This window comes from Xanthocytophaga agilis, assembly GCF_030068605.1.
Taxonomy (GTDB): Bacteria; Bacteroidota; Bacteroidia; order Cytophagales; family 172606-1; genus Xanthocytophaga; species Xanthocytophaga agilis.
In genome coordinates, this window is the sequence record NZ_JASJOU010000019.1 from 115,343 (window position 1) to 173,013 (window position 57,671).

Consider the following 57,671-nt stretch of genomic DNA (forward strand, 5'->3'; position numbering starts at 1 on the left):
ATTAAAGCTGAGAGTGCAGTTATTTATAATCAGTTGCCCAAACGTGCTGATTTGTTGGTTTTTGACAGAAATGGAAAACCTTTTTTACTGATAGAATGTAAAGACACATTAGTGCCATTGGATGATCTGGTACTACAGCAGGCAGCCAGATATAATCATATTGTGCAGGCTCCCTATGTGATTCTGGTCAATGGTCTGGAGTGGTTTTGTTATCAGGCAAATACCGAAAGTGGGCCATTTCTCTTGCTGGAAGATATTCCTTTATTTCCGGATTGAGTAGTTTTCTTGTTATAGATCTATCCAATCACTATATAAAATAGCCAGTCAGGCAAATCCCGTTTGCATTACCATTCGTGAATTAGTCTACTCTCAATCCTGAACAAGAGTATCTGCATTCCAGAAGTCTTACCAAAAAGATAGTATTTTGCTGTGATTTGCCTTTCACAGAAGCTACCTTTGCAACCGCAAATTTCGAAAGCTGATTATCCTCCCGTTGGAATTCAGATATTTGCCAACTTAAAACCATTGCTCATCTATTTATTTCTTTTATGCGTCCACTTTTCCTGGTTATCCGTTTACTTAAAATATTGTCGTGGCTGGGTGCTCTAGCGTTTCTTTTGTATTCATACTACTATCTTCCGGATCAAATTGCTATTCATTATAACCATGAAGGGGTTCCCGATAATTTTCTCTCCCGTGAGTCTTTCTTTTATATAGCTGCAGGGTTTATTATTCTGGTTAACGTAATTCTGTCCCTGATTGGTCGGTTGGTATTAGGTCTACCAAATCAGGCAATCCTGGTTCCCAATGCTAATCACTGGCTAGCCAATAAAACAAGTAGAGAACAGTTAATGTACATTCTTCGTAACTGGATCAATGCACTGGCAGTGATTCTGAATGTATATACAATGGCAATGCTTTTTATTACCCTGCGTTTACATACCAATCAGCGTGTATTTCTAAGCGATTTCACCTGGATTCTTTTTGCAGGAATTGCGTTGATTGTGGTATGGGTTATTTATCTGCCGATCCGCCTGCGATTCAAACAAACAGTTGAGATCTGATCTTGTCGAATGAGTTATAATAAAAGAAAATCCCATCAGACAATAAATCTGATGGGATTTCGTATCTAACAGGGAACAAATCCATACAACAATCAAAATATAGACGTAACAAACCATTATTCATTCATGCAAAAAAAGGTAGTATCCTCTCTTTTTTTTATCCTTTTTGGTATAGCAATATCATATGCTCAAAGTGCAGACCTGGGTAGATTATTGCAGGAACGTGATCAACTCTATCATGCTTATGACTCTCTGGGAAAAGAAAAAAATGCATTCTTTGGTGGACGATCCAAAAAAGATCTCCAGAATATGATTCTGGCCCTACACAGGATTATTTCCAAAGACAATGAGATCATTCGGGAAGTACGACGTACATCTTACCAAAAAGAAAGCAATCTATTTGGGCAAAACAGGGCCTCCTCTGATCGTATTTATGACCTGGATCAACAGGTGACCAGCCTAACCAATCAGCTAAAGCGTAAAAATACCGAACTACAAGATCAGCAAGCTGCTATGGGAGAACTTCTGGGAGCTATGCGCAAGTTGCAAATTGGGGTAGTTGTACTCACCGCACTTGTTATTGGAATTGGCTTTTATATGTTTCGTCAGCGCCGAAAATAGAACAAGGTAGTTATCACTGTTTTATATTTCATTTATGTCCTATCTGTAAAAATATTTTTCTGCTACATTCGTTTTTAAAAGAAAGGTATTTTCATGGAAAGAAAACGTATTCCTAAAACTTTAGTATTGGTTCTGTGTTTAATGGTCACTAATGTATCAGCCTATGCGCAGAAGTATTATCAGATGACATGGCGAGAGTTTTATGCTCTCCCGGAAGCTCAAAAACCGATTGATCCTAAAAATCCAGATTATGAACTAATTGATGCAGCATTCTTTCATGCCACCAATGAAGCTCGCGAAAAGGAAAAACGTAAAACTTTTCTGTACTCTGAGGTGCTGTATACAGCCGCCGATGAACATTCGGCTTCTATGATTAGTAAAAACTACTATGCACACGAAGATCGTACAGACAAAAAGCGTTACCTGCCTGGTCAGCGCATAACACTAGCTGGTGGAAAATTTATGGCAACAGCCGAAAATATTGCGCAATATGAGGTAATTGCTACACCAGGACAGTATTGCCCCCGCAAACAAAGCAATGGAGAATACCGATATTTTGACTGCAATACAGACAAGGTATATCCTGCCCATACAGCTGTCTCTTTTGCACAGAAGGTGGTAAAAGGCTGGATGAACTCTCCAGGTCACCGACGTAACATTCTCAATAATGATTATCAATATATGGCTTGTGCTATTCAGATTATAAAAAATCCCTATAAGTCAGAGAATACACCTTTTGCCAGAATAACTCAGAACTTTGGTGGAGGGATCATGCCATCCAGCCAGGCTTCTACTAAATAAAACACTCTCACCGTCAGAAAGATACAAGTACCTTTCTGACGGTCATGAGATATAAAGACCCCTACATTCTTTGACTTGGCTAACCCAAATGTTGTGAAACACAATCTGTATTCCGTATGAGAATTGAGAATTGCACCATTGATGACTTTAATCAAATAACCCGTGATATTATTGATTTTTGGGGAAGTGATAGAACGTTGTCGATGCATCATCCATACTTAGTGTATGAATTTGGGAATACTGCGTTTGTGATTAGAGATAGTGGGGTTGTAATCGCCTATCTTTTCGGTTTTTTCTCACAAACAGAAAGTGTTGGATATGTGCATTTGATTGGTGTTCGGGAACACTATCAAAAGCAAGGGTTAGGTGAGTTGTTGTATGATAATTTTATACAACTATCTAGATCCAAAGGAATACAAAAGCTAAAGGCTGTAACAACACCAACAAATACCAAATCAATTAACTTCCATCAGAAGAAAATCGGAATGACATTGCTTGGCTTACCCAACCCGGAAGGAATCAATGTAATTCGGGGTTATTCCGGACCTGACAAAGAAACAGTTGTATTTGAAAAAATACTATAAATAGGTTGATTACCTTAAATCCAGGTTTAGTAGAAATATGCCCTAACATCTACCAGGTAAGGTCCTTTTTATCCAGAAACGCAGCAATACCTTTCTGACAATCTTCAGACGCACGTGCATGAGCATTGGCTTCTGCTGCATAGGTCATCGCATCAGCCAGTGTTTTTTGCCGGATGTCCGCCAGTAGTTTTTTAGTCCATGCCATGGATTGAGCAGAGTTTTGCTGACACAGTTGTTCGGCCAATCCCATAATCTCGCTATCTAGCACATCAGGCTCTGTGACAAAGTTAATGAGTCCATACTCCTGAGCCTGTGAAGCGGGAATCAGATTGCCGGAAAGTAATAGTTCACGGGCTTTGCCATCTCCAATCTTGTTAGCCAGAAAATAGCTTACAATGGCGGGAATAAAGCCAATTTTCACCTCTGTATACCCAAACCTGGCTTCTGGTACACTAAAAGAAAAGTCACATACAGTTGCAAGTCCACATCCGCCTGCAATAGCATGTCCCTGAATCCGGGCAATTACCACTTTTGGCATTGTATAAATCAACTCAAACAGTTGAGCTAGTTGTCGGGAATCTTCCAGATTTTCTTCATAGGTGTTGGTTTGCAATTGCTGCAAATATTCCAGATCTGCCCCAGCACAAAACACTGGGCCATTTGCTTGGAGGATAATCACTTTTACATTCTGGTCCTCAACTGCCTTGGTAAGTAATTCGGTTAATTCCTTTACAACTATATGATTGAGTGCATTGCGTTTTTCAGGTCTATTGAGTGTTACCAATGCAATACGGTTCATAACAGCATATTCAGTCCAGCTCATTCTAGTTCAAATTAGTCATATTCTAAATTGAAAGGAAGAATTGAAAAAATCAAAAAAAAGTGCGTTTTTTACGGGATAAAAGTCTGAGACTATTTTTTCTATGAAATCAGGCATTGCACTTCTTCTCTCTTTTGTATTTTTCGCCGGTAGCCTGTTTCCGTTTACCGACGTCGAGGAAGCGTTTAAGATACCGAATTTGATTTCCCACTACTTTGAACATACAGAATCCACAACCAAGGACTTAAGCGTCTGGGAATTTCTGCAGCTGCACTATGGGTTAAATTCATCACATGCCAAAAGCCACCACACAGAGACTGACCACAGTCTGCCAATGTTTCATTCGCATTGTATAGGGCTGACATTTGTGATGCCACGTTTTCTTACTTTTCCCAGAATTCACCCCATAGCATTAACCCAATTTACGTATTCTTTCTATCAGAATACCTACGCGTATCTGTTTTCTATCTCATTTCTCCGCCCTCCCCGGTACTAGAAACACATATCTTTTTTGTATCCGTCTTATTTTCAGACACACTATTTGCTTCATCTTAGTCAAATCAGTTCTGTGCAGGCAATTACGTATCTACACAAATCTGATCAACTATATGGCCTTCGTATGCTTCTGAACTTTGCAGGATACAGTCCTACCTTTAGTACACTATTCTAAATCATTCTTCTAATGTTAGACAAAATCATTCATTTTTCCATACATAACAAACTCATCATTGGACTGCTGACATTAGTACTGATCATCTGGGGTGGATGGTCACTTACACAGCTTCCGATTGATGCCGTACCGGATATTACCAGCAATCAGGTACAGATTATAACCCGAACACCTTCCTTAGCAGCACAGGAAGTAGAGCGGCTCATTACGTTTCCGATAGAGCAAACAATGGCCACCATTCCGGAAATTCTTGAAATCCGCTCTTTTTCACGTTTTGGGCTATCCGTTGTAACCATTGTCTTTCAGGAACAGACCGACATTTACTGGGCACGACAACAGGTATTTGAACGATTACAACAAGCCAAAAATGACATACCTGGAGGTGTAGGTGCACCTGAACTCGGACCTGTAACTACAGGGCTTGGGGAAATCTACCAATATACCATACATCCCAAAAAAGGCTATGAGAAGATGTATACGCCTATGGAACTACGTACTATTCAGGACTGGATTATACGCAGACAGCTATTGGGTACGGAGGGAGTAGCCGAAGTAAGTAGTTTTGGCGGTTATTTAAAACAATATGAAATAGCTCTTGACCCTAACCTACTAAACAGTTATCATCTAAGCATTAACGATGTTTTTACTGCCTTAGAAAAAAACAATCAGAACACCGGAGGAGCGTATATTGATAAAAAGCCTAATGCTTATTTTATCCGAAGCGAAGGTCTCATAGGCGATACCACCGACATCAAGAAGATAGTAATAAAGCAGAATGGGAATGGCATTCCGGTACTGATTGGAAATATCGGCAGGGTCACTTACGGACATGCTACCCGGTACGGTGCTATGACCTATAATGATCAAGGGGAAGTAGTAGGAGCTATTGTGATGATGTTAAAAGGAGAAAACTCATCTAAAGTCATCAATAATGTAAAAACGAGGATTGCACAAATCCAGAAAACGCTTCCAAAAGGACTGGTTATAGATGCCTATCTGGATCGTACCCGACTAGTCAACAATGCCATCAGTACAGTAGAGCAGAACCTGCTGGAAGGTGCACTGATTGTGATTTTTGTGCTGGTTATTATGCTGGGTAACCTACGAGCAGGACTGGTTGTCGCTTCTGTTATTCCACTGGCAATGCTCTTCGCTGTTTCTATGATGCATCTGTTTGGGGTGTCAGGCAACCTGATGAGTCTGGGAGCTATTGACTTTGGATTAATTGTCGATGGGGCTGTGATTATTGTCGAAGCCACTTTACATCATATAGTTCAGCAAAAATACAGCCATAGGCTTTCTCAGGAGGAGATGGATCGGGAAGTATATCAGGCTGCCATTAAAATCCGCAGTTCAGCGGCCTTTGGAGAAATTATTATCCTGATTGTATACCTGCCTATTCTAACACTGACAGGTATTGAAGGTAAAATGTTCAGACCTATGGCTCAGGTAGTATCATTTGCTATTCTGGGAGCTTTTATTCTTAGCCTCACCTATGTGCCTATGGTATCGGCTTTATGGCTCAGTAAAAATAGCGGACACACCAAGCCCACCCTTGCTGACAGGTTAATGAAATATCTTCATCGCGTATATACTCCAGTACTTCATTTCGCCCTTAGCCGAAAAAAGCTCATATTAGGTATTTCAGTTATAGCGTTAGTCGTTTCTCTATTTTTATTTACTACACTGGGAGGGGAATTTATTCCTACACTTGAGGAAGGTGACTTTGCTGTAGAAACAAGGCTGGTAACAGGTAGCTCAGTGTCACAAACTATTGAAACAGCTCAAAAGGCTGCTGCTATCTTGTTAAAAAAATTTCCGGAAATCAAAGAAGTGGTCGGCAAAGTAGGATCTTCTGAAGTTCCCACAGATCCAATGCCTATTGAATCCTGTGATCTGATGATTATCCTCAAAGATAAATCCGAATGGGTCAGCGCATCCAATCGCGAAGAATTGGCTCAGAAAATGCAGGAAGCACTCAGTGCACTTCCAGGTGTTTCTTTTGGATTCCAGCAACCTATTCAGATGCGGTTTAATGAATTGGCAACTGGTGCCCGACAGGATGTGGTTTTAAAGATTTATGGAGAGGACCTCAATACACTGGCAGAACAAGCAAAAGTACTAGGTAAGCTGATTCGAAAAGTACAGGGAGCTGAGGATCTTTATATTGAACAGATTACAGGACTACCACAGATTGTAGTGAACTATAACCGGGATAAGATTGCAGAGTATGGTCTTGCCATTGAAGACATAAATAAAGTCATACGGGCAGGATTTGCAGGGGAATCAGCCGGATTAGTCTTTGAAGGAGAACGTAGATTTGACCTTATGGTACGTCTGGAACAAGGCAAACGGCAATCTATAGAAGATGTAACAAACCTGTATATTTCCACTCCTGATGGCAATCAGATTCCGTTATCACAGGTAGCTACGGTAGAATTAAAAAACGGACCGAATCAGATCCAACGAGACAATGCCCAAAGACGAATTACTGTCGGTTTTAATGTTCGTAACCGAGATGTACAGAGTATAGTACAAGAAATACAAGATCGGATTGAAAGGGAAATTAAACTTCCTACAGGCTATTATGTGACCTATGGTGGTACATTTGAAAACCTTCTGGAAGCACGCCAACGGTTGTCAGTAGCGGTTCCGGTAGCATTGGCTCTTATCTTTATTCTGCTCTATTTCACCTTCAGCTCCATTATGCAAAGCATTCTGATATTCACAGCTATTCCCCTTTCAGCTATAGGCGGCATTGTAGCTCTCTGGTTACGCAATATGCCTTTCAGTATATCAGCAGGCATTGGATTTATTGCATTGTTTGGTGTGGCAGTTTTAAATGGTATTGTCTTATTGGGAGAATTTAACCGGTTAAAACAAAATGGCCTTACCAACCTGCAGGATATTATTCTTCAGGGAACAGAAACCCGGCTTCGCCCCGTACTCATGACTGCCCTAGTAGCCTCATTGGGCTTTTTACCGATGGCTCTTTCGCAAGGAGCCGGAGGAGAAGTACAGAAGCCTCTTGCCACAGTTGTTATTGGTGGACTGGTGTCTTCTACCTTGCTTACATTGCTGGTATTACCTGTATTGTATATGCTTTTCGAAAAGTCAGGAAATATAACAGAGCATAATCTGCCAAACAACACCTATGACTCTTCTTCTGAAGATAAACATGATTATGAAAGTCCATCTTCAATTCGAAAAATACTGGCAGTGAACTGGCCCAAATCAGGCTTACGTCCATCTGTTCGTTTTTGGCCTTTTGTTTTTGTAATGTTTTTGATCAGTATTCTGGTTTATCAGACAGGTAATGCACAAACGTCTCCTATGTCTCTCAGTCTGGAAAAGGCTATCATGTTAGCTCTGCAAAATAACCTGGAGGTACAGTCAGGACTTTATGAAATAGATGCGCAGAAAATGTTGCAACGTACAGCATCCGATATTGGCAAAACCAACATCAACTGGATGGGAGGCCAATACAACAGCGTTAACTTTGACAATAGCTTTACGATCAGCCAAAACATCCCCTTCCCTTTCCTATTGAGTCGGAGAGCCAACTACCAGGAAGCCCAAACCCAAACGGTGGAAAGAAGACTGGCTGTGACACAAAATGCGTTGGTACATCAGGTAAAATCAACATACGAGTTGTTGGTACTAGCCAAAGCCCGGCATCGGTTGTATCAGGAACAAGATAGTATATTCAGCCAGTTTGTACGTTCGGCTCAGGTCCGTTACCGTACTGGAGAAAGCACCTTCCTTGAACAATCCACTGCCGAGAGTCAGTTACAGGAAATCCGGTTGCAACTGTCACAAAACGAATCAGATATTTTGATTGCCCAGTCCCAATTACAGACACTTCTCAATCAGACACAACCTATCACAGCAACCGACGAGGTTCTACAAAAACAAACTTTGTCTATACAACTGGCAGATACCAATGCATTGCTCCAAAATCCAATTATTCTGTATTATCACCAGCAAGTGATTACAGCCAGACAGTTTACCCGTGTAGAAAGAGCATTGGCATTACCAGATTTCACCATTGGGTATTTTAATCAGTCGCTTATTGGGACTCAGGTCATTAATGGACAGGATCGTTTTTTTAATGGCAGTAAACGTTTCCAGGGCATAGAGGCAGGAATTTCTTTGCCCTTGTGGTTTCGTCCGTTTCGGGCAAGAACACAAGCGGCATCTCTTAGTGAAAAAATTGCTCAAACTCAGGTACAATACTATCAGAAAGTCATCGGACAGCAATGGCAACAGGCAATCCAGGAATATACCAAGTATCTGAAAAGTCTGGAATACTATGAAAAAACAGCTTTGCTTACTGCAAAACTCATTCTGGAAAATGCTCAAAAAGCATATCGGGCTGGCGAAATAGGCTATCTCGAATATAGCCAGGGTCTGAACCGATCATTAATGATTCGTATGCAATACCTGGAAACGTTACACCGCTTCAATCAAGCTGTTATACAAATTGAATTCCTTGCTGGACAAAAATAATCACCTTCTAACTGACACTATAGTTTATGTATATATATTCTTTCACATTGTTCTTAAATAGATATCATTGTTATCTATCCAGAGTAACCAAAGTAGTTAGCCTTTTTCTTTTGCTTTGTATTTTCGGATGTAGTAATAAAACCGAACCAGTTTCCGAAGAAACACCAAGTGCGGATAGTACAGATGAGAATGTGGTTTTCCTGACAAATCTTCAATACCAAACCGCTGGTATTCAACTAGGCTCTATAACCATGCGTAACATCAGTGGTACACTCAAAGTTAATGGTATGCTGGATGTTCCTCCACAAAATCTGGTTAGCATCTCACCACCCATGGGAGGATTTCTGAAAAGTACCCCTCTATTGCAGGGAATGCAGGTAAAAAAGGGACAGGCCATTGCTGTGATTGAGAACCTGGATTTTATACAATTACAACAGGAATACCTGGATACGAAGAGCCAACTGGAGTTTCAGGAAGCAGAATACCAACGTCAGCAGGAATTAAGCAAAGAAAATGTCAATGCACTAAAAACGCTACAACAGACCAAAGCACAATACCAGAGTACACTGGCTCGCTTTAAAGGATTACAGGCCAAACTGCGGTTTATTCATTTGAATCCGGAAAATGTAGGCAAAGGGTCTATTCAAAGTACTATCTCGTTACACTCTCCTATCAATGGCTTTGTCACACAGGTTCATGGTAATTTGGGGGCTTATATCAATGCTACAGATGTTCTGTTTAAAATTGTTGACCCTGAACATCTTCATGCCGAATTGACTATTTTCGAGAAAGACATTCCCAGTATCAAGATTGGGCAGAAAGTACGGTTTGTACTGGCCAATGAGACAAAAGAACGAACAGCTACTGTTTATCTGATCCGAAAAGAGATTGCTGAAGATCGAAGCATTGGTGTACACTGCCATCTGGACCAGGAAGACGACAATTTATTTCCGGGCACTTATCTTTCCGGCTGGCTGGAAACCAGCGCATTGGCAGTTCCTACCTTACCTGAAGAGTCAGTGATTTTGTCAGGAGAGAAAAAGTATATCTTTATATTGAAGAAAAGGACCCAAGAAGGCGTATACTTTGAACGCAAGGAAATCCAGACTGGCAATACCGAACTATCCTATAGTGAAATCAAATCGATGACCTCTGCCGACTCTCCCAATGCTATTGTAGTAAAAGGAGCATATGATTTATGGGCTGCCATGACTAATACAGAGGAAGAAGAATAAAAGAGAGTACAGTCATAACTTTACAGTGCGCATAGTTATAGGTAAATAAGTATTTTACCCGAACTATGCGCATTATTTTTTTGCGGTGAATTGTGACCAAACACAAAACTTGCGGTTTGTTCTATGCAAAAAACTTTTCTGCGGTTTATTCAACACATCAGCAAATTTGAAGTAAACTCCAGGCAAAATTGTTTTTGCCCAAACAAACCAGAGAAGCTCTTCAATAGGTTGCATACGTTGAACTCAACGCATCAAACTGTTTTAAACTACACTATGCTCAACTAACAGATAAGCAAAACTGTACAATGGAAAATATACCGGATGAAAATGCTTTTACTCTGGTAAGATATTTTCTAATGCGGCCTTCCAGCCAAGCTTTGCAACAACGTCTGAAAATGAGGCATCCAAAGGTGCAGTGATGGCTAGTGACTGCCCTGTAACCGGATGGATAAATTCCATTTTTACAGCATGTAATAAGAGCCGATGGCAATCAAACTGCTGGCGAAAGAAAACATTGTGTTTCCCATCGCCATGAGTGGTATCTCCTACTACATGATGGAAGATATGTTTCATATGCCGCCGGATTTGTCGGTTTCGTCCGGTTAATGGTCTCACCTGAATCAGCGAATAACGTGTGGTCGGGTGTTTAGCAACCTGAAAGGGCAGTTCCACTGTTGCCAACCGTTTGTATTCTGTAATGGCACTTTGTGCAGGAGCATCTTTCACAGCCTGCTGGTCAGTCATCTTATCCCACATTTTGGTTAAGGGATAATCTATGACTTCCTCTTCTGCTGTATATCCTCTTACCACCACCAGATAGGTCTTGATTGTCTGTTTGTCTTCAATAGCTTTACTCATCTCACGGGCAGTATCCCTGTTCAGAGCAAATAACAGCACCCCTGAGGTAGGTTTATCCAATCTGTGCAATAAATAAATACGTTTTTTTAACTGCTTGCGAAGCACCTGTTGTGCATTAACCAATTCATACTTATCCATCTCACTTTTATGAACCAGCATGCCCGCAGGTTTATTTACAGCCACTAACCACTCGTCCTGATAAAGAATTTCCAATGAATCTGCCACAAAAGAAATAAGCTTGTCTGTATAGGGACTACTATACTGATAGTAGTTTTTAGATATACTAGATAAAGCTGTTGGGAATAAAATTAAGAAATGAGTTAAACTGTTTCTGATACTTTTCAGTATCTACACTATACAAGAAGGCCCCTTTTTTTGAATATCCTTTCTGCTTCTCTTTCAGCTTTACAAGTAAACTGGTAGAAAGTATCTTTCGGCTAAAGTTTCGTTTGTCAAATGAGGTAGCAAAGATCGCTTCGTATAGCTTTTGAAGTTGCGGAATGGTAAATTTTTCAGGCAACAATTCAAATCCGATAGGATGCTGGGATGCCTTATACCGTAGTTTCTCAATAGCCAGTTCAATCATAGCTTTGTGGTCAAAGAGTAAATCCAAGCCATCGAGTTGATTGAGAGAGAACCAGTGTGCATCATAAGTATGTGATATTTTTTGTTCGTAGTCAGCCACATTGATCAGAGCAAAATACGCTATTGAAACAGTTCGCTCTACCGGGTCACGTTGCGGATCTCCAAAAGTATATAACTGCTCCAGATAGATATTAGTCAAATTCGTCAACTCATACAAAATTCGGGATGCTGCCTGTCCCAATCCTTCCCCAGGTTGTAACCACCCTCCCATCAGCGACCATGTTTCCCGATTGGCTTCTACTCCCCGCCGGACCAACAATAATTTGAGTTCGTCCCCATCAAACCCGAAAATAATAGAATCAAGAGCTACCAGGCATCGGGTTTGATAACGGTATTCTTCCAGCATTTTGTTTTTGAGTTCTTCCTGCATTGTATAGGTAAGAAAGCCTAGGTTGGATAAAGTTAGTGTAAAACAGCTTCTCAACTACAAAAGAATAGATTTCACCTAGAAAAACAAAACTATCCTGCAGGACTAATCTACGGTTATTTAAAAGTAATACTTGAATGGTATCATTTTTTATATTAATTTAATGTTAATCAAATCGATCATTAGTTAACATTAAATTAATGAACACTTCCAACATAACACCCGACTCACACGATGCGAAACAATTAACTGTGATTGATGGCACGTGTTATATATGGCATAAGAACGCCTGGAAGAAATATGACAAGTATCGTATAAAGCATCGTCGCAAAAAATTTGTTCGATTAGTCAAACGACTGGTGAGTGGTCCCATTGCAGGTATGGCAATGGGTATTCTGACGTATCGTCTTTTACAGGTACAGCTATTTGTGGCGATTTCTATAGCTTTGACCATTGCAGCGGTGGGGTTATATCTACGGTTCCGCTATGTGAAGTATGTGTATCTTGGCTTTATAGTGACATTATATTTATTTCTTTTTCTACGGGTTCTTCTTCGTTGAAGATCCACTTACAAAGTATCGACCTTTCCTACAACGCTTCATATACACAAAAGTCCTTTCCGTTTCCAGAAAGGACTTTTGTATTTTACAGACTAACGTCCTGATTATTTTTTAATAATGGTAAATCATTTCTACACGACGGTTTTTCGCACGACCAGCGTCTGTATCGTTGGTATCTTTTGGACGAGCTTCACCGAAACCATCTGTTGTAATCCGGGCAGCATCAATACCTTTTTCAGCCAGATAACGTTTTACTGACTCTGCACGACGACGTGATAGATCCAGGTTTGCTTCATCTTCACCTACATTGTCGGTATGCCCTTCCAGGTGCAACAGGGAATTAGGATTCTGCTGCATGATGCCAGCCAGTTCATTCAAGGTAGCAAAAGAAGAAGGTTTGATTACATCTTTGTTTGTCTCAAACAACAGATTGTCAAATGCGCGTTTTAAGGCTTCTTTTTCCTCTTTCTTGATTTCAGGACAACCATGATTAGCAATAATGCCTGGTACATCCGGACACACATCATCTGCGTCATAGATACCGTCACCATCCTTATCTTTCTTCACAATCGGACAACCCAGGTTATGAGGATCTCCAGGCACGTCCGGACATTTATCTACGTTGTCAGTTACTTTATCATTATCACGGTCACCCCATGGACAGCCATGATTTTCTTTAGGTCCGGGAATCGTATCGCAATTATCTTCATAGTCGTATACTCCATCAAAGTCAATATCTGGAGGACAGCCAAAAGGAGTTACTTTCTCTCCTATCGGTGTATGAGGACATTTATCCCGGTAGTTAGGCACACCGTCCTTGTCATCATCATAGGAATAGTACGGGGAAACATAAGGTTTCACCTCCTTTTTTCCTTTTTTAGTTTCAGTCTTTTTACCAGACATTGCATCTGCCGACTCATTGGTTGCCGACGAAGCAGTCCCCTGAGCAAATGCTCCATAGCCAGCTAAAAAAATCAGGCTGGTTGTGAGTAAAGTTGTAAAACGCATAGATCTTATCTTATTAGTTGTGTTAAACTGTTCTTCTGTCATCACTGTATGCGTCCTACTGAAAAAAAGTAATCGACCAAACCTGCCTATTCCTTCGACGAAATGAAATATTGAGAAGATAAAAATTTGAAATAGTAAATTTAGACTATAGAAATAGGCAAACAGAGAGATGTTTTTACAAGGTATATAGTATTGGCAAATGTTTTTCCACCTTGGAATTACACCCTCTAAAATTCTCTCTAAAACATTGACACAAAGAGAAATAACTATTTCCACTCACCTCATTTAGCCTATCTTCCACTTAAATATCCAGAATTAAAATTGCTGCAAAGCCTCAGATTTATTACATAAAAAAGGTAATCTCTAGTTTGTTACCTATACATAAGATTTATTTCTTCCAACCCGAAGCCACCTGAGAAGGTATACTTTGGGTCACACATTTTCCACTGTGAGTACCTGCCAGTGAGTAGAGAAAACACTGTTTTTTGGCAGATGCCGGCTTTTTTGTAAAGAAGTTATCTGAAATAATTTCTACATTTGCAGCACTTTTCTCATTTATACAATCATTTATTCATATATAGATTCATGGGACGCGCATTTGAATTCCGTAAAGCCCGCAAAATGAAACGCTGGGGCATGATGGCTAAAACTTTTACCAGAATTGGAAAAGATATTGTTATGGCTGTAAAATCCGGAGGTGCTGACCCTACCACCAATTCACGGTTACGGGCTATTATGCAGAATGCCAAAGCCGTAAACATGCCTAAAGACAATGTAGAAAGAGCAATTAAACGGGCTTCCTCAAAAGATGAGGCTGACTACAAAGAGATGGTATATGAAGGATATGCGCCACATGGTGTAGCCATTCTGGTAGAATGTACTACAGACAACCCTACACGCACTGTAGCAAACGTACGTAGTTACTTTAACAAAACTGGTGGTAGCCTGGGTACATCGGGTATGCTGGACTTTATTTTTGAACGTAAAAGTATCTTCAAAATCGCGGCTGACCCTAAAATCGACATTGAAGAACTGGAACTGGAACTGATTGACTTCGGTGCAGATGAAATATTTCTGGATGAAGAAGCCGGTTTGATTAACGTCTATGGTGAATTTACTGCCTTTGGTGCGTTACAAAAGCATCTTGAAGAAAAAGGTTATGAACTAAAAGGAGCAGATTTTGAACGCATTCCGAATGATACCAAGCAACTCACAGAAGAGCAGGTAGCAGATGTTGAAAAACTGATCGAAAAGCTGGAAGAAGATGATGATGTACAGAATGTATATCACAATATGGGATAGTACTTACTCACACAGTCAGATATAGAAAAACCGGAACGTTGGATATAAACGTTCCGGTTTTATTTTAATACATATTAATCTTAAGTTATCCTTATATCTTCCGGTCTGCACCTGTTCGGTCTAGCATCCAGCCAGGGTATTCAGGAGACAGCCTACTTACTTCGTCCAGTTTTTGGAGTTCGTCCGCACTAAACTGCACATTACCAGATGCAATATTGTCATTCAGTTGATCCAATGTCTTTGCACCTATAATCACAGAAGTGACTACTGGCTGATGTAGCAACCATGCCAAGCTAAGTTGTGCTACAGATACTCCTTTCTCTTTCGCCATAGGATGCAGTACATCTAATATGTCATAAGCTTTGTCTTTATTAACAGGTGGAAAGTCGAATGTTGCCCGACGTGAGCCTTCTGCACCTTCTATAGTACGACCATATTTGCCACTTAGCAGTCCACCTGCTAATGGACTCCATACCATTAAGCCTACCTTCTGATCCAGAAGCAATGGCACAATTTCCCGTTCCAGATCTCGTCCGGCAATGGTGTAATACGCTTGAAGAGACACAAACTTTGCAAGTCCTTTGTACTCAGAGATAGAAAGAGCCTTCATTAGTTGCCAGGCAGCAACATTGCTGCATCCGATATAGCGCACTTTGCCACTTTGCACAAGTGAATCCAGTGCCCGCAAGGTTTCTTCTAAAGGTGTCATCGGATCATAGGAATGAATCTGATACAGATCTATATAGTCCACATTAAGCCGTTTCAAACTTGCTTCTACCTGTTCCATGATATGTTTACGGGTAAGGCCAATCTGATTGGGCAAGCTTCCCATCTTCCCTCTCACCTTTGTCGCAATCACTAACTCATCTCTGTTCAGGCCCAGTTCCCGAATGGCCTTTCCTGTCATCTCTTCGGATACTCCTTCGGAGTAGACATTGGCCGTGTCAATAAAGTTGATACCTGCCTCTACCGATTGTTTGACTAAATCATTTACCATCTTCTGATCCAGTTGTCCAATCACATTCCAGAATCCTTTTCCACCAAAAGTCATTGTACCTAAACAAAGATCCGAAACCAGAAGTCCGGTATTACCTAGCATTTTGTACTTCATATGTATCTATTGGTTTGTGTGATAAAAATTACTGCTTCTGATCAATTTATTTCACGAAAACAGCCTGCACAAAGGTATAAGCAGGTCAATAGATCAGGCTAACGATTTTCAAAGGAAAAAGTATACTTTTCAAACAATTACTTTCGCAGGGAAAGTGGAGTTGCACCAGTCTTCTTTTTGAAAAAGTTATTAAAATAGGTAGGATATTGAAACCCCAGGCTATAAGCAATCTCGGAAATACTCCAATCAGTATGCAGAAGCAAAGCTTTCGCTTCATTAACGATCCGATTGGTAATATGTACTGTAGTAGGCTTACCCGTTATTTCACGCACAGCATAGTTGAGATGGTTCACATGTACAGATAAGTTGACAGCATAATCACTGGCATTGCGCAACTTTAACACTTGTCCCGGAGAGTCTATCGGAAACTGCCGTTCCAGAAGTTCCAGAAAAAGACTGGCTATTCGGGATGCGGCATTCTGATGTATGAAGGCAGAAATTTCAGGCTGCATTTTCAGCGCTTCATGAATCAGCAGATTCACATGATTGCGTAAAAGATCGTATTTGTAAACATACTCCGTCTCAATCTCTTCCAGCATTCGTTGAAAAAGACTTTCCACATACAAAACCTGTTTATCATTCAGAAAAAACACAGGCGTTCCTCCTATTTTAAACATAGGTACGTCGTGCACATTATCCATCCGATCACCGGATTTCAGAAACTCCTCTGTAAAGATACAGAAGTAGCCTTCCCTGACTTCAGAGAGATGTTCAAATGCATAGGGAACAAGCGGATTGGAAAAGATCAGAGCAGGCTGAGTAATCTCAATGCTTCTGTTGGCATAATGTAATATACAGTGATTGGTAAGCAAGGTTACTTTATAAAAATCCCGACGACTATAGGGTATCGTTTTCCCCTTTGACCTCTCTATCGAATACACATTAAAATGCCTGACCGGAGACTGGTTTTGGGTACCATCTTGTAGTGTTTTAGTTTCTTTTGTAATCATGTCACAAAAATAAGAATATCAAAGAATTTTATCGTATAGTCTTATAAGCAGACCGATTCACTTTATATCCTTTGTTCTACGTAATTCGAATAGCACCTGACACTTGGGTAGTTCCTCCCTGATTCGTTCTTTTTCTTCTACGGAAAACGAATTATTGACCAAAACCAGGAAGAGTAGCTTAGAAAGACTTTTCAATTGAGCAGACAAAGATTGCAGTTTGTTATCAGAAATGAGCAAAGTAGATAATCGGCTTAGATTCAGAATTTCATCTGGTAAAGACTCAAGATCATTATGATCAAGAAATAAAGATTCAAGACCATGAAGCTTTCCTATTTCCAAAGGCAGCTTCACTAATTGATTATGGCTTACTTTTAATTCCATTAACTGAGAAAGTTCTCCAATTTCGGCAGGCAATGACGTTAGCTGGTTATACGAAAGTTCCAAATGCGTCAAGCCTTTGAACTGGCTGATATCAGTAGGAAGCACTCTAAGCTTATTATTAGCCAGATTCAATTTTTCTAAATGTCTGAAATATTTGATTTGAGAAGGCACCCCCGTTAAATCCCGTTTAGACAGATCTAGTTCCTTCTTAAAATAAACTCCGTACAGCTTCTTATTAAATGGGTAATGAGCACTTTTTGAGAAAAAGCCAAACGCTATTTCAACACCTTGTTTAAACTCTTCTATGTCAATATGTGATGCTTGGGCAATCTCTAAACCAAGTTGAATACTCTCCATCTGCCCGGAAAGTAATAGCCGCATTACATTTTCTTTTTCAATCTGATCTTCCGCCATAGTGTTTTCTTGATAAGATGATTAAAACCAGATTCGACAATTAGGTAGCCAGGCCCGAATCTTTTGTTGCTCGGCCTCTGAAATGGGATTACCAGTCAGATTAAGAGAATCTAGTTGGGTTAGATTTTTTATTTCTTCAGGTAGTCTCTCTAATTGGTTATTATTCAGATGAAGAGTCGTTAACCTAGTTAATGTCCCAATTTCAGCAGGAAGTGTTCGCAGTTGACAATTACCCAATTCAATATAATCTAAGACTGGCAACTTGCTAATGCTAATAGGAAATATAGATAGAGGATTTTCCTCTAAATATAACCCATTCATTTTTTTAAGTTTTTCTATTTCTACAGGAAGAGATTGCAAAAGGTTAGTAGTAAGATCCAACCTTTCCAAATCAACTAAGCACCCAATTTCATCTGGTAGGGATATCAGTCTATTATTAGACAATTCCAGTTCTTTGAGATTGATAAGTGCACTAATTTCCTGAGGCAGGCTTGTCAGCTGATTTTCATCTACTCTAAGCTCTTTCAATCTGATTAACTTTCCTATTTCGACTGGTAACGCCACTAACTGAATCGAACGTATATCCAACAATATTAGATCTGTAAGATTGCCAATTTTGGCGGGAATAATCTTTAACGGGTTATTACCTAAATCAAGATTTGTGAGGGTAGTAAGGCTCCATATCTCATCTGGAATGATAGTGAATTGATTAAAAGACAAACGAAGTTCCTTGAGATTTTTGAGATTCCTTATTTCAGTGGGTAATGTATTGAGTTGATTGGCTGATAAATCCAGCCATGTCAATTGGGTTAGGTTTCCTATCTGGGTTGGTATAGCAGTGAAGTGATTACGGGTTAAATCCAGTGATTTCAGATTGACAAAATAGACAATTTGCCAGGGCAATATAGATTCATCACGTAATGTTAGACCTCTTGCATTACTGATTTCCCATAATTGTTTCTCAAAAGAAATACCCACCTTACTTGAAAGTAGACGATAGGCAATACTAATATCCTGTTTAAACTCTTCCAGATCAAGTTTCAAAGTTTCCGCAATGGTTAATCCTAACGCAATAGTATCCTCCTGCTCGGAAAGCAACCATCTCATTACCTTCTCTTTTTCGATTTCCTTTTCTGACATAAACTTATGATCTAAACTTATCTAAATGCAAGATTAGATTATTACCAGGGTGTATAAAATTAGGTATCTGCCAAAAGTTAAATAATCTTAGAAACAACATTAACCTGTCTATTCACTATTTCTGTCGCTCTATGTGGCATTAGAAAGATCGTCTACAAAAACAATCTTTTACTATACACTTATTAACCAATAGGCTCAAAGCTATCACTAAAGAGGTAATACATAGTAGACAATTTATTTTCAGTTAAAAAAGTATCATATAACAAAATAAAGGTCAAATTATTTATTTTCGCCTCTAAAATCTGTAACCATTTTATGAAAAAATCATTATACATTCTACAACTTTTTATTTTGCTAATCTGCTCAGTACCTTTATTGGGACAAAATTATACATTTAAAAAGAGTATCGGGCAAGTCATACTATTTGACCCTTATGATGTTGCCATCGATACACAAGGATATCTTTATGTAATTAGCAGTCAGTTCATTGCAAAGTTGGATACCAATAATCAGTTACAATCTATTATTTATGGTGAGAAATATAGTTTCCTTAATTCTTTACTATTAGATAAGGCTGGTAACATTTGGGTGTCAGACAGAGGTCTTAATGAAATTCGCAAGTATGATCCTACAGGTAAGCTGGTTTTACGATTTGGTTCATGGGGAGGAGGTGATGGACAATTTATATACCCTCATGGTTTTGCATTTGATTCTCAAGGTAATATTTGGGTAGTAGACCAAGTAAATGACCGTATTCAGAAATTTGATTCTAATGGAAAGTTTCTGTTAAAGTTTGGATCACAAGGATCAGCCAATGGACAGTTTAATTCACCAGAAAAAATCACAGTAGATGCTCAGGATAATCTTTGGATCACAGATGCCAGTAATAACCGTATTCAAAAATTTGACTCCAATGGAAAGTTTCTATTAAAGTCTGGCTCCTATGGATCAGCCAATGGACAACTTATATATCCAGTTTCTATAAAAGTAGATGATGATAATAATATTTGGGTAACAGATACATTCAATGATCGTGTCCAAAAGTTTGATTCCAATGGGAAGTTTCTGGACAAATTTGGATCACAAGGATCAGAAGATGGACAACTTACATCTTTGCAGGGCATGGCTATAGATAAAAATCGACATATATGGATAACAACTGCGACTCATCGTATTCAGAAATTCGACTTCTATGGTAATTATTTAGGAAAATATGCAACACAGGGATCATCTAATGGCCAGTATTATGGACCTTATGGAATAACAACAGATCTTCAGGGCAATACATATGTGGCAGATCCTGTAAATAGTCGCGTTCAGAAATTCGACTCTGAAGGGAACTTTATATCTAAGTTCGGAAGTAATGGTTCCAATGATGGACAATTTTCCACAGCAAGAGATATCATAACAGACCAATTTGGGAATGTATGGATTGTGGATCAGGATAATCACAGAATTCAGAAGTTTGATTCTAATGGCAGATTTTCAGCAAAATTTGGAACATATGGTTTGGAAGATGGACAATTTAAATATCCATCATACATAGATATAGATTCTCAAGGTAACCTCTGGATTTCAGACACAGATAATAACCGTATTCAGAAATTTGATTCTAATGGAAAGTTTCTGTTAAAGTTTGGATCACAAGGATCAGCCAATGGACAACTTAGTGCACCCAAAGGTATCAAGGTAGATCGTCAGGGTAATGTATGGGTGATTGATGCCAATGCTCGTGTCCAGAAATTTGACCCTAGTGGAAAATTCTTGCTTCGGGTGGGCTCTTATGGCAATCAGCCTGGGCAATTTGGTTCTCCTACAGATATTGCGGTTGATACGAAAGGAAATATCTGGATATCAGACGACAGCAATGACAATATTCAACAATTTACTCCTGACGGAAAGTATATAGCCAGCATTAATATGTATGACACGGGTCCTGGTTATATTACATTTGACAGATATGATAATTTATATTGTACAAGTTATTATTTTGGTGCATTAGTCTTTGGTTCAGATCAGTTACAGACGTTTATCAAAGGCCGCGTCTATTCAGATGAAAACCAAAACTGTAGCTTTGATTCCTCCGATAAACCGCTTTCACAGATTGTAATGGTAGCGCAACCTGGTAATTATTACGGAATTACCGATTCCACAGGTAACTATCAGATTCAGGTAGATACAGGAATATTTACAGTAAGTCAGGTTCTACACAGTAAATCTACTTATGGTCAGTTATTAGAGCCTATATGTCCTGCTACTAATACATCAGAAAAACTGACACTTAAAAATGCAGGGGAGGTGGTTTCTAACATTAACTTTGCCAATAAAGTAATATTGACGCCCTTGTTGACAACCAACATTGCTTCGGATCGTCGTCGTAGGTGTATGAAAAACAATACTGCAGTCAGTTTTTCTAACAAAGGACATGTAGATGCCACCAATGTAAAAGTATATATAAAGCTACCTCAGTATGTTTTTATCGAGTCTGTAGATAAACCATACATTATCGACAAGGATTCCAATTACGTATTTACCATCGGTCTACTCAAGGCTGGAGAATCTGGCACTATTCATATCATTGATACGGTTGCCTGTGAACGAAATATAGTCGGGTTAACCCAATGTACCAAAGTATGGATCACTCCTGCCAATAGTTATACTTTGCCTGATAACTCACTCTGGGACAAGTCGGATATTGTTCTTAAAGGTAAGTGTATCGAAAATGGACGAGTGCAAATGGTGATTAAAAATGCAGGTCTGGAAGCAATGGCTGATAGTAGCGAATTCAGGATATTGTTGAATGCTCAGTTAGCTTTTCGGAAGAACTATAAGTTAATAGCAGGCGATAGTTTGGTATTGAAAATTCCTGCTAATGGCAAAACCATCCGTCTGGAAGCAGATCAGCGGCCAGATCATCCCCACAAATCACAAACTAACCTGACTATTGAAGGGTGTATGGCTTCTAGTATGGATATGGTGAGCAAAGGATTTGTAGATGTACTGCCACAAGATGATGCAGAACCCGAAGTAGCTATTGAATGCTTACCAATTATTGATTCTTATGACCCGAATGATAAACTGGTAAGTCCTGCAGGAACATCCAATAACCATTATACACCAACAACATCCGAATTAAAATATGTAGTCCGCTTCCAGAATACAGGTACTGATTATGCTTACAAAGTTGTGGTAGTTGACACACTGTCTGAAAATCTGGATATATCAACTCTCCAAATGGGAAGTGTTTCACATGCTTACACACTGAAAGTTAGTGGCAAAGGTCATCCTGTATTGACCTGGACGTTCAATGACATCAATCTGCCGGATAGTACCCGTGATCAGACAGGTAGTAATGGATTTATTCAGTTCTCGATCAAGCCAAAAACTGGCTTGTCAGAAAAAGCCCGTATCGAAAACTTTGCAGATATCTTCTTTGATTACAATGATCCGGTACGTACCAATACAACTGCTAATGTGCTCTATGATATACCTCCTGTGATAACTGAAGAGAACAAATTGAATGAAAAAGGCTTGCTCTTTTTGATCCCAACTATCAGCAGCTTTACCCCCGAACAAGCACAGGTGGGTGAACAACTAACCATTACAGGTACCAACTACCAGCCTGTTATCACAGATAATACTGTAAAGATCAATGGCATAACAGCCACAGTTGTTTCCGCTAATGAAACACAACTGGTAGTAACTGTACCACAAGGCGTAACGGCAGGTAAGGTAAGTGTAACAACACCAGGCGGAACTGCCACCAGTGAGACTGTGTTTGTAATGAAGCCTACCGCTAGTGAACAACCTCAGTGGAGTCGTCCAATTGTAATCTCTCCAAACCCAACAGAAGGAAGGTTTACAATTGACTTCTCTAAAACTGGTGTTCAGATTCAGGCCATTGAAATATATAATCACCTGGGGCAACAAATTAGTCCACAAACGGTATCGAAGGCTACTGCCAGAAAAGAAGTAGACCTTTCAGATACAGGAACAGGGATTTACCTGATTGTCTTCAAAACAGACAAAGGCAATGCGACCCGAAAGCTGATTGTAAAATAATCCAAAAAAGAATAAAAAAGTGGTTCAGATAGTTTTTGTCTGAACCACTTTTTTATTTATAAAATCAACTTAAAGATGCTTCTTTTTCGAATGCTGTTTATCCTGTTTATCTATCTGGTCATTTTTGGCTTGCTGGCAAAGGCCTTTTATAATCCTGTAGGTTCAGACTTTTTTGGCCTATTGGTGATAGGCACCTTTGTATGTATGTTTTTCTATGGATTATATTCTATGGTGATCTATACGTTGTTCAAAAAAATAAAAGAACGTTCTGTTTTGATTGAACTTTCTTTCTGTGTGGTAGAATTAATACCGTTCTTTTTGATTATATGTGTAACATTTCTAAAATCATGAAGCATTTTCGTTCATACATACTAATATCAAGCTTTCTCTTGCAGACAATTTCCGGTTGTACTAGTAAAGAGGGCCACTATATCAACTTGATCAGGTATCAATTGCATGTGGGACAAATGGTAGAAATCTATTATTTCACCAATTCATGTTGTTATTATTGCATTGTTAATGAAAAGTCATTATCACATGTCCAGTTCATAAAAAGTAAAGCAGTGGGAGAAACAGAAGCATCAAGAATGTGTGACGGATGTGATCACCCAGCTGCTTTTGTCTTTAAAGCGATCAAACCCGGTATAGATACAATCCGGTTAGATCGCCCTATGGCTCTTGAATCCTGTGATAGCACCTATAGTAAGGATCAGGAATTGTATGTTGTTGAAGTCAAATGAGAAACTTTTCCCATTGTTGTGTATTTCACTAACACTCCTCTAATCCTTTTTAATTCATAATTCCAGAAAAATTTCTTCTGTTTTTCAGTAACACAAAAGTCTGATTAATCAACATCAGCCTCCTTTCCTACATACTGGGTGAACTTGTTTACCCAGCCGATACATTCTGCTTTTATTCAGAAGCCTATATTAGAGATGCCGATCACCTCAGGTAACAGATTGATGTATAACATCCTTTCTATCTGTGTGAATAACTATTCCTTCTAGTATTGCTTATGAAATCATGTCTTGTATTCCTTTTTGCCGTTATTGCCTGTTTTAGTTCATGTAACCAGACAACAAGCAGTCAGAAACCTGTCTCAAAAATTCCGTTTGAAGAAGTACTTACCTTTATCCAACAACTTTCAGAATACACCGGAATGTGGGTTAAAAACAGTTCTGCTATTCCACAAAAAGACAAACTAAAGACGTTACTCAGCCAGTATCCAAAGATAAAGGACAACGTTCTGAGAGAATTGATTACATACGAAGGAAAAAACGAAAAAAAGACACTAGAACAAATCCTGGAGGCTAATAAGTCGAATAAAGAGAAATTACTGGAAGAACTTTTGGTATGGAAACATAAACAGGAATCGCTAAAGTCTATAGATATCCTCACAGATCTTGAACAAGTGGTTACAAATACTCAGACAATTACCCAAAGTCTTAAAGAAGCTAAGAACTATGAAGAGAATGGTGGTATAGGTGTTTTTGAGGCTCAGACCACCTACGAGGAAGACGTTCTGAAAGGGGTGGAGAAAATCCGGTTGGTGATAACAGCTATTCGTACAGAAGGTGCTCAACTTAAAGAGAAATAAATTAAAAATTAAACTATATAAGGAAATTTCAGGTCTCTTCCCTTAAAAGTCTCAATATTATGTTTCTAAGAGAAGAGACAAGTAACTTTCATCCTTTTATAGCTTCCAGCCAGGCTTGGGCCATCAGTCGGGCACCTGCAATGCTGGGGTGTACACCATCGTAGGTCCAGTAGACGCCGGGAGCAGCTTTTTGGGCTTTATCAAATACCGTCTGGTAAGGAATATATACGGCACCATAGCTATCTGCTATCTCACGAGAAGCCTTGCGGTAGTCGTTAAAGGCAGGATACCACTTCTCATCTACTGCCTTAATGCCCGTTACAGCAAAAGGCTCTCCGATGACGAGTTTAATAGTCGGATACTTTTGTTTGGTGCGATCCAGCAGTGCTTTCAGATCGGTCTGGTAGGTTTGGACCGTGCCTGTGTAGTTATGGGTTAGCGTATGCCAGAAGTCGTTTACGCCAATCAATATACTGAGTACATTCGGTTTCAGATCCAGACAATCGGCATCCCAACGTTCGGCAAGCTGATACACCTTGTTTCCACTAATGCCTTTGTTATAGATTTTCAGGGTTTTGTCTGCATGTTGCAAAAGTAAATCAGAAGCGGCCATAAAGGCATATCCAGATCCTAAAGCACCTGTATTGTTTGCCTCTGATGCTTCACGCTTTCTGCCGGCATCGGTAATAGAATCACCTTGAAAAAGAATGATATCATCCTTTTGTAAGGTGATTTTGCCAACTTTTTCAGCAGCAAAGGCAGCAGATACAATTTGAGGAATGGATAGGGAAAGTGCTGTTCCGGCAGTGGCTTTTTTCAGAAAATTTCTGCGGTTAAATAGATTGGTAAGGGGCATAGCAACAGGTATAATTGTTAAGTTAGTGTTTAGTCTTTTTTACAATCAATTGGGTGCTTTAGGTGCAGGAGCCAGTTCTGTCCAGGTCCAGGCTTTGTCTCTTCCTGCAGTATGCTGTCTCATATTTTTTACCTCTTCCGGCTTTACCAGAATCCGGGATAGTTCTTCTGTTGAAACGCCCCCTCTGTTGGGGCGACCTAAATCATACCGCACATAACTCAATACAGAAGCTATCCATTCATCCTCGTTAGCCCCCATGGGTGGCATTATATCCGGATAGGTTTTATCCTCAATAGGTCCGGTTAATCCGTGCAACAAGATTTTAATCATGGCATCCTTGTTGGTCATCAATCGTTGAGAGAAGCCTGCCAATGGAGGCGCAACCTGACTAGGTAGTCCCTGTCCTTCGGGTCCGTGGCAAGTTGAACAAAGAGATTGAAAAATCATAGCTCCATTCAGAATCATCTTTCGATTTGCTTCATTGAGGCTACCCAGTTTAATACCATATTTTTTTACATCGTCATTTCTTTCGATGGCCAGTTGTGTATTTTTCAGCATTTCATTGCCGGTATTTGCTTCCAGAACCTCATTTACCAGCTCTTTAGCTTTTGGTGACTGACTTTTATGAAGTGATAACAGCAACTGCACCCGTACGTCATAGCTGGCATCGTCTTTCATGGCTTTCAGCTGAGTCAACATATCTACATCATTCGCTATCAACCAGGGTTCGCTTACCCAGACAGCAGCCCGTCTTACCTGCTCATCTTCATCCTTCATGGCTGTCAGAACAATACTCTTATCTAGCGCCTCTAATCCTTCCAGTGTCCACAAAGCATGCAGGCGTCCCAGGGCGGATGGTTTATGGCCAAAGGCAGCCTCTCCCTTTATGATCTGTTTTAATACAGGGATCACAGCTTTATCCTGTCTCACCACCAGTTCTTTCTGGGCATTGTCTCTCCACCAGCCATTGGGATGATCCAGATAGGCCACCAGCTTGCTTCCGGGCTCACTAAGCATTTTTGGTTTGGGACCTCTTGAAAGGCGATCATATACCAGCCTGTAGATACGTCCTCTCTGAATGTTTTTATCCAGTCCCAGACGCTGAATCTGCGGACGCAGGTAGCTGCCTTTAGCGGTCCAGGTTCCTTCCTGAATAATACCTCTGTACATGTCTACAATATACAAACATCCATCTGGCCCGGTGTAGGTATTGACAGGACGAAAGTTCATATCTGTAGAGGCAATAAACTCCTGTTTGTCATAGGCATTTTCCAGTGTCACCTTACCCGCCTTGTTGAGGACCTTTGCACGCCGGATAATGCGGGCTACGGGTTCATTGATAAGGTAATCACCCACCAATGTTTTAGGCAACCGATCTCCTCTGAAAATAGACTGCCCATTTCCGGCGGTAAAATGATTCAGGGTAGTATCGGGGCGAATACGTTTAAGTCCGCCCTGGATATCAGGTGTTTTAATAATAGGCCATACAGCCCCAAAGGTAGAATCGATATAGGCATCCCTGAACTCCAGTTGACCATATGCAGGATTGATCTGGAATCCGGAACCAGCATTCTCCCCTCCTGCTCTGCTAAAAAACAGCCGTCCAAAGTTATCGTGTGTCAGTCCCCATTGCCCGTTCGAGCCACTTGCCAATGTATCTGCTTCTAGCATCCCATTTTTATAACGAAAACGTACAGGATCTACCGTTACATAAATCCAGTTGTCCATGTTCCAGTCCAGGCCGCTGCGCTGGTGCTCCAGATTGCCTGGAGCTCTCTTATTAATATGATAGACACATCGTTTCTGATCTGCCACACCATCTCCGTTGGTGTCTTTGTAGGCATATATATCGTAGGTATCTGTTTCGTTTACTAACAACTCCGAACCTACACACAAGATCATACGGGGCAACATCAGCTTGTCTATAAACACAGAGCTTTTGTCCATCCGGCCATCGTTATTTGTATCCTCCAGCAGCATAATTCTGCTGTGTGGTTCGTGCTCTCCAGTGGTGTCTACTGTCTGCATATAGGTCTCCATCTGAGCCACATACATACGTTCATTGCCATCCCAGGCAATAGCTACCGGTTCGGTTATCATGGGTTCGCTGGCAACCAGTTCCATATGATATCCTTTGGGCAGTCGAAACGATGCCAGTGTCTGTTCCGGGGTAAGTGGCAATGGCGATGGATCTGAGTTTACAGTGTAGGGTGTCTCAAATCCCTCTTCCTCCTTAACCTGCATGGCGGGAGTCACATGTCGGTTACAGGTAGTGAGCAGAAAGGGAAGTGTAATAAGAAGTGTAATAGGCCATTGTTTTGCTTTCATGGTAGATCGTCGGTTCCTGAAGTAATTCTTAGAGAATGTCTACCTTATTTGTAAAGGCTTCAAAGGCATATTTTAGGCTGCGCCTTCACCTATTTTTCGGTCTATAGCTTTTGCTATGTTACGATTGGTTTATAGGTAAATAACTTGGCTCGCTACAAAATCTGTTCGTTGAGCTAATTTAAAATAAGGTTACCATCCTCTTACCAATTAAACTGTTTAAAGCGCCTGGCATCAAAAAGGCATTCTTGAAACGTATTCTACATCAGAAAATAGTTTTACAACAGAAAAATATTTGCAACGAATCTAGTAATAAACTATTATTATTTTACACTTTTTGTATAATTATAATTTTATGGAAAGACAAATTTGTGGAGGACTATTAGTCTGGTCGTTACCCGCCGAATAATGGGAAAGTCCGATTCTCTTTTTGCCCTTCTGAAAAGAGCCGTGACAAGACTAGTGACCTTTCCGACTTGAGATAATTGTTTTTCTCATAAGCCAAGCATAGCTCTATTTGTCAGGAAATCCTTCCAGGAGGATAGGAAAAGTGTGGTACTTACAGGAGAGGACAGAGAGGCGTTTTTCCCTTTATTTACACACCTCTTTCCCAAAAAAGCTATGGGACACGATAAGTCAGCCAGCAAAATAATGTTACTACATCAAAAATATTCCATTATTTAATACAATTATTTACATCAATACGTTTATATTACACAAGAAACTTTTTTTCACGATTTCTTATCATGAAACATTTTGCACATAGATCACTGCCTATTTTTCTGTTTTTGTTTCAGCTGGTTCCCTGCCAGGCACAGAAAGAAGCTACCCATTGGTACTTTGGCCGAAAACAGGGGTTTGACTTTAGCAATGGGACTCCCATAATAGACCGAAATAGTGATATGCTTACAGTCAGAGGATGCGTCACTATGTCTGACAAAAATACAGAGGAACTGCTATTTTACAGCAATGGGCGCAATGTCTGGAACCGCTTTCATCAGCGTATGCCCAATAGCCATTTTTTTTCAGAGGAGTGCAGTGGGCCTGTTCCTCAATCCGTACTGATTGTACCTGTCCCCGAAAGCGAATCGCTTTATTACCTGTTTAGCTTATATCCGGTAACTAACAACATACCAGACACTTCTGCTAACTGTATATTTGGTGATTTAAGTGAAGGCCTTATTGGCAATGGCACCTATTCTTTTCAATTGCGCTATTCAATTATTGACATGCAACTGGATGATGGCAAAGGAGACATTGTGGATGATCAAAACAACCTGTTTCTAACCGATAACCTGAGTGCTAAACTCACCGCTGTTCCGCATACAAATGGCACGGACTACTGGCTCATTTTACATGAGGCAGTTGGTGATTCGTTTTATACCTGTTTAATAGACCCGTCTGGTATACAACCTCCTAGTCAACAGCGTATTGGCTCCGAGTATCAGGTTCGTCCAAGCAGCATTGGCAGCTATCATGAAGTTTTAGGTGAAGTAAAAGCCTCTCCAGATGGCAAAAAGCTGGCTTGTGCCGTATACAATATTCTGGGTCACCCCTTTGATGTATTTGATTTTGATGCAGCTACAGGTACTATTTCCAATTATCAGAACTATGGAAATATCTCACAGCAGATGGGGGTAAGCTTTTCACCAGATAACACTAAGTTATATGTCACGTCTTTCAATAAGATAGATAAAACCAACCTGATGGAGCTAATCCGTCAGTATGATCTATCTTTACCAAGCCTTTCTCAGGCGCTCTCTTCTGGTAAAAGTATTATTCGGTTTAATCCCTGTACCAATATATCCGAAAAAGCCTGGCCAGTCAATGTAGTTTTCAATACCTTGCACATTGCCCCTGATGGAAAAATATATGGGGCTGGCGAAGGAAGTAACAATGAGAATGGCGGAAATAATGATATGCTGGTCATTGCACATCCTAATCGGGCTGGATTTGACTGTGGGGTATCTTTCCAACGATTTGCTTTTGGTATACCCGACTCAGTGGTGAACTTTCGCAGCTTTCCCAACTTTATCCAATCGTATTTCAACAACATCCCCTCTTCTTCTGGTGAAGAATGCACTCTCCAGCAGCTGATTGTGTATCCTAATCCCACACAGGATATGGTAATTCTGCGTTCTGACTGTGGTATTGTGCCCAGATATGTAGACATACTGGACCGTCTGGGACGACTGGTAGACTCACAAACGCTTTACTCTACGGCTGTAAATCTGACTTCGCTGGCCAAAGGCATGTATGTGCTTCGGATTACGGATGCTCACAAAGGTCAGGTGTACCGAAAAGTGATTAAGCTGTGAGGGATAGCCAGGCTGATTCAATCATACCCGGTTTGTGTGTCATCTTTATTGTTTGAAAAGTCTCATTGAAAGAATGCTGTACTTGTGGCAGAAGAACAAGGCTACTGACCAGATTAGTAGTTTAGTGTAGTTCACCCATCAGTCGTTTTAGTTGATTGGGATAAAGTGAAATTTCTATCTCATTTGACTCAATCTTTTTACCATTAAGATCAAAAGTAATTTTGTATTTTACTTTCTCACTTCCTTTTTCCTGATGTATAGAGTTCACATTCAATACATACAACCCTCTAGGGCCAAGTTTTGACTTATAATAACTATTTCCACAACGGGATTTTTCATTGTCTCGGATTTTATACCATGTATTGTTGATTTTTATATAATCTGAAAAGTTATCTACAGTGGCATCCATCCTTGGAATATATATTGTAAAATCCAGAAAGTTAACCAGATACATACGGATATATGAAGCATATTTTCCATCATGTATGTTCCAGTCTTCAGGTATGTAGAGAGCAAACTTATTTGCCTGCTTTATATGTCTTGACACAATAGATACAGTATCACCTGACTTTTGTTCATTAAACCATACAGTAAGTCCAGCACCAAGAGAACCAGCCTCAGTTAATAATTTATGATTCCATTCTTCTAAGGTCAGTTTTTTTGCATTATAGTCCGCCCATAATGCATTCTCTTTTTCCCGCCAAGCAGATTGAGCAAATCCAGTAGAACAAAGTACCAGCAAGGCAGCTAGCCACAATACAAAAACTTTCATAGTATTTTGCTTTAGGAATTATATACTTAGCAACAGAATTACAATAAAATAGTGGCGTACACAAACGCTCTCAAGTATTTATAAACATCAGGCGAACCAATACCTGACAATCAATTAGTCGAAAAATAAACGCATTACCATATCCGAATTTACTTTTTGCTTTCTTATTGTAGCAGGCGTCCAACCTTTGATTCGAATTGCCTCCTCAATCTTGCTTTTAAAATAGGTTTCATATTTGTGGTTAGTCTTCATATCAAATACAAACCGATAACCTGTAATAGAGGCATTACCCGATTTTTCAACATATAAATATACATCAACAAAGGCAGGCGAATCGTTGTTTGCCCTTTTACTATAGCCTACCGGATAAATTAGACGTTGATCCAGATCATTTTGAAACCTTTCACTAAATTCATCTTCGTAAGAAGTCGTATCACTGGGATAATTGGGTCTGGTGTCACAGGATGCATAATACATGGTGTCATGGATATGGTTTTGAACATACAAACTATCCGAGACAGTCAATAAAGAGTCTATAAAGGTTTTGCCGAACTTTTGGTCAATTTGCTCCCTCATAAACCCACAATAACATCCGTCTGTCTGTCCTTCCATAACTACATCTGATACAAGTTCTGCTTGGTGATTTATCCCAAACAGGGTCAGCAAGGAATCCATCTCCTGATCGCTTCGCGAAGACTTCTTTACTAACATTCCTACAAAATGGCAGAAAGTAAGTTTACCCTTTCGAATATCTGCCTTTGCATTCCTGACTTCCTTCAGACAAGTACTGTCAGTTGAAGGAATGTTTTCAAATTGGCTTTGGGGTTTACTTGTTGAGTTACAGGAATAAAAGGCGACCAGACCAACAATCAGAAGGGGATAATAACGCATCTAGTGTATCAGGTTTTACTCTTAGATGCAAAAGCAGCAAGTTTCCATATGCATTGCCACTAAAAATTATTGCTAACAGAAAAGGACATTGTGGTGTAATTGCCCTGTCCGTTGTTACCCCAAAGATGAGTATGGATCTGAACCAATATAGGGACAAGTAGCAGATCGTCCCGACTCGGGTAGACTCTGTCTAAGTTCTTCCAATTCTATAGGGGCACACCTATGTTCCTACAGGATCGGATCAAACATCGATACTGACTTAGCAGCAACTAAAGCAGAATCGTTGATTACAATTATTACAAATCTTTCCTAAAGTGCTATACAAACCGAAAAGTATGTCCAATTATGGGTCGTTTACGTTATAATAGCATAAAAGTAAGTTTCACATTAGACACGCTTTAGTTTACACGCTTGTGTCATAAATAGAGAGTCAATGCCTACTTACATATGCAGTAGCCACCTTCATTTCAGTACGTGAAGAGGACTGTGCTATAGCTATCATTTTCTGATAGTATTGTTTTGCTTTTATTGCGTTACCATTCTTTGCTGTCGCTTCTGCAGCACTGTACAGACCATTGAATCTATTTGGCTGACGCTGAAGAGCAGATTCATACGCTTCGAGGGCATGAACCACATCACCTATCTGCATATACATGTCACCGAGTAGTTCGCGTGCTGGTATAATTGGACCAGGGCTAACAGGATGTTTTTCTGTAGCATCTTCCATCTCTGCTGCGGTAGTCATCAAGGCCAGTGCTTCCTTTTTCTGGCCCTCTGCCAGCTTTACCCAACCCTCACCCGCTTTTACCTGAATCTGTACCAGATTTGATTTGTATACCTCTTTTGCCTCCACTAGCTTTTCATAAGACTGTTTTAACTGTTGCAGGCTTTGCCGTGCGTTAACGAGGTCTTTTTCATGTACGGCACCTAGTAGCCGGGCAAAATCGGTATTGGAACGTTCCCAATAATAAGTGTCCCATGAAAACGTAGATGGAGTAAGTACAAGTGCCGCAGCCGCTTTCCAGTCCCGTCGTTCAACAACATAACGGGCAGGCACAGCTCCAAATGAAAATGCGTCTTTGGAACTCATAGGAAAAACTTCCTGAATGGTTTTAAAATATTCAAATTCCTTTCTGGCATTCACCTCGTCCCCCTTTTGCAGGTAAGCATACATGAGATAATCCAATCCGTGAAGTTCTTCATCCCAATGCCCTTTCATTCCTACATTTCCCGCATAACACTTTGCTGCATCCACCGACTTGCTATTGGATTCTATGGACTCATCCCATAAGCCTAACCTGGTAAATATGTGTGAAGGCATGTGTTGAGCATGCGCACTTGCAGGAGCAAGTGAGGCATACTCCCGTGCAGAGGTTAATGCCTGTTCTGCCAGCTGTGGGTAGTCATAGACATGAATGATGTAATGTGCCACACCAGGATGCATGGGATCTTTTGTCAGTACAGCATTGAGAATATCACCAGCCTGTTTCTGTTTGACAAAGGTTTTATCTTTCGGATCAGCAGCGGCTCGAATTGCCAAAGCATGAAAAATGGCAGCCTCCGTATCGTCTGGAAAATCAGCTGCAAGCTTTCCAGATGCTACTTCAAATTTTGCTACACGGGTTTTGTAATCCGTTTCTTTCCAGCCATCATAGATAGTGGCAATGGTCTCCAGGTATTTCGCCTCTCGTGAGGTAGCATCAGTGACAAGTGTACGTGCCAGCTTTATTACGTCTGCTCCTTTTTGTAGATCGGCCTCAGTAGGTGGTTCCCAGAGAGGATGAAAACTGCACATAGCAGCACCCCAGTAAGCCATAATACAATGAGGGTCTTTCTCTATAATACGCGCATATACTTTTTCAGACTCGGTGTATTCAAATGAGTGTAGCAGTGCCGTTGCCATGTTAAAATCCTCAGCTGTTTCAGGTGAGCAACCTGTTGCAAAACGAACTTTACCAAACTCATTTTTGCCGGAAAAGCAAAGGGCTATATCACCGCGTTTCAGATCCAGCGCCTCAAGCTCATTTTTGATTTTGTCGTTGGTCTGTTTTTGAGAACACGCACTAAGAAGTGCGATTACTATGGCTGAATAAATAATCTTCATCTTAGTAAAAATTACCAATGGAATACTACCAGACTTTACAGATGAATAGAAAGCAAGATATTCATGAAACAGTCGCTTATATGTTAGTAGCAAAAGAGTTGAAAGGATAACATATTCAGCTACAGAAAGATGATTCAATTTTCTACAAATCGGGCGATTAAATGACAGTAAAAACCAAAATAAAAATAACCTAGCAATTTAGCATTCGGTACATCGAATGTATATATTCCGACTACAGATAAATTCATATACCATTTAATATTTCGACAAAAGTGAAAGCATTACTAGTGAAGTCTTTACTTCTCTCTACCTCGATTCTTCTTATTACCACCACCTGTTATCACAAAGACATATACGATTTCTCTGAGTTATATAATGACAACTACGATAGCACAAAATATGAAAATCTAAATAAGTTTGACAGTGTAATGGGAACCAATTATAGCCTTCTAGAAGCAAAATATTGCATTAAGTGGATAGAGTTTGATGTAGAATGTATTTATGGGAACGAAGATTTAACAAAGTTAATAAAAGAGATGCTGGATCTGGGAGGATTTCAGTATCAACTGGTTAAAGAAAAACATGATGACTCTGAAAAGCAATACGTTTCTATATTTCAGATAGCAGGCAAAAACTATGAATTCAGAACCTCATCTGAGGGTGACTATATTGATCTAGAGATCATAATCCCTATACTGGAAAAAGTTACCAGAGATAACAATCCTGACTATGAATACAATATAAGCAATCTGGATGGAGGACAAGTTGCAAATTTAATTTTTGCAAAATCATCTGACTTACGCCAGGCTGTTGACGAAGGGTTTCCCTGTTCACTAGAAAGTGGTTACTGGCAATGGGACAAAGAATGGCAATGGGGCGTGTATTCAGATATTCAACTGAAACAGATCCCAGATTTTGAAGAGTTAAAGACTAACTATCATCAAACACTACAGGAGCTTTATAAACAAGGGTTTAATGTCCCTGACCTAACCATTAAAAGGATATATATAGATGACATCTTTAAGGGAAATCAAATTGATATTATGATTGATGGTGGTCCTCTATCAACCTCATCCAATGACATAGTGGGAAACAAAGTTCGTTGTTTTTGGGATAGCTGGGGTGTTCTGCTTGCCTATACACTTGTTAAATATTACAATGGTAAGCCAACTTTGTATGACAAAGAAGAGAAAGAGACCACTGTAGTAACTCAGCAGGAATATCAGATGATGGCAGAAAAAGCATTTGGCAAACGCTTGAAATAGAAAACAAAAGTTTTTTTTGATCCAAAATGATACTCAATAGAGCCTATGCCTTTTCAAAAGTATAGGCTCTGTTTTATTTTGATTACTTTTCAACTCGCTCTTTCTTCCCTCTTCTTCTGTCTACTCAAGTCCTTTTCGTTCCTGTGTTTTTTGATTCTACCAGGGACACGTAGCAGGTGCTGGAAAATATTCTTCGCTGAAAAACTTTCCGGTAGGTCCATCCTGACCGATCAACGCGTATTTAGCAATTCGTTGTCCTGCCTCTTGTGGCGTGCTTGTTCCTTGATAATTGGTAAAATCGGTTTGGGTATATCCGGGACACACTGCATTAACTTTAAATGGTGTATCACGAAGTTCGTAGGCCAGATTAATCGTGTACATATTCAGTGCAGACTTAGACGATTGATACATAGCATACCGGGTAGGATAATTGAGATTGTCAATATCGGCAGCGAGAGTCAGTGAAGCCATGCTGGTGCTCACATTCACAATGCGAGGCTCTGATGACTTTCTCAGCAGATCGATAAACGCCTGTGTTACCCTGATCACCCCAAATAGATTGGTCTCATATACAGCTTTGAACTGATCAGCGGGCGACTCAAGAGCCGACTGTGGAAGTACACCCGAAATACCCGCATTGTTAACCAATACATCCAGCACCTGTGTTTTTTCACCTATCCATCTACGGGCAGCACTGACAGATTCCGGATCGGTAACATCCAGTTGCACAGCTTCAATGTTGTTGATTCCGCTGGCTTTAAGCTTTTCTACTGCCGACAAGCCATTTTCCAGACTACGGCTCCCTACATACACAAAGAACCCGTTTTGAGCAAGTTGTCTCACAACTTCAAAGCCAATACCTTTGTTGGCTCCTGTTACTAATGCTGACTTCATCTTATAATTTGTTTTTAAAACCTGATGCAGCAAAAGTAGGCAGTACGCAACCAACCGGAATGGACAAATCTTCTTATTGACTGGACAAATCGCGCAGGTCAGCTAAAAAGGCACTCACGCTCTTGCCTGTGCTCTTTTTAAACAACCGCGAAAAGTAATCAGGGTCATTAAAGCCCAGTTCGTAAGCCAGTTCCTTTACTGAAAGAGACTCATACTGTAACTTTCGTTGCGCCTCCAGCATAAGTCGGTTGGTGATCCACTCCTTTGGTGAAACACCCGAAAACTCCTTCACAACGCCATACAAGCTGCTGGTAGTCATTGCCAGCTTTTCAGCGATGGTATGCACATCGTGTTGCTCGGTCAGGTGGGTTTCTACGGCAAGTTTAAAGGCAACATATTTTGATAGTTTAGGATTGGCAACCGTTTCAGGTGCACTCTGCTCAAAATAGGCGCTGTTAAACTCAGTTAACAAAACGTTCAGATGTGCCAGAATGATTTCAGAATTTCTGGGCTTACCAGAAGAATGAAGCAACTGAAATAGATTGGCAAAAACACCCTTTACCCGTTGCTGGGCATCCGGGTCAAAGGTAATCCGGTTTAGCTGTAACGGATTGACCAGAAATGGATACGAACGTGGAAGCAACGCCAGTGTACTTTCATCAAATCCGAGGTGAGAATAATGGTTGCTTGTATTGTGTGGTGAATTGATAAAAATCTGGTTGGGCAATCCAAAAACCATCTGACCATCAGACACTGCAATATCCTCGAGGTCTACTGTGTAGGTTGCAGAACCCTGATCCATAAACACAAAGTAATAAAACGCAAGCTTGTGTGGTTGAAGCAGCTTTTGCAATACATCTTCCGGCAGGTAAATTCTACAGTCTTCATTCACTGTAATCGACAATTTATCGTGGTGCTTGATCCTGTCGAGTAAACCTTTTGTCTCGTGCATATAGTATCATGTATTCCAGACAAAGATACAAAAATGAAGCAATTCTAAAGATACCCTCCTAGCAATAACAGCCAGACATTTCAAAGCATAATGTTGAGTGGAATGATTCCTTTTGAACAACTTTTCAGATAATCAGGAAAGCAATAATACTATCCAGACAGATGCTATAAAGTTCGGTATTTTAGATCTTGCTCAAAACTTTTAGGAAATGTTTCAGAGGGTACAAAACAAAAGGGTGCAAACGACCTACTGTCCTAACTCTTGCAAAACTTTATCTGTTAGTTTACTCGCATATTTGTTCATACTTAGGGTTAGTGTAGTAAATAAGGATTTATAAGACATGTCCTCAAAAATATAGCTTTTCCCATTTTTTAACTGAAAAACAAAAAAGGGAGGGGATGGCATAGGCAATGGGATAAATCCAGCAAACAAACGATTTGTTATACGGATTTCCTTAAACTCTTCACCTTCAATCAGTATCTTTCGCCGATATAAGCTTTCGACAATAATTTGATTTTTACTTATTGAAATATTATTGATTCTGGAACAGAACCAATTCATATACAGAAAGATCAGAAAAGTTCCTATAAACAGAAGTGTACTATATTCACTATTCACTAACAGAAAAAATATAAAGGAAGGCAAAGCAAGCAAAAAAGTGATAAAGAATATAACTACTTGTCTTATTTTTACGGCTTTAGACAATACCAACATACAATAATTAGTTATCTCTTGTGTGTAAATCATTATGACTCAAGGCACGGACCTGGCTTCTCAGTGTCCGTTGTTCGATACGATCCAGTTCGTTTTGTAATATATCTTTCATCAGGTATTCAGCCCAGATACCTGCATACCAGTTAAAAGGAGTATTGATATAAAACCGACTCGACAACAACAGACGGGTTCTTCCATCTGATAATGTTTCCAGTTCATAAACATCTTCCAAAATATCCAGGTGCTTCCCTCCTATCAGAATATGTTCATCCATCACGGTAGGAGGTATTTTGTGTGGGTCTGTTTTAATAGCTAAAACCAACTTTCGGGCAGGTTCATACTGAGAAATGGTTTCTTCAAAGTATAAGCCTTTCTCATAATACACCATTCGTTTTCCTTTAACAGCAGCTGTATCCAGTGTTGTCTTACTATGCCTAGGAAAGCCCATCAGGTTAGACATTGAGCCACCATAAGGCTCTGAAGGGAGAGTCTCATGTGAAGCAATAATCTGTTTCCAGACCTCCTTAGAAGTGGCATCCAGGCTAACTTCTCTCCGAATAGTCATTTCTTTGGGAACAAGAGACCTTTCTCCTTCGATAAAGCCCAGCAAAACCGGAACCATAAAAAGCAGAGATACCTGAAGGGATGTAGGTTTCTCCCAGTCACTCTTTTCTGCATTCTTTTGAGCTTGCTTCTTCTTAATTTCAAATGCAATCAGTCCACCAAATCCTGCCATAACAGCAAAAAAAGGAAAAATCATGATCCAGCAGATAGCACCCTCTATATTTAACGAGATGGTAACAACAAGCAAAATCAGACTAGTAACCCAGGGCATAAAAAAGGCAAAAGTTTTACTAGTGAGTTGTTTGACAGGCATTAGGTAAATGGTTACGAAACCAACAATAGCAGGAATTAGCGCCAGAAAAACAATGCCCATAATTTGCATAATCTCACTTAAGAAACCAAACAAAATGCGAATGGTTAATCCATATACAGAGGCCAATAAAACTGCCAGTCCGGGTTTCATAGTATTGAAAAAGTAAAAGTAGTTAAAGAAGTACTGGATTTCCGATAGTAACCAGAAGAATATCCTTTTTACAATTATAACGTATGGGCAAGGTGTCTCCAAGTCCCTTGCTAATCAGATACAAACTATTTTTCCGGCTAGCTTTCAGAAAGTTCCTTCTGTAAAACCATTTCCCCGGATACAACCCTTTTTCTGTTTCCCATAATACAACCTGACAACCATGCAGATGTCCTGCAAATACAAGATGATACTTATCTTGTATCTGGTCAGGATCTATCGGATGATGTACACACAAGATACGTATAGGGGTGTTTATGCTTACATTACCACTCACCTCATTTGTCACTTGCACTTTAAGACCATTCACCTCAATCTCGTATGACTTTCCTTCCAACCATATGATTCCCTGATCCTCTACCATTTTCTGTATGGCATTAATTCCAAAGAAATAATCATGATTTCCTGCAATAGCAAATACATGGGATCTTTGAGAAAGGAATGCAAGCAGCTTTTGAAAGTGTTTTATTCCACCTTTCGAATCAATATAATCACCTCCCAGTAAAACAACAGAAGGGTTCAATCTGTCGATACTAACTTCCAGATTGTCAATCAATGTACTACTATATCGGTTTACGTGCAAATCGGAAAGATACAGCACACTGAACCCTAGTTGATCCGGAAATGGATAAGATTCATAACGAACTTCATATTCATTTGTATAGCCGATCTCTAACATCGTTTTTGTACCAAAGCACTATTGACAAACAGCCAATATACCAGTTTTGAAAAGGTTTTCTAAGATTAAACAATCCTACCATCATAAAAAAAGCAATCTGCATAACGGTGATTATACATCGGACTATCCCAATACGATACGTAATACAGATGCTGGTTAGAACAGGCTTGGAAACACGATCTATCAGCAATGGAAATAAAAATAATAAGTGTACTTCAACAAAGTAGAAAATAAGAACAGCGAGAGGAAGTAATCCAATATGAATACGGGAAAGCAGAATACAGGATAAAAGGAAGCTACCCAGACATATACCATATTTGAGTAGCCCATACAACCCATACCGGATAGACTGGTCAAAAGGAAAAGTATTCGTAGGGGATAAGTCATTCATCCTGGCATGCATCCATTGGGCACCGTACTGAAATACATGAACCGAAACTCCCTGATGTACCTCAACAGGCTCATGATCAAACCATGCTTTACTTTTGTTGATCAATTCAGTGCCGTTCATTAGCAAAAAATAAAATGAAACCAGGACAGCCAGGCAATGCCATTGCCCAACACCAACATCCGGTGATAGATAGTTTCCAGCTTTCCACACCGTTTCCGATGAAACACAAATTCATCATAACAGATTGCCACTATGGTATAAATCAATACAACTAAAATAGGAATCAAAAATTGAGTAGGCTTTGCATGCATCATAGCCAGCCACATCAGTACAAACATTGGCAAGCCGCCTAGCCCGAGTGCAGCAGCCTCAGCATCTCTTTCTTTTTTTGATAATTTCAATTGTAAAGGATTGCGGTGGTATTTCCAGTCCAGAACACCTCCCGCAGTTGCAATGACACCAAAAATGCCAATGACCCAAAACTGCCACGGTAAAAACGGAAACGCTCCCTGAATATGCAGTATGCTATCGTTTCTGAACACAATCAGCAGTAATGCAAATAATACTGCAGGCATAAACAAAAGCACCAATGACAAATACGGTCTGATTTGCTTCCTATAATTCATCATTCACTTGTATAACACTTGCTAATTTCTGCCTCTAATATCTGATATTCCAGAGAATTTATGAGACAAAGCTTGGAATAAAATAGGCAATAAGTCTGGAGGGATTAATTTTACAACTAAAACTTTTGAAAAAACATCTATCTTAAAACACTCATATTGCAATAGAAAACAAATATTATTCTACTCACAAACCACATATGAAAATAAAACAAAAGAGCCCGACCTTGCGGACGGGCTATAACTTATAGATACATTTACTTAAAAGACTTATCCTTCTGGCGTAAAGGCAATACCCAGAGCAGCATATGTCTTGTTTTGTTTACGAAAAGCTTCAGGTAGCCATACCTTTACTTTATTTCCGCTACGCTCCCATTTTACTTTGGCACCACTTGCAAGTAATGTCATAGCAGAACCTTTTTTGGGAGCATTGCCAGTCCATTCAATGAAGGCAGGTACTTCTTTGCCTTCTGGTAGTTGAGCCAGAGCATATAATATATTTCCAGTTTTTGCTTTGGTAAAATACACGTCACCATCTTTGAACGTATCGGTAGTACGGGTATTGTAAATAGCCTGTCCGTTTTTATCGAGCCACTTTCCGATTTCTGCCAGTCGCTGCACAGCCTCTTCGGTAAGCGTACCATCGGGCTGAGGACCAACGCCCAACAGAAGACTCCCTCCTTTGGCAACAATCTCAATCAGAGAATGTACTACCTTCGTTGCAGACTTCAGTTGATCGTTTGGTACATATCCCCAGGCATTACCCAGTGTCATACAGCTCTCCCATGGGTTGTTCAGCTTGTGATCCGGAATGCGCTGCTCAGGTGTCTGATAGTTCTCATAAGGGCCATGTACGGTACGGTCTACAATTAGTAAACCAGGTTGCGCCTGACGCGCCATACTGGCAATACGAGGCATATCAATATCCTGACTCCATGCTGGAATAGATGCACCCCAGGCACGTACTTCGTCATTTACAGTCTCTAGTGGACGTACCCAACCGCCATCTAACCATAGAATATCCATCTTTCCATAGTCATGCATCAGTTCACTGATCTGGTTGTAGGTATACTGCTTAAACTGATTCCAGCGCCATGGATGCTTACGGATATCATAGTTGTTGTTCCGGTCGGCAGTGGCATATTTAGGCCACCAATAGTATTCGGTATGCCAGTCAGGCTTAGAGAAATACGCCCCAATCATGAAATTCTGCTTTCGGAAAGCTTCAAACACATACTTTGCCACATTGGCTTTCGGATTACCAGCAAAAGGACCATTCGTAATTTTAAAGTCACTTTGTTTAGTATCAAACATACTGAATCCGTCGTGGTGTTTGGTGGTGAATACCACATACTTCATCCCTGCTGATTTAGCTGCCGTAGCCCATTGATCCGGATTAAATTTTACAGGATTAAACTTGGCGCTCTGTCCCCAGTACCATTTCTTATAGTCATCATAGGAGATAGTGCTATCACGTTCGATCCAGTCCTCCGAACACAGTTCCCAAGATTCAATAATACCTGGAACTGCATACAATCCCCAGTGGATAATCATACCAAATTTCTGATCCTGCCATTGATCCAACTTTTGCTTTACCTGAGGATCGTTAGGCCACTCGTACACAGAAGATTGCTGGTGGATATTACCTTGTGCATTTACCTGAATAGCAGGTACACCCAGCAAGGCCATCCACAGAAATAATCGTAGTTTCTTCATAGAATAAAAGAGTAAGTAGATTATAGAAGTGTTGGTTAAACAAAAAAGCGATTTATACTGGCTTTAAAAGTAGTATAAACCGCTTCAGAATATATTATTGATTGATAATCTCGCCGTTTTTCAGTGACCAGTCATTTCCGAAAAATCCAGCCATCTTTACTCCTTTGATACCCTCTTTCAGCATATCTGTTGTAAAGATCATAAAGTCAGGAAAACCACTTCCACCACTGAAGTACTGATTCGCTTCACTAGCCCGCATTCCGGCTAATCCGGTTCCACCAATCACCGCGACAGAAGCAACCGGACTATCCGGTCTTGGCCAGGAGAAATATGCCCCGATATCTGTTCCTTTTTGTTCTTTATCACCCAGTTTTGCGACTCCATTGGATAGCTGAATCGGACAGTCAGACAGCAGCGGCTTCCATGCTTTGTTGGTAGAGGCATTGCCATAAATAATCACCCCTCTGTCTTTGTATTTCTTCAGGTCAAATTCTTTATCTGCAATCACATCTACCGCGCCATTTCCTCTGTAATACCAGGTTTCAGCATCATAACGAGCTTTATTGTATGCCCACTCATTTTCCTGAGCAGTACCTCCGGTTGCATACACAAATACCATCTGGTTATTAAATGGCTCTTTGAACGTTCCATTTCTGTGAGGTCCTTTCTGTATAGTTTTGATAGCCTCTGCCTTTGTCCATGATGCACCTTTAGACAGATACAGTTGCTCGTTGCTTTGTTTTACAATGTGGTGTATAACGGGCAGGCTATCCAGCGTAATGTGTACAGTATCTCCTTGTTTAAAATCAGCCATATCTAGTTTCAGTAAAGCGATGTTTTCTGTAACACCTGAAATTTTATGACTGGCTTTGTTGCGTTGTAACTGAATACGGCTATATTTCAATGCCTGGTTTTGCTGTACAATCGTTGCCCAACGCATCGTAGCTGAGATCGCAGGATTAGCTGTAGTAAAGTCAATTACATTGGCTGCGCTGTCTGCTGAAATTTTGTGCCACTTGAAGAAATCGAAAATAGGCTTCCAGTCCACACTTTCGTTACCATACCAGTGAGAGCCACCCGGATATTCGTAGTAGCTGTAATCTGCATGGAAAGTTCCTAACAATTTGCGCATTTGACGTGCATAGTCTACAGATACAACCGGATCGGCATCACCATGTAAAATATATATACCCAGTGCTTTGTAGTTAGAAGCCAGCGAAATTACATTACTTGGATTGCTGGCACGCAACAGCAGATTTTCCATTGGTGTAGCCCCTGCCTCTGGAATCTTTCCATCATGTGATCCGTAGGCCGATAATACCGGATAGCCTGCACAAGGGGCAATAGCAGCCCAGTTACCAGGGAAAGTCGCTCCCAAATACCAGGTTCCGTGTCCTCCCATTGAGTGACCTGTCAGATAAATATGCTCCGGATCAGGTTTAAACTCCTGTTTTGCCATTCCAAATACTTCCAGTGCATCCAGACGACCCCAGTCTTCCCAGTTAAATCCTCTCGGACGTCTGTTGGTAGGTGCAACTAGCACACCCCAGTTCTTAGGCTCATAGGCTCTTGCCTGACCAATAGCCTCTACCCCTGCTCCGTGTACTGACAGGAATAAAGCAGGCGTTTTACCATCTGGCTGTGCCTGTGGAGCTACAGCGTAGTACTGGATACTCCCATCAATCTTACTGGTGAAGGTCTGTATGTATTGTTCTCCAGCACCTGTAGCGGTAATTTTTATTTCTTTCTCATCCCACACTTTTCCTTTTGCCTGCAAACTTACTTTCACAGGGTATTCTCCCTTTTGCTTAATGCCAGTTGCATTTATTCTGAAACCCACCTTTCGTGTAGTTAATGCATGTACTACAGGCAGTGTAGTGGTATAGTCTTTTCCTTGTAGGGAAGTTTTAATTTGTATATCTTTTAATGGCTGAGCAGTAGTATTAACAACCACCATAGCACCCCATAGCTGATCATTTATTTTGCCATGAACAATATGAGGCAATGTCATATCTTCTGTGCTCAATGCAACGGCCTTATCCGGAAAAGTCAACTTGGCTGTTATGCCCTGATAACGAGAAAAAGAAGCAGTCCGAACCAGTATTTCGTTCAGGCCTTTCTTCAATACCACAGGTATGTACATCCATCCGGAAGCATAGGCATCACCTCCATGAGGAGCACCATTAAAATACAGCATGCTATGTCCGCTTACATTCAGTATCGCTGTCTTTGCTTCATTGGCAATATAGGTCAGATATAGATAGCCATCCTGTGCCAGTCCTGCTTTGAACTTACTTTCCTGGTCTGTTTTGATAGCTTGCCAGGTAACAGGCTTTCCATCCTTATCTGTCAGCACAGTTTGTCCGGCAGCAGGTGTTTTTAGTTCATTACGAAACAACAGATAGGTTAATTGATCTGTGTAAAGTGCTTCACGTCCATAATGATGACAGGGACCGGCAATCAATCCCTCTGAAAAAGTATAAGTTTGTTGAGCCGAGACATAAGTACCAGACAGCAATAGTCTGATAATCATAAAGCTCCATACGAAAGATAATTTATGCATAGGATGTATGGCAAACGATAGATTGGTTAGAATCTAACTGGTTAACACTAATTATTTATCAAGCACAGGCTTTTCAACCGTTTTAAGAACAGTTTGAGCCACATCGTTTTGTTGTTCAAAGATTACCACTTCATTTTTACCTTTGGTAAGCCAGCAGCCTGGTACATACAAAGTCTGCTGAGGACCAGCATTCCAGTAACGTCCCAGGTGGTGTCCATTGATAAACACAATCCCTTTTCCCCAACTACCCATATCCAGGAATGTATCCCCTATCTTGTCCAGTTCGAAAGTTCCTGTATAGAAGGTAGGCTTACCTGTTGTATTTTTGGGTGGATATCTTTGCAGATCAGGCACCGATATAAGTGGCAGGGAATACATCTGCCAGTTGCCAGTAATTTCAAAGTCATTGATTAGCACAGGCGAGATAATGCCTTTGGTGTTATTAGGGATCTCTGCGCCATAGTTGATACGTCCCATATTTTCCACCAGTATCTCCAATGTGCCATTAAACGGAATAGTTACAGGCAGATCATATTTTTTATCCACTCTGTTTAACTCCCCTACTTTCTTACCGTTTACATATACAAGTGCATAGTCACGCAATCCATTCAAATGTAGTGTCCCTGATAGTGGCTGAGTAAATCTCTTACTATACAACACATACCCATATCCCTGATTTAAAGCCTCAAATGTCAGTGGAGAATCATTGGATACAGGCTTTATGTCTTTCTTCAGATCAGCCAAATCCACAGTCCGGGAAAGAGGAATGTCAGGAATAGTGATAACAGAAATTTGTGCAGGAATGGCAGGTACAGGATACTTTACGTATTTTTTCATCAACTCCCGCAATGCCATATACTTTGGTGTGGCCCATCCTGATTCACTTACGGGTGCATCATAGTCATAACTGGTTATATCAGGCTGAATGTCATGTTCTTCATTGTAGTTGGCCCCAGAAGTAAATCCAAAGTTGGTCCCGCCATGTGCCATATAGAAGTTAAAATGAACTCCATTTTGCAGGTACTTCTCCGTTTGTTTGACTATCTCATCAGTCCCAATACGAACAAATGGTTCAGCCCAGTGATCCAGCCAGCCTGGATAAAATTCGGCTACCATATAAGGTCCTTTACCATCATGGTATTTGTCTACAGCCTTTTTCAGGTTGTCTATATTTCCTTCTCCATTTGCGGTAGGTAATACACCACTGATGACCCCACCTTCAAACAACCAGCTTCCGTCTGACGTAAAAAACGGACCAGTAAACCCTGCACCAGTAAGCATCTGCTGAATAGTCTGGTTGTAGGCACGATGTTGTTCTATAGGAATATCCTGGCGTTGTGACACATACGAACCAAACTCGTTCTCGACCTGTACCATAATGATAGGCCCACCTTTGCTTACCTGAAGCGATGAAACCTGTTCAGCCAGCTTGGTGATATATACTTTACAAGAATCCAGGAAAGGTTTATTGTTAGTCCGGATTACCAGATCCTTGTTCTTTTGTAACCACCACGGATAGCCTCCAAATTCCCATTCTGCACAGGCATAAGGCCCTGGCCTCAGAATCACATACAATCCTTCTTCTTTTGCCAGCTTAATAAACTCTGCCAGGTTGCGGTTTTCTGATGTAAAATCCCACACACCAGGAGCTGTGTTATGGTAATTCCAGAACACATAGGTTGCTACAGTGTTTAGCCCCATAGCCTTCAGCATCTGAAGCCGATGGCGCCAGTAAGGCTTGGGAATGCGTGCATAATGCATTTCACCAGAATGAATCTGAACAGGCTTTCCCTTATCCAGAAACTGGCCGTTTTTAATTTCGAAAGTTTGCTTTTGGGCATAAATCGGTTTTATCCCCAAAAGCAAAGCAGGTAACAGAACAGAAGTAATGATTTTGGAAATAGGCTGCATCGAAATAAGAAGAGACAATGCGCAGTTGAAAACAGATGAATACTGCTGCGTACGATATAAGAAGAACCTTTCAATACAGGCAATAAATCAGGGTTACTCTCCCGATTATATATAAAGTGACACTCTATCTTTAAAATGTAAAACTATATAAGGTAGAGATTAAAAGACCCCTTACTGAATAGTAAGGGGTCTTCGATCTAATCCCCTAGGCATTTGTTATGAACACCCAAATACCTGATAAAAAATTAATTTTCATGCAATAAGAATACAAACTTAGTCTACATCCCAGAAGATTTTTGTTGTACGGGTGTCTTTAGCCTGTACATCTTTATAGTTAGTATTATAAGTTGTTTCTGTAGAAGGATATACCAACCGTGTTGGAGGTGTAGTATAATTCGCCAACGTAGCAGTTGGGAATGTCAACTGAGGATAGTTTGTTCTACGATACTCAGCCCAAGCCTCCTTAGATTGCAAAAATCCTAAGTGTAACCATTTCTGATTCCAGATTTTAGCCAGCTTCTCAGTATCATCACCAGTATACGCAGCAGTAGATGTTGTTGCAAAAGTAGTAATTTCGCTATCTGCAGGTTTTGCTAACACTGTCAAACCTGTTGTGTTCAGACTATTCAGATAATAGTAGAATGTAACAGATTGTTTTAATGCAGTTTCATATGCAGTTTTGGCATCTGCAGTGCTTCCCCAACGCTGATAAGCCTCTGCTTTCAGGAAATTAACTTCTGAAGCTGTGATAACAATACCAGGTAATCCTGGATTTTGTAAGAAGGTAGCAGAATCCAGAATAGAATATTTCTGAAAGTTGTTTTCCTGTTCTGAAGCCGTAAATGTGATTGGCATTGCAGCATATTCTTTATTAGGAGTGAATACCTTACCACTAGTTACACCAAATTTGTCAAACATTACAGGAATACGAGGATCATCTGCTGGTTTCATCAATGTGTTCAGCATATAATCTGGCGCGTAATAGCTTGGTAATTCTGTTAAGGCAGAGTTAAGGTTGGCAGTATATGTCGTCAACGGCTTTAACAGGATATCAGTAGTACCAGGAGCATAATTTGCTGCATTACCACCATCTACCAGTGGATATGTATCGCCATTATTCAGCATTTCCAGGACAGCAGTTCTTGCTGTTGCTTCATCTTTCTTCGAAATACGCATCAGTAACCGCAAACGAATAGAGTTTGCGTAACGTTGCCACTTGGTAAGGCTACCACTAAGTAGAATATCTGCCTTTGTAAAAGATGCATTGGAAGACGCATCACCAAAGAAAGCAGCGGATTCTTTCAAACCAGCCAGAATGATATTATACAATTCAACCTGATCATCAAATTTTGGATTAGCTATTACGCTGGATGATTCAAGGCTTCCTGCTTCACTGAAAGGAATATCACCCCACAAATCAATCATTTGAGATGCCTGATCATACAATACGATTCGTGCAGCCTGCATAAAAATCTCCTGATTAGCCTTCTCTTCTGCTGCCAGAGAATTGTATACATTCTCCATGGAACGGTACAAAGCAATTACACCACTACCATTGCTATTAGGTACATAGAAATTAGACCAATATTGTCCTATGTAACTATCATTGTGCTGGTACATAGCCGTACTGTTTGAAAAAAAGGCAGTCTGGCTGTAGACAGCAGGATGTTGTAACAAAAATGTACGAACATTCCAATAAGAAGGTCTAACCCGGTCATTATCCAGGATTCCCGTTAATAATCCAGGTAAATTTGCACTACTGGATTGTTCCGGGTTATTGAATTTTTCTTCCAGTTGATTTTCACACCCACAAAACACGAGCATGAGAGAACAGAAGAGGCTTGATGTTATAAAAAACTTTTTTGTCATGTCTTTTTTTCTTAATAGGTTCTTCATGTTAGAAAGATGCATTCAATGAAAATCCGAAACTACGTGTAGGAGCAGTAGAACCTACATCCACACCTTGTGACCACCACTGATTACCCAGAGGAGCTTCAGGATCGATATTTTCTAATGTTCTCCAGATATAGAACAGGTTACGACCTACCAATGAAAAACGCAGATTTTTCAGATGAACTCTATCAGATATATGAGAAGGAATTTTATAACTCAAAGTAATTTCACGCATTTTGATGTAACTATTATCAAAAAGGGCACCTTTTGAGTTCCATGCATCAGCACCCCAGTTATACGTTGTCATATAGTACTCAGCAGCACTGATTACTTTGGTATTTTCTTCTCCTGTATTCTGATTTACACCTTTCAGCAATACACCATCATCATGAATTTGTCCGTCAGCAGGATCTGTGTAAGTTAAACCACCCCGTGAAGCATCTCTGTATTGAAGTGTATTCTCATACATACCTGCACCCATAGCATACTTGGTTGGAGTAGAGATCATCTTTCCACCTATACGATAGTCGATAGTAAAGTCAAGGGCAAAGTTTTTATAGGAGACAGTGTTTGAGAAACCACCAATAGCTTTAGGCATAATATTACCAGCTTTCTCATATTTGGACTTATCAATCACATAAAATCCATCATCTGATATCAGGAAGTTACCATTTTCATCTTTTGCACGTTCGTACACATAGATATTTCCTAATGTTTCGCCTGGCGCTGCTACCAATTTTATAGCGTTTTGATCCGCATTATAAAAATTCACTTCAGACACTCCATTTAATGAAATCACACGAGATTTATTGAATGCATAGTTGATCCGTGTATCCCAACGTACAGCTCTTGATACTGGAGTTGCATTAAATGCGATCTCAACCCCACGGCTTCCGATTTCACCAACATTCACAATCTGACTGTTAGCACCATTAGAAGGAGCAGTAGCCAAGTCCAGAATCTGATCTTTTACTTTGTTAGAATAGTAAGTAAGATCTATACCGAATTTATTATTCAGGAATCTTGTCTCCAGACCTACTTCTGTTTCATATTTCATCTCAGGTTTCAGCAACAAGTTTCCGTAAGCAGAATTGGTGATTAGTTTTGGTACAGAACCATTTACAGATTGCAAAGAACTCTGAGTATACAGAATATTTGATCCATAAATTTTTGCACCATTACCTACAACACCATAAGAAGCTCTCAATTTACCATAACTAAATGCAGTTGGTAATTGCAATACATCCGTGAAAACGAAGCTACCATTGGTTGACCAATAGAAATAACGATTGTTACCAGCAGGCAGTGTTGAATTATACTCCTGACGAGCAGTACCTTCTAAGAATAAGAAGTTTTTGTAACTGAAGTTAGCAATTCCGATATAGGCATACTTTAGCATTTCTTTGCGTGTTGCTGTAGTATTAAGTATACCATAAGAATTAGCTAAACTAAACCAGTTTTCAGAAACCAAGCCATTGGTTGTACCGGAATACTGATCTTTATAATGTTCATTACGTCCCTGAAAACCGCCACTTACTGAATAATCCAGATCAGATCCTATTTTGTTGGCATATGTTAATAACATATCACCATATAGAACAGCGTATTGTCCTTTAGATGTACCATACATGCCGGTACTACTTGATGATGAATTATATGCAGTAGCATATTCATTGTAACGCTTATCTTCTATTCCGATTCCTGTATAATCATTACCAATACGACCTCTGAATTTCAAATGATCAATCACATCCCAGTTTAATGTAGCACTGGTAATCAAACGATTTTCTGTTTCATCATATTGATTTCTCAATTGATTCCAGAAAAAGTCTAATAAGTTGGTAGCGCGAATATTATAAGTAAATGCTTCTGGGCGTCCAGATGTATAAATTCCATATTTGTATCCATCAGAAGTCTGATATCTTTCACGCATTAAACTCATATCTTCTGTCCGGCTAAAGAATCCAGCAAAAGAACCCAATACCTGACCTAATTGGGCTGCACGATTGTGAGTACGAGTATTAATATAGTTTACAACAATATCTGTACTAACTTTATTATTCAAATGAACAGTACTGTTCAGGTTAAAAGTAGTTTTCTCCTGCTTGCTACCAGGGTTAGTACTTTTATAATCCAAATGAGTAGCGGACAAACGATAACTAATTTTATCAGTCTGATTGGATAAGCCAATGTTGATGTTTGAACTATATCCTTTATCAAATACATCTCTGTAGTTATCAGGACGGGCAGAGTAAGAACGAACAGAACCATCCCACCAGCTTACTTGCTGGCCTTCCATTTTAGGACCAAATTGTCCGTAAGCTCTGAAATAAGGACGGAAACCAGTAGGAGAGTTTGAATCAGCAATCCATCCTTCTGCATTAGCACCGGCAGAAAGGTTGGTGGCTCTGTCATATCCTGGTCCGTATATATTTTGGAATTTAGGAAGGAAAGCAACACGTTCCAGTGTACCTGTATAATTTACATCTACACCCAAACCTTTTCCTTTGGTACCTTTTTTAGTAGTGATCACGATTACACCACTAGATGCGTCTGAACCATATAATGCAGTTGCACTGGCACCTTTTAGTACTGTTAAGCTTTCAATATCAGCAGGGTTAATATCCAGAATACCATTACCACGTATACGCTGATCATCCCAATAATTGTTATTATTGGCACCAACAGAACCATTCTGCTCATCATTCCGAATAATAACACCATCTACTACATAAATTGGTTGCTTATTGTTATTCAGCGAGTTAATGCCACGAATCTGAACATTTACCGCACTTCCAGAACCACCTGGAGCTGTAGTAATTTTCACACCAGCAGCTTTACCATATAATGCAGAAGCAAAGTTGGTGTTACCACTTTTTGTGATTTGTTCAGCAGTGACAGTACTTACTGCATATCCTAATGCCTTTTCTTCTTTTTTAATACCCATTGCAGTTACAACTACTTCATTCAATGACATAATGTCTGGAAGCAATGTAACGTCAATAGTAGTTTGATTATTAACAGCTATTTCTTCTGTCACATAACCTACAAAAGAGAATACCAAAGTACCTGTTCCTTCAGGAATAGTAAGGTTGTATTTTCCTTGTGCATCTGTTACAGTACCATTAGTAGTTCCTTTTAAAGAAACACTTACTCCAGGTAGTCCCTCTCCCCTATCATCTTTTACTTGTCCTGTTACCTGAAATGCAACAGCAGGTGTACTGATAGAATTAGCAGGGCCTGCTAAAGCTGTACTGTTTACCATTGCCATATTAGTCATATTATATGGCAATGTTTCATTCCCATTTGCAGAAGTTTCTGTCTTTACCCGTTCTTTCTTCAGGTAAATAATATAGGAATGATTATTATTTTTTTCAAAAGTTAATTTAAGAGGAGTTAATAGACTATTTAGTATCTGATCCAGTTCTTTGGATTGCAGTTCTTTGCGATCAACAGATACAGATTTACCTTTTAGTACTTTGGGATTGTAATCAAAGATAACCCCGTAGTCCTTAGATAGTTCCTTTAATACATCTACCAGATCCTGAGATTGATTTTGCTGAGAGAATCGGTGTGTACTTTGTACGGAGGCTAGTGCGATAGGCTGTACTTGCCCAAACATAGGCAGTGCAGACCCAACAAAAAACGACCCGTAAACAAATGTTCGGAGCCGAAGTAGGTTTTTCCTCATGAAAATTGTAATTTTGGGGTGAATTAAATTAACTGATTCCGGGCTGTCAGCATCATTGTAGTTACTGGTACTAACTACATGTGTATGACAGCTTTTTTAATGGATCACATAGTGGTTATCTTGTTTGGTTATTTTTGTTTGGTATAATTTTTCAAACTTTTCAAATAAAAGATCTACCGAATCGACTGGAACCGACCCTGTAAACAGCTCCTTCTTTACCGTAGTATCCTGAAAATCAACTTCAATCCCGTAACTATCATACAGTTGATCTGCAATTGACTCAAGTGTTTCATCCTGAAAAAGTAACAGATTTTCTTTCCAGGAAACAGCTACTTTAGGATTGGTAGTCTGAGGCATTAACAAAGGACGAGTAGTAGAATAACTAACCATTTCTCCTGGTTTCATTACATACGTTGACTCCGTATCTGATACTTTTACTTTACCTTCCTGTAATACCACATTTGTGATCCCCCTGCGATTACTCACATTAAACTTTGTTCCTAAAACCTCTATCTGAAGATTATCAGGTGTATGAACTATAAATTTTTGATGATTCTTTGTATGCTTCACTGAAAAATATGCTTCCCCTTCAATCCATACTTCCCGGTTCTCCTCAGGATTCCAATCGGGAGCATAGCGGATCGAAGAGTTTCCATTTAATACAACTACAGACTGATCAGGTAACATTATTTCCCTACGATTTCCAAAAGCAGTTTCTTCAATCTGAAGAGGATTTCTGGTATACATCCATATACTTGCCACAGAAATGATCAGTACTAAAACAGATGCTGCTGCCCAGATCCAGCGATTAGAAGACAATGGGATCACTTTCGCCTCTTCTCCAGCAGCTGTATCTTCCTTTGTTTTTATAGTCTGCAGAATATTCTGATACATGGTAGTACCTAAACCTGAATATTCTGCTTCTGAAAGACCTGTTAGAAATTCCTGATCCTCTACTGATTGATTCCAATATGCTTCCAGTAATTCCTTTTCAGCAACAGTTGCGGTCCCTGCTCTTACCTTTCTTATTAGTTCTGTTAATTGTAATGGTTCCATCGAATATTAGGTTATTGTATGTAAGTAGGACAACTTTCAATTTACCCTAAAGCCCAGAGCATAATTTTCTATCTTTTTTTTCAAAAAACAGAAAATAGTTTTTTTTTCATATATTTGAGCCTAGATTCACAAACAGGTTCACGTTTATTTTGTCTATGAATCAATCCTATAGAGAAGAGGAAGACTGGATTATAGCCCTACAGAATGGCGACGAAAAAGGATTTGAGCAGATATATCAAAAGTATTGGCCTAAGCTTTTCTCCGCTGCCTACAATCATACCCGTATTCGCGAAACAGCACAGGAAATTGTGCAGGAAGTATTTGTTAGCCTTTGGGTCAACAGATCAACCATAACTATTCACACAAATCTTCAGGGTTATTTGTTGCGTGCAGTGCGTAACAAGATATATGATCACTTTGATAAGCAAAGTGTACGATCCAAATATGAGTTATTTGTATCCGTGCAGCAACCTAATGCTATCAATTTTACAGAGCAGGAAGTAATCTACACTGAACTGGATGAATTAGTACATACAGAAATGAATGTACTTCCGGAAACAACCCGCCAGGTATTTCAACTAAGCCGATTTAATGGATTTACTATTCCTGAAATAGCTGATGAAATGCAGGTTTCTGTAAAAACAGTCGAATACCATCTTACCAAAGCACTAAAACACCTTCGGTTACGACTCTCAGAATTGTTGTTTCTGCTTGCAACCTTACTGGTTATTTAGACAAATACTGTTGTTGGTTATGTGCCTTCTGATAATGCAGTGGGCTTACTCCGGTAATGCGTTTGAAATATTTGTTAAAATTGGCAAATGTGTTAAAGCCACTTTCAAAACACACTTGCGCTACACTCAACTTTGCTTCTGCCAATAATTTACAAGCGTGTCCTATTCTAAGTTCTAGTAAAAACTGTGAATAGGTTTTACGGGTTCTGGCTTTAAAGTACCTGCAGAATGCATGGGGGCTAATATGTGCCAAAGCAGCTACTTCCTCCAGAGATATTTTTTGTTTAAAATAGGTAGTTGAATACACCAGCACTCTATTCAGACGGTCTGTTTCATCTTCACTTAGTGCCAATGTATATCCTGTTGAAGAGATCAACTGAAAGTTCTTACAAACAGCTATCCTATATAATACATGCAAAAGAAACAACAATCTTTCACCCTCTTTAGCCTCTGCTAACTGGAATAAATAAGACACAAAGGTGTCAGACTCTTTTGTGGTTAATTGTATTCCTCTCCTAGCTTTGAAAAACAATTCTTTCAATAATCGATTTTCGGGTAATTCCAAAAAAGATGTCCCCCAGAAATCTTCCAGAAAATGGACAACCAGTGCTTTGGCTTGTTCATTCTCCTCTGATCCATTACACAACCAATAGTGAGGTACATTTTTTCCTATTAGTATACTGTCGCCTGCCTGAAATGACTGAATCTTATCTCCCAGAAAAATCATTCCTCTCCCTTGCTCAATATATACCAGTTCAACTTCCGGATGAAAATGCCATCGGTTATAAGTTTGCAACACTACACTGGTTCGAACACTGAAGGAATGGTCAGGTGATAACTGAAGTTTTAATAATAACGGTTTCATAAATAAAATGAATTAACTTAATCTCTTCTCAAAACAGATTAAATTATGTCAAAATAGTTGTAAAAATAGCCAATCCAAGCGAACTTTCCTTATAAAAAAAGATGCTATTTTACAGTATCGTTTTATACTATATTTTAAAACTACACCTGTCTTTTTATGAAAGTAGGCTTGTTTATACCTTGTTATATTGACCAGTTCTATCCCAACGTTGGTATTGCAACACTGGAACTACTGGAAAAACTAGGCTGTAATGTTGCATTTCCTCTTAATCAAACGTGTTGTGGTCAACCTATGGCGAATTCGGGTTATTCGAATCTCACCAAAGGGTGTGATGCAAACTTTGTCTCAAACTTTTCTGAGTTTGACTACATTGTGGCTCCTTCAGGAAGTTGTGTACTTCATATTAAAGAACATCTCAAAGATGCTGATCATCCGGAAAAGGCAATTCAGATACGAAAACGGATATTTGAATTATGTGAATTTCTAACGGATGTTCTAAAAATAGACAATCTGCCAGCCTCTTTCCCACATCGGGTTGGATTACATGCCAGCTGTCACGGACAACGTGGGCTTCACTTGTCGTCTATGTCTGAACGAAACGAACCTTCATTCTCTAAACCGGGTCATCTGTTATCTATGGTAAAAGGACTGGATTTGGTACAGGCAGAACGTCCAGATGAATGTTGTGGCTTTGGAGGCACCTTCTGTGTATTTGAAGAGGCTGTTTCTGTAAAAATGGGAAAAGATCGTATAGGAGAACATGTACAGAACCAGGTGGAATACATTACAGGTGGTGACACTTCCTGTCTGATGCATCTGGAAGGTATACTCAAACGACAACAATCCCCTATCCGGATTATTCACATTGCAGAAATACTGAACAGCAGTATCTCCAACTAGCTTTTCCAGTAAAAGGATTCCGGACACAAATTCCTATACAGATTAATCACTAGATATGATTACACACGCCAAAGAAGCTGAGAAATTTAACAAAGATGAAGCACGGGTAGACTGGCATGATGATACGCTTTGGTTTGTTCGCCAGAAACGGGATCGTATGGCCCACAATATTCCGGAATGGGAACAACTCCGGGAAAAGGCGTCCCAGATCAAGAACCATACCTTATCCAATCTGGATCAATACCTCATTCAGTTTGAAAAACACGCACTTGCCAATGGAGTACATGTTCATTGGGCAGCCAATGCTGTAGAGCATAATCAGATTGTCTTTCAGATTATTCAAAAACATGGCTTTCAGAAAATTGTCAAAAGTAAGTCTATGCTTACCGAAGAATGCCATCTGAATGAATTTCTGATCAGTCAGGGCATTGAGGTAATAGACACAGATCTGGGAGAGCGCATTGTACAGCTTAGACATGAACCTCCCAGTCATATTGTTCTGCCAGCTATTCACCTCAAAAAAGAAGATGTAGGCGAAACTTTCCATCAGCACCTGGGTACAGAAAAGGGAGCTAAAGACCCTCAGTATCTGACAGAAGCAGCTCGCCAGCACCTGCGTGAGAAGTTTATTGCAGCAGACCTCGCACTGACAGGAGTCAACTTTGCGGTAGCAGAAACAGGTGGTATTGTCGTATGTACCAATGAAGGAAACGCGGATATGGGTGCACACCTGGCCAATGTACATATTGCATGTATGGGGATAGAAAAGATTATTCCGCGACAAGCAGACTTATCCGTTTTCCTGCGACTGCTTGCCCGAAGTGCTACCGGCCAACCTATTACTACTTATTCCAGTCATTTTCTGCGTCCGGCACCTGGTAAGGAGATGCATATTGTACTTGTCGATAATGGTCGCACAGAGCAGCTTGCACGTGCTGATTTTCGTAATTCGCTGAAATGTATTCGCTGTGCAGCCTGTTTTAATACATGTCCAGTGTATCGGCGTAGTGGAGGACATAGTTATCATACAGCTGTTGCTGGTCCGATAGGCTCTATTTTAGCACCCAATATTGATATGCGTAAATACGCCGATCTACCTTTTGCCAGTACCCTTTGTGGCTCTTGTTCTAATGTTTGTCCAGTGAAAATAGATATACATGACCAACTTTGGAAATGGCGTCAGATTCTGGCGCAGGAAGGACATACAGGTACTGCAAAGGCAACAGGAATGAAACTGATGTCAGCAGTACTTTCCAATCCGGATATTTATCGATTTGCGGGAAGTACCGGACGTTGGTTTCTACGGCATGTACCATCGCTGGCATCCAACTCTTTAAATCCCTGGTTTAAACAACGTGAAATGCCTGAGCCACCCAAAGAAAGTTTTCGGGACTGGTATATGAAAAACAGAAAGAAACCAAAAGGTGAATGAGCTTATACACAAGATGTTTTTGACAAAGTATGAATAGCAGAGAACTTATCCTAAAAAAAGTCAGACAGAACAAACCAGATCTGTTGCCTTTACCCATACTGGAAGCCTATCCTCAGGGAGACATAGATCTGACAGATAAGTTTGGGACTTTTCTGAAGAATGTCGGAGGAGACATCTATTTAGCAAAGGATGTACAGGAGGCCAGGGCTCATCTTACACAGAAATTTCAGCTATCTGAATCTATCAAAGTAGCAGATTATACGGATACCAACCTGTTAAAGCA

At 40.0% G+C, this 57,671-nt stretch carries 46 protein-coding genes (2 of these 46 running past the window's edge); 19 read left to right on the forward strand and 27 right to left on the reverse strand.

Translation table 11 applies throughout. The features are described 5' to 3' along the window. From QNI22_RS35145 to QNI22_RS35165, 5 genes are all read left to right on the forward strand, one after another. Window positions 1–276 carry the 3' portion of a type I restriction enzyme HsdR N-terminal domain-containing protein gene (locus tag QNI22_RS35145; protein ID WP_314518630.1) on the forward strand. Its footprint begins 171 nt before the window's first position, so the window shows 276 of its 447 coding nt (coding positions 172–447); its start codon lies beyond the left edge, outside the window; it ends in the stop codon at window positions 274–276. Between the two features lie 272 nt (window positions 277–548). Then, window positions 549–1,064: a DUF1648 domain-containing protein gene (locus tag QNI22_RS35150; RefSeq protein ID WP_314518632.1), complete on the forward strand. Its 516-nt coding sequence runs from the start codon at window positions 549–551 to the stop codon at window positions 1,062–1,064. 126 nt (window positions 1,065–1,190) lie between these two features. Further along, window positions 1,191–1,685: a hypothetical protein gene (locus tag QNI22_RS35155; protein WP_314518634.1), complete on the forward strand. Its 495-nt coding sequence runs from the start codon at window positions 1,191–1,193 to the stop codon at window positions 1,683–1,685. Window positions 1,686–1,778: 93 nt separating this feature from the next. Then, window positions 1,779–2,486 carry a CAP domain-containing protein gene (locus tag QNI22_RS35160; protein ID WP_314518636.1) on the forward strand — a complete coding sequence of 236 codons (708 nt, stop codon included), beginning with the start codon at window positions 1,779–1,781 and terminating at the stop codon, window positions 2,484–2,486. A gap of 116 nt (window positions 2,487–2,602) precedes the next feature. Beyond that, complete coding sequence (locus tag QNI22_RS35165) at window positions 2,603–3,070, forward strand: GNAT family N-acetyltransferase (protein ID WP_314518638.1); 468 nt, start codon at window positions 2,603–2,605, stop codon at window positions 3,068–3,070. A gap of 49 nt (window positions 3,071–3,119) precedes the next feature. On the opposite strand, the gene QNI22_RS35170 is transcribed toward QNI22_RS35165, so the two are convergent. Continuing rightward, entirely contained in the window at window positions 3,120–3,893 is a 774-nt protein-coding gene (locus QNI22_RS35170; protein ID WP_314518640.1) for an enoyl-CoA hydratase/isomerase family protein, read from the reverse strand. 679 nt (window positions 3,894–4,572) lie between these two features. Here QNI22_RS35170 and QNI22_RS35175 point away from each other — a divergent pair. Together QNI22_RS35175 and QNI22_RS35180 are read left to right on the forward strand one after the other, a co-directional pair. After that, on the forward strand, window positions 4,573–9,069 hold the full coding sequence (locus tag QNI22_RS35175) for a CusA/CzcA family heavy metal efflux RND transporter (RefSeq protein WP_314518642.1): 4,497 nt from the start codon (window positions 4,573–4,575) through the stop codon (window positions 9,067–9,069). Window positions 9,070–9,179: 110 nt separating this feature from the next. Next, window positions 9,180–10,304, forward strand: a complete 1,125-nt coding sequence (locus QNI22_RS35180; protein WP_314518644.1) for an efflux RND transporter periplasmic adaptor subunit — start codon at window positions 9,180–9,182, stop codon at window positions 10,302–10,304. Window positions 10,305–10,637: 333 nt separating this feature from the next. Here the strand turns inward: QNI22_RS35180 and QNI22_RS35185 are convergent, their stop codons facing one another. Together QNI22_RS35185 and QNI22_RS35190 are read right to left on the reverse strand one after the other, a co-directional pair. Further along, entirely contained in the window at window positions 10,638–11,387 is a 750-nt protein-coding gene (locus QNI22_RS35185; RefSeq protein WP_313978293.1) for a pseudouridine synthase, read from the reverse strand. A gap of 58 nt (window positions 11,388–11,445) precedes the next feature. After that, window positions 11,446–12,153 (reverse strand): NUDIX hydrolase, encoded by a 708-nt coding sequence (locus tag QNI22_RS35190; protein WP_314518761.1) that lies wholly within the window; start codon window positions 12,151–12,153, stop codon window positions 11,446–11,448. A 221-nt stretch (window positions 12,154–12,374) separates the two neighbouring features. On the opposite strand from QNI22_RS35190, the gene QNI22_RS35195 reads away from it, so the two are divergent. After that, on the forward strand, window positions 12,375–12,734 hold the full coding sequence (locus tag QNI22_RS35195; RefSeq protein WP_314518646.1) for a hypothetical protein: 360 nt from the start codon (window positions 12,375–12,377) through the stop codon (window positions 12,732–12,734). Window positions 12,735–12,845: 111 nt separating this feature from the next. Here the strand turns inward: QNI22_RS35195 and QNI22_RS35200 are convergent, their stop codons facing one another. Continuing rightward, window positions 12,846–13,742, reverse strand: coding sequence for an OmpA family protein (locus tag QNI22_RS35200; RefSeq protein WP_314518648.1), 897 nt, complete (start codon window positions 13,740–13,742; stop codon window positions 12,846–12,848). Window positions 13,743–14,327: 585 nt separating this feature from the next. On the opposite strand from QNI22_RS35200, the gene QNI22_RS35205 reads away from it, so the two are divergent. Beyond that, entirely contained in the window at window positions 14,328–15,044 is a 717-nt protein-coding gene (locus tag QNI22_RS35205) for a YebC/PmpR family DNA-binding transcriptional regulator (RefSeq protein ID WP_313978301.1), read from the forward strand. A gap of 91 nt (window positions 15,045–15,135) precedes the next feature. Here QNI22_RS35205 and QNI22_RS35210 read toward each other — a convergent pair whose 3' ends face one another. The 4 genes from QNI22_RS35210 to QNI22_RS35225 form a co-directional block, all read right to left on the reverse strand. After that, on the reverse strand, window positions 15,136–16,155 hold the full coding sequence (locus QNI22_RS35210) for an aldo/keto reductase (RefSeq protein WP_314518651.1): 1,020 nt from the start codon (window positions 16,153–16,155) through the stop codon (window positions 15,136–15,138). Window positions 16,156–16,292: 137 nt separating this feature from the next. Then, a complete protein-coding gene (locus QNI22_RS35215) occupies window positions 16,293–17,165 on the reverse strand; it encodes a helix-turn-helix domain-containing protein (protein WP_314518653.1) in 873 nt (290 codons plus the stop codon). A gap of 57 nt (window positions 17,166–17,222) precedes the next feature. Further along, window positions 17,223–17,960, reverse strand: a complete 738-nt coding sequence (locus QNI22_RS35220) for a leucine-rich repeat domain-containing protein (protein WP_314518656.1) — start codon at window positions 17,958–17,960, stop codon at window positions 17,223–17,225. Window positions 17,961–17,981: 21 nt separating this feature from the next. After that, window positions 17,982–19,100, reverse strand: a complete 1,119-nt coding sequence (locus QNI22_RS35225) for a leucine-rich repeat domain-containing protein (RefSeq protein WP_314518658.1) — start codon at window positions 19,098–19,100, stop codon at window positions 17,982–17,984. A 315-nt stretch (window positions 19,101–19,415) separates the two neighbouring features. Between QNI22_RS35225 and QNI22_RS35230 the strand changes: the two genes are divergently transcribed. The 4 genes from QNI22_RS35230 to QNI22_RS35245 all read left to right on the forward strand — a co-directional run bounded on the left by QNI22_RS35230 (window position 19,416) and on the right by QNI22_RS35245 (window position 24,759). Continuing rightward, window positions 19,416–23,162, forward strand: a complete 3,747-nt coding sequence (locus QNI22_RS35230) for a DUF7619 domain-containing protein (RefSeq protein WP_314518659.1) — start codon at window positions 19,416–19,418, stop codon at window positions 23,160–23,162. A 75-nt stretch (window positions 23,163–23,237) separates the two neighbouring features. Further along, window positions 23,238–23,513, forward strand: coding sequence for a hypothetical protein (locus tag QNI22_RS35235; RefSeq protein WP_314518661.1), 276 nt, complete (start codon window positions 23,238–23,240; stop codon window positions 23,511–23,513). Window positions 23,514–23,629: 116 nt separating this feature from the next. Further along, the gene (locus tag QNI22_RS35240; protein WP_314518663.1) at window positions 23,630–23,902 is read left to right on the forward strand and encodes a hypothetical protein; all 273 of its coding nucleotides are present in this window, start codon (window positions 23,630–23,632) and stop codon (window positions 23,900–23,902) included. A gap of 275 nt (window positions 23,903–24,177) precedes the next feature. Beyond that, a complete protein-coding gene (locus QNI22_RS35245) occupies window positions 24,178–24,759 on the forward strand; it encodes a hypothetical protein (RefSeq protein ID WP_314518665.1) in 582 nt (193 codons plus the stop codon). Between the two features lie 88 nt (window positions 24,760–24,847). On the opposite strand, the gene QNI22_RS35250 is transcribed toward QNI22_RS35245, so the two are convergent. Both QNI22_RS35250 and QNI22_RS35255 read right to left on the reverse strand, forming a co-directional pair. Further along, window positions 24,848–25,615: an SGNH/GDSL hydrolase family protein gene (locus QNI22_RS35250; RefSeq protein ID WP_314518667.1), complete on the reverse strand. Its 768-nt coding sequence runs from the start codon at window positions 25,613–25,615 to the stop codon at window positions 24,848–24,850. Between the two features lie 45 nt (window positions 25,616–25,660). Further along, complete coding sequence (locus QNI22_RS35255; RefSeq protein ID WP_314518668.1) at window positions 25,661–27,943, reverse strand: DUF7133 domain-containing protein; 2,283 nt, start codon at window positions 27,941–27,943, stop codon at window positions 25,661–25,663. Window positions 27,944–28,686: 743 nt separating this feature from the next. On the opposite strand from QNI22_RS35255, the gene QNI22_RS35260 reads away from it, so the two are divergent. Further along, entirely contained in the window at window positions 28,687–30,258 is a 1,572-nt protein-coding gene (locus tag QNI22_RS35260; protein ID WP_314518670.1) for a T9SS type A sorting domain-containing protein, read from the forward strand. 121 nt (window positions 30,259–30,379) lie between these two features. On the opposite strand, the gene QNI22_RS35265 is transcribed toward QNI22_RS35260, so the two are convergent. From QNI22_RS35265 to QNI22_RS35275, 3 genes are all read right to left on the reverse strand, one after another. After that, window positions 30,380–31,030, reverse strand: a complete 651-nt coding sequence (locus tag QNI22_RS35265; RefSeq protein WP_314518671.1) for a hypothetical protein — start codon at window positions 31,028–31,030, stop codon at window positions 30,380–30,382. 114 nt (window positions 31,031–31,144) lie between these two features. Further along, on the reverse strand, window positions 31,145–31,921 hold the full coding sequence (locus tag QNI22_RS35270; RefSeq protein WP_314518674.1) for a hypothetical protein: 777 nt from the start codon (window positions 31,919–31,921) through the stop codon (window positions 31,145–31,147). 430 nt (window positions 31,922–32,351) lie between these two features. Continuing rightward, window positions 32,352–34,163 carry a tetratricopeptide repeat protein gene (locus QNI22_RS35275; protein ID WP_314518675.1) on the reverse strand — a complete coding sequence of 604 codons (1,812 nt, stop codon included), beginning with the start codon at window positions 34,161–34,163 and terminating at the stop codon, window positions 32,352–32,354. Between the two features lie 134 nt (window positions 34,164–34,297). Between QNI22_RS35275 and QNI22_RS35280 the strand changes: the two genes are divergently transcribed. Beyond that, window positions 34,298–35,290 (forward strand): hypothetical protein, encoded by a 993-nt coding sequence (locus tag QNI22_RS35280; RefSeq protein WP_314518677.1) that lies wholly within the window; start codon window positions 34,298–34,300, stop codon window positions 35,288–35,290. A gap of 156 nt (window positions 35,291–35,446) precedes the next feature. On the opposite strand, the gene QNI22_RS35285 is transcribed toward QNI22_RS35280, so the two are convergent. The 13 genes from QNI22_RS35285 to QNI22_RS35345 form a co-directional block, all read right to left on the reverse strand. Further along, on the reverse strand, window positions 35,447–36,184 hold the full coding sequence (locus QNI22_RS35285; RefSeq protein ID WP_314518679.1) for an SDR family oxidoreductase: 738 nt from the start codon (window positions 36,182–36,184) through the stop codon (window positions 35,447–35,449). 73 nt (window positions 36,185–36,257) lie between these two features. Next, window positions 36,258–37,136 (reverse strand): AraC family transcriptional regulator, encoded by an 879-nt coding sequence (locus tag QNI22_RS35290; protein ID WP_314518680.1) that lies wholly within the window; start codon window positions 37,134–37,136, stop codon window positions 36,258–36,260. A 246-nt stretch (window positions 37,137–37,382) separates the two neighbouring features. Beyond that, window positions 37,383–37,697 carry a hypothetical protein gene (locus QNI22_RS35295; protein ID WP_314518682.1) on the reverse strand — a complete coding sequence of 105 codons (315 nt, stop codon included), beginning with the start codon at window positions 37,695–37,697 and terminating at the stop codon, window positions 37,383–37,385. Between the two features lie 160 nt (window positions 37,698–37,857). Next, on the reverse strand, window positions 37,858–38,877 hold the full coding sequence (locus tag QNI22_RS35300) for a hypothetical protein (RefSeq protein ID WP_314518683.1): 1,020 nt from the start codon (window positions 38,875–38,877) through the stop codon (window positions 37,858–37,860). Between the two features lie 22 nt (window positions 38,878–38,899). Then, window positions 38,900–39,613 carry a metallophosphoesterase gene (locus QNI22_RS35305; RefSeq protein WP_314518685.1) on the reverse strand — a complete coding sequence of 238 codons (714 nt, stop codon included), beginning with the start codon at window positions 39,611–39,613 and terminating at the stop codon, window positions 38,900–38,902. Beyond that, window positions 39,588–40,124, reverse strand: a complete 537-nt coding sequence (locus tag QNI22_RS35310) for a hypothetical protein (RefSeq protein WP_314518687.1) — start codon at window positions 40,122–40,124, stop codon at window positions 39,588–39,590. Before QNI22_RS35310 ends, QNI22_RS35305 begins: the two co-directional genes overlap by 26 nt. After that, window positions 40,124–40,579 carry a hypothetical protein gene (locus tag QNI22_RS35315; RefSeq protein ID WP_314518688.1) on the reverse strand — a complete coding sequence of 152 codons (456 nt, stop codon included), beginning with the start codon at window positions 40,577–40,579 and terminating at the stop codon, window positions 40,124–40,126. The genes QNI22_RS35310 and QNI22_RS35315 overlap by 1 nt, the downstream gene beginning before the upstream one ends. A gap of 318 nt (window positions 40,580–40,897) precedes the next feature. Further along, the gene (locus QNI22_RS35320; protein ID WP_314518690.1) at window positions 40,898–42,343 is read right to left on the reverse strand and encodes an alpha-L-fucosidase; all 1,446 of its coding nucleotides are present in this window, start codon (window positions 42,341–42,343) and stop codon (window positions 40,898–40,900) included. Window positions 42,344–42,437: 94 nt separating this feature from the next. Then, the gene (locus QNI22_RS35325) at window positions 42,438–44,906 is read right to left on the reverse strand and encodes a carboxylesterase family protein (RefSeq protein ID WP_314518692.1); all 2,469 of its coding nucleotides are present in this window, start codon (window positions 44,904–44,906) and stop codon (window positions 42,438–42,440) included. A 51-nt stretch (window positions 44,907–44,957) separates the two neighbouring features. Then, window positions 44,958–46,817 (reverse strand): beta-galactosidase, encoded by a 1,860-nt coding sequence (locus QNI22_RS35330; RefSeq protein WP_314518694.1) that lies wholly within the window; start codon window positions 46,815–46,817, stop codon window positions 44,958–44,960. A gap of 273 nt (window positions 46,818–47,090) precedes the next feature. Further along, entirely contained in the window at window positions 47,091–48,641 is a 1,551-nt protein-coding gene (locus QNI22_RS35335) for a SusD/RagB family nutrient-binding outer membrane lipoprotein (protein WP_314518695.1), read from the reverse strand. 73 nt (window positions 48,642–48,714) lie between these two features. Next, a complete protein-coding gene (locus QNI22_RS35340) occupies window positions 48,715–52,401 on the reverse strand; it encodes a SusC/RagA family TonB-linked outer membrane protein (protein WP_314518697.1) in 3,687 nt (1,228 codons plus the stop codon). A 96-nt stretch (window positions 52,402–52,497) separates the two neighbouring features. Beyond that, window positions 52,498–53,457 (reverse strand): FecR family protein, encoded by a 960-nt coding sequence (locus tag QNI22_RS35345; protein ID WP_314518699.1) that lies wholly within the window; start codon window positions 53,455–53,457, stop codon window positions 52,498–52,500. A gap of 155 nt (window positions 53,458–53,612) precedes the next feature. Between QNI22_RS35345 and QNI22_RS35350 the strand changes: the two genes are divergently transcribed. Beyond that, window positions 53,613–54,191, forward strand: coding sequence for an RNA polymerase sigma factor (locus QNI22_RS35350; protein WP_314518701.1), 579 nt, complete (start codon window positions 53,613–53,615; stop codon window positions 54,189–54,191). Here the strand turns inward: QNI22_RS35350 and QNI22_RS35355 are convergent. After that, on the reverse strand, window positions 54,184–55,056 hold the full coding sequence (locus QNI22_RS35355; protein ID WP_314518703.1) for an AraC family transcriptional regulator: 873 nt from the start codon (window positions 55,054–55,056) through the stop codon (window positions 54,184–54,186). The two genes, QNI22_RS35350 and QNI22_RS35355, sit on opposite strands and share 8 nt — an antisense overlap. A 156-nt stretch (window positions 55,057–55,212) precedes the next feature. Here QNI22_RS35355 and QNI22_RS35360 point away from each other — a divergent pair, with 156 nt between their 5' ends. The 3 genes in view from QNI22_RS35360 to QNI22_RS35370 are tightly spaced (at most 55 nt apart) and all read left to right on the forward strand, a layout consistent with a single transcriptional unit that may run on beyond the window. Then, complete coding sequence (locus QNI22_RS35360; RefSeq protein ID WP_314518705.1) at window positions 55,213–55,956, forward strand: (Fe-S)-binding protein; 744 nt, start codon at window positions 55,213–55,215, stop codon at window positions 55,954–55,956. A 55-nt stretch (window positions 55,957–56,011) separates the two neighbouring features. Further along, a complete protein-coding gene (locus QNI22_RS35365; protein WP_314518707.1) occupies window positions 56,012–57,388 on the forward strand; it encodes a lactate utilization protein B in 1,377 nt (458 codons plus the stop codon). 29 nt (window positions 57,389–57,417) lie between these two features. Then, on the forward strand, window positions 57,418–57,671 hold the 5' portion of the coding sequence (locus QNI22_RS35370; RefSeq protein ID WP_314518710.1) for a LutC/YkgG family protein. 337 nt of this gene lie beyond the right edge of the window; the window shows 254 of its 591 coding nt (coding positions 1–254); its start codon is at window positions 57,418–57,420; its stop codon lies off the right edge, out of view.

What these genes read in the sequence shown, in the direction of transcription:
- QNI22_RS35150 (WP_314518632.1), top strand. Translation starts at nt 549, where the DNA reads ATGCGTCCACTTTTCCTGGTTATCCGTTTACTTAAAATATTGTCGTGG.
- QNI22_RS35155 (WP_314518634.1), top strand. Translation starts at nt 1,191, where the DNA reads ATGCAAAAAAAGGTAGTATCCTCTCTTTTTTTTATCCTTTTTGGTATA.
- QNI22_RS35160 (WP_314518636.1), top strand. Translation starts at nt 1,779, where the DNA reads ATGGAAAGAAAACGTATTCCTAAAACTTTAGTATTGGTTCTGTGTTTA.
- QNI22_RS35165 (WP_314518638.1), top strand. Translation starts at nt 2,603, where the DNA reads ATGAGAATTGAGAATTGCACCATTGATGACTTTAATCAAATAACCCGT.
- QNI22_RS35170 (WP_314518640.1), bottom strand. Translation starts at nt 3,893, where the DNA reads ATGAGCTGGACTGAATATGCTGTTATGAACCGTATTGCATTGGTAACA.
- QNI22_RS35175 (WP_314518642.1), top strand. Translation starts at nt 4,573, where the DNA reads ATGTTAGACAAAATCATTCATTTTTCCATACATAACAAACTCATCATT.
- QNI22_RS35190 (WP_314518761.1), bottom strand. Translation starts at nt 12,153, where the DNA reads ATGCTGGAAGAATACCGTTATCAAACCCGATGCCTGGTAGCTCTTGAT.
- QNI22_RS35195 (WP_314518646.1), top strand. Translation starts at nt 12,375, where the DNA reads ATGAACACTTCCAACATAACACCCGACTCACACGATGCGAAACAATTA.
- QNI22_RS35200 (WP_314518648.1), bottom strand. Translation starts at nt 13,742, where the DNA reads ATGCGTTTTACAACTTTACTCACAACCAGCCTGATTTTTTTAGCTGGC.
- QNI22_RS35205 (WP_313978301.1), top strand. Translation starts at nt 14,328, where the DNA reads ATGGGACGCGCATTTGAATTCCGTAAAGCCCGCAAAATGAAACGCTGG.
- QNI22_RS35210 (WP_314518651.1), bottom strand. Translation starts at nt 16,155, where the DNA reads ATGAAGTACAAAATGCTAGGTAATACCGGACTTCTGGTTTCGGATCTT.
- QNI22_RS35215 (WP_314518653.1), bottom strand. Translation starts at nt 17,165, where the DNA reads ATGATTACAAAAGAAACTAAAACACTACAAGATGGTACCCAAAACCAG.
- QNI22_RS35220 (WP_314518656.1), bottom strand. Translation starts at nt 17,960, where the DNA reads ATGGCGGAAGATCAGATTGAAAAAGAAAATGTAATGCGGCTATTACTT.
- QNI22_RS35225 (WP_314518658.1), bottom strand. Translation starts at nt 19,100, where the DNA reads ATGTCAGAAAAGGAAATCGAAAAAGAGAAGGTAATGAGATGGTTGCTT.
- QNI22_RS35230 (WP_314518659.1), top strand. Translation starts at nt 19,416, where the DNA reads ATGAAAAAATCATTATACATTCTACAACTTTTTATTTTGCTAATCTGC.
- QNI22_RS35235 (WP_314518661.1), top strand. Translation starts at nt 23,238, where the DNA reads ATGCTTCTTTTTCGAATGCTGTTTATCCTGTTTATCTATCTGGTCATT.
- QNI22_RS35240 (WP_314518663.1), top strand. Translation starts at nt 23,630, where the DNA reads ATGGTAGAAATCTATTATTTCACCAATTCATGTTGTTATTATTGCATT.
- QNI22_RS35245 (WP_314518665.1), top strand. Translation starts at nt 24,178, where the DNA reads ATGAAATCATGTCTTGTATTCCTTTTTGCCGTTATTGCCTGTTTTAGT.
- QNI22_RS35250 (WP_314518667.1), bottom strand. Translation starts at nt 25,615, where the DNA reads ATGCCCCTTACCAATCTATTTAACCGCAGAAATTTTCTGAAAAAAGCC.
- QNI22_RS35255 (WP_314518668.1), bottom strand. Translation starts at nt 27,943, where the DNA reads ATGAAAGCAAAACAATGGCCTATTACACTTCTTATTACACTTCCCTTT.
- QNI22_RS35260 (WP_314518670.1), top strand. Translation starts at nt 28,687, where the DNA reads ATGAAACATTTTGCACATAGATCACTGCCTATTTTTCTGTTTTTGTTT.
- QNI22_RS35265 (WP_314518671.1), bottom strand. Translation starts at nt 31,030, where the DNA reads ATGAAAGTTTTTGTATTGTGGCTAGCTGCCTTGCTGGTACTTTGTTCT.
- QNI22_RS35270 (WP_314518674.1), bottom strand. Translation starts at nt 31,921, where the DNA reads ATGCGTTATTATCCCCTTCTGATTGTTGGTCTGGTCGCCTTTTATTCC.
- QNI22_RS35285 (WP_314518679.1), bottom strand. Translation starts at nt 36,184, where the DNA reads ATGAAGTCAGCATTAGTAACAGGAGCCAACAAAGGTATTGGCTTTGAA.
- QNI22_RS35290 (WP_314518680.1), bottom strand. Translation starts at nt 37,136, where the DNA reads ATGCACGAGACAAAAGGTTTACTCGACAGGATCAAGCACCACGATAAA.
- QNI22_RS35295 (WP_314518682.1), bottom strand. Translation starts at nt 37,697, where the DNA reads ATGAATTGGTTCTGTTCCAGAATCAATAATATTTCAATAAGTAAAAAT.
- QNI22_RS35300 (WP_314518683.1), bottom strand. Translation starts at nt 38,877, where the DNA reads ATGAAACCCGGACTGGCAGTTTTATTGGCCTCTGTATATGGATTAACC.
- QNI22_RS35305 (WP_314518685.1), bottom strand. Translation starts at nt 39,613, where the DNA reads ATGTTAGAGATCGGCTATACAAATGAATATGAAGTTCGTTATGAATCT.
- QNI22_RS35310 (WP_314518687.1), bottom strand. Translation starts at nt 40,124, where the DNA reads ATGAACGGCACTGAATTGATCAACAAAAGTAAAGCATGGTTTGATCAT.
- QNI22_RS35315 (WP_314518688.1), bottom strand. Translation starts at nt 40,579, where the DNA reads ATGCCTGCAGTATTATTTGCATTACTGCTGATTGTGTTCAGAAACGAT.
- QNI22_RS35320 (WP_314518690.1), bottom strand. Translation starts at nt 42,343, where the DNA reads ATGAAGAAACTACGATTATTTCTGTGGATGGCCTTGCTGGGTGTACCT.
- QNI22_RS35325 (WP_314518692.1), bottom strand. Translation starts at nt 44,906, where the DNA reads ATGCATAAATTATCTTTCGTATGGAGCTTTATGATTATCAGACTATTG.
- QNI22_RS35330 (WP_314518694.1), bottom strand. Translation starts at nt 46,817, where the DNA reads ATGCAGCCTATTTCCAAAATCATTACTTCTGTTCTGTTACCTGCTTTG.
- QNI22_RS35335 (WP_314518695.1), bottom strand. Translation starts at nt 48,641, where the DNA reads ATGCTCGTGTTTTGTGGGTGTGAAAATCAACTGGAAGAAAAATTCAAT.
- QNI22_RS35340 (WP_314518697.1), bottom strand. Translation starts at nt 52,401, where the DNA reads ATGAGGAAAAACCTACTTCGGCTCCGAACATTTGTTTACGGGTCGTTT.
- QNI22_RS35345 (WP_314518699.1), bottom strand. Translation starts at nt 53,457, where the DNA reads ATGGAACCATTACAATTAACAGAACTAATAAGAAAGGTAAGAGCAGGG.
- QNI22_RS35350 (WP_314518701.1), top strand. Translation starts at nt 53,613, where the DNA reads ATGAATCAATCCTATAGAGAAGAGGAAGACTGGATTATAGCCCTACAG.
- QNI22_RS35355 (WP_314518703.1), bottom strand. Translation starts at nt 55,056, where the DNA reads ATGAAACCGTTATTATTAAAACTTCAGTTATCACCTGACCATTCCTTC.
- QNI22_RS35360 (WP_314518705.1), top strand. Translation starts at nt 55,213, where the DNA reads ATGAAAGTAGGCTTGTTTATACCTTGTTATATTGACCAGTTCTATCCC.
- QNI22_RS35365 (WP_314518707.1), top strand. Translation starts at nt 56,012, where the DNA reads ATGATTACACACGCCAAAGAAGCTGAGAAATTTAACAAAGATGAAGCA.